Below are 46521 nucleotides of genomic sequence, written 5' to 3'. Positions count from 1 at the left end.
CTACGAGGCCACGCCGGACGTCGTGTATGTCGGCTATCTGCCGGGCTACCTGGGCTGGTATCCCTATCACGGCACCGTCGTCTACGGGACCGGGTACCGGTACCACGGCTGGCGGGGCCGGCATCACTACTATCCGCGCCGTTTCACCTGGGGCTTCCACGCCCGGTACAACCCCTGGCTGGGCCGGTGGAGTTTCGGCTTCAGCTACAGCACGGGCTTCCTCCGTGTCGGCAACCGCTGGCGCTCGGATTCCTCCGTCGCCCGCGGCCGCACCCGGTCGAAGTGGTTCGGCCCGGGCGGATTCCGGCGCCCGCTGGTGGCTCAGGACATGGCGCTGCTGCGCACCCGCCCGCGACGCGTGCGGAACGCCGCGTTGGAAGGGCTGCCCTCCAACCTCTACAACCGGCCGGAGAACGTCACGCGCGTCGATCGCGTCCGCAGCCGCTCGATCGCCCGGCCGATCACCCGTCCATCCCCTGTCCCCAACGACGTGTTCGGCGGCAAGGACGGACGCGTCTATCGCCGCGAGGGAGATGGAACGTGGCGGGTGAGAACCGGCAGCGAATGGAAGCCGACGAACATCCCGGTCCTTCCGCCATCGACGACGACCACGCGGGAACGCGAAGAGACGCCCCTTCCCCCGGCCAAGCCCACGCCGCCCCAGGAGAACCGGCGGCGAGGCGAGCCGGCGGTCGAACGCCCGGCTCCGCCCCGCAACAATACGCCCGATCAGCCCACGCCCCCTCGCGACCGGCCGTTGCCGCCGCGCGAGCGGCCCGCGCCTCCGCGCGAGCGGCCGATTCCACCGCGCGAGCGGCCGACGCCTCCGCGTGAACGGCCGGAGCCCCCTCGGGAACGGCCGTCGCCACGTCAGGAGAGAGCAACGCCTTCACGGGAGCGTCCCGCGCCCGGCGACCTGGAGCGCGAGTACCGCGCGCGCGAGCGATCGAATCGCGAAGACAAGCCCGAGCCCCCGCCGGCCGTGCGCCCGAAGCCGGCGCCGGAGGAACCCCGGGACAAGAAGTCGGAGGAGCCTCGTCAGGAGAAGCAGCGTTCGCGAGAGGACGTGAAGCGCGAGCGCGGCCGTTGACGCCGCGCTACAGGGCGCGCCGGCGAAACGCCCGCACGCCCAGCGCGAGTGCGATGACGACGTAGCCGATCGCCCACCACACCATCGCCGCGCTCGGAACCGACACCGGCGAGAAGGGCGACCCGCCCAGCTCGCGCAGAATGGTGGGCTGCATCTGGGTGGCGGCGAGCTGCCAGAGCGATTCGCTCGGCATGATGAGGCTGGCCACGGTTCCCACCTGTGCGGCGGCGGTGTTGTCGGCGTAGGTGCCGATCTGCTCCACCCAGTTTCCGATGAAGGCGAGCCCGAAGAGGCCGAACGCGAGGATGCCGTTGGTCACGGTGCTCAAACGCGAGCCGCCCGCGATGGAGAGGGTGAGGAGCACCGTTCCTTCGAGGAGCATCAGCGGCAGTCCCCTCAGGACGCCGGGCGGTGTGAAGTGGGCGAGCGCCCGCGTGAGGGCGAGAACGCCGCCGGCGAGCAGGAGAAGGTAGGCGCCCATGACGAGCCAATGCCCGAGCCACTTCCCGAGGACGATGTCGCGCCGGCGGATGGGCCGCACCGCGACCGTCTGGATGACCCCGGAAGCGATCTCGCCGGAAAGGGTATCGACCGGGAGGAGGACGGCGGTCATGACCGTGAGGAGGCTGGACGCGTAGAGGCCGGCCAGGGTCATGACGTTGAGAAAGACGCGCCGCTCGAGGATCGACGTCTCGTGCGCCGACACGTCGCGGACGATGAAGTGGAGTCCCACGCCGTAAAGCGTGAGGAACGCCAAGCCGGCGATCAGGGCCGCGAGCAGGATCTTCCGGCGCGCGGCCTCGTGGATCGTCAGGTGCGCGACCGTCAGCACGCCGCCCGGTCTCATCCGGGCCTCTGATCTTCGCCCATCACCTCGAGGAACCACGACTCGAGCGACTTGTGGGCGACGCGCATCTCGTAGACGGGAACGCCGCGCTCCACGAGCGCTCGAGCCAGCTCGGGCAGGCGCTCTTCGCCGGGCACCTCGACGCGGAGCCTGGCCTGGGGGCCTTCCGCACCGGGTGAGGCGCCGTCCAGCACGCGGCCGAAGCGGGCCGCCGTCTCGCGAGCTTCCGAGGCCATCCCGCCCGTGCGAAGCTCGACCAGGATGCGCGCCTGCGCCTCGCCCACGACCATGTCGTGGACCGTGCGCCCTTCCTTCACGAAGGACACCCTGCTGCAGGTGGCCTCGACCTCGCCGAGCAGGTGCGAGTTCAGGAACACGGTCGTGCCGCTCTGCCCCAGCTCGTGGATGAGGTCCCGCACCAAGAGCCTTCCCAGAGGATCGAGCCCCGACGTGGGCTCGTCCAGGAATACCAGCTCCGGCTGGCCCAGGAGCGCCTGCGCCAGGCCCACCCGCTGCATCATCCCCTTCGAGTAGGTCCGGATGGGACGCCGGGCCGCGTCCTGGAGATCCACCCGGGCGAGCAGCGTCTCGGCGCGCGCGCGGCCGTCCGACGCGCTGAGCCCGAGGAGCCGCGCGTGCAGGTGCAGGAGCTCGCGCCCCGTGAGCCACTCCTGGAATCGGAAGTGCTCGGGGAGAAATCCCAGCCGTGCGCGCGTGCGGCGGTCGCCCAGCGGAGCGCCCAGGACGCTGGCCGACCCGGAGGTGGGCGCCACCAGCCCGAGCAGCATCTTGATCGACGTGGTCTTCCCCGCCCCATTCGGGCCCAGAAAACCGAAGACCTCTCCCCGGCGCACGACCAGGGAGAGGTCCTCGACCGCGGTCTTCGCGCCGAACTGCTTCCGCAGCCCGCGCGTCTCGATGACGTGCTCGGTCACGACGCCTACGAGACCGACTCCGCCATCTGCATCAGATCCCGTCCGGTGAGGTTGCCCTGGAGGCAGAACACGCGCTCCCCCTCCGTCCACATCAGCACCGCTCCCTCGCGGCGGCGCTGGTCGGGCCCGCGGTCGACCGTCGTGATCAGGAGCCCCGGCTGTCCGTGCACGGTCACCTGCCGGAACGTGCTGGCGTTCATCGGCACCGGCACGAGCAGCGTGCTCCGCCAGTCGGTGGAGCGCGCGATCCGGTGCGCCTCGCCGGCGTCCAAGCCCAGGACGCGCAGCCCGATCTCGGCCAGCCGCTCCACGTCCCAGCCCGCCGGAACCGAGACCTCCGGGCTCCGCGCCTGGACCAGCATCGCCCTCCGGCTACGCGGCGAGCGGAACTTCTGGAACACCATGGGAGGCTTCTTCACCTCGATCCAATGCCCGTCCAGCCCGGAGGGAACCTGGACGTCGTTCAGGTCCAGCCGCTGGAGGACCGCTCGCAACTTCGCCTCGCTGAAGGACAGCCTCATCGCCCCCGCTCCCACGACGAAGACGCTGTCGGCGGCGAGTCCCTCGGGCAGATAGGACGGCGCGCTCACCGCAAACCCGGCCTCGGGCGCGGCCGCCTCCCGCGAGGGAACGTAGCGCATCGGTCCCGGATCGAGCACCGTCTCCTCGCGATCGAGCACGAGGAGTCCGTGATCCTTCCCCTGCTCCAGTGAGCGCAGCGTCTCGAACCGCGACTCGCTGAACGGGACCGCGGCGAACCGCCGCACCCGGAACAGCTCGAGGAAGGACTGGGCGGAGACGCGCACCGAGGGGATGGCGAAGAGCGCGGCCACGACCGCCACGCCTGCGACGACGGCGGCCAGGCGCACCACGCCCCGCGCGGCGAGCGGGCGCCGCTCCTCCAGCCGCCGCAGCCGCTCGCGCAGATCCCGAGCAAAGCGCGGATCGGGATCGCGGCGATATTCGTGAAGCATCCGATCGTCCATCGTCAGGCTCCTTCGTCCCAGTCGGCGCGCAGTGCCTGCACCGCACGGTGCAGGATGGTTCCGACGTTCGATTCGCTGAGGCCCGTCATGCGGGCGATTTCCCGATTCGTGCACTCGGATCCGTACTTGAGCGCGAGCAGCTCCCGCTCGCGCTCCGGGCGCCGCTCCAGAAGGCGCCCCAGCCGGTCCTCGTCGGAGCGGCGCTCGGCGATCTCCTCGGGCGTGGGGCCGGCGGGGATCTCCGCGGCCTCGTCGAGCGGAACCAACGCTCGCGCGCTCCGGAAGTGATCGACGGCGACGTTCCGGGCCACGGCGAACAGCCAGGTTCCGAATGCGGCCCGGTCGCGGCGGTAGCGCTCCCTCGCGCTCCAGGCCTTCTCGAACGTGGCGGCGGTCAGGTCCTCCGCCAGCGGGCCGGGCCCGACGCGGTAGCGGAAGAAGTTGTAGATCCTCGGCAGCTGCTCCGAGAACGAAGCGTCCCAGTCGGTTGCGCGCGCCTTCTGCACCCAGAGCCAGAGGCGCGCCGCAGTCGCGTTACCGTTCGCCATGGCATGACATGATACGGATGAGCGGGGGAAGTATCACGCGGTCAGGTCAGTCGGGAATGCGGCCGGTGTAGAGGTTCGTCACCAGCCAGGGTTTTCGCTTCAGGAGCTCGACGATCGGGGGCGGCGGTACATCCTTGGAAGCGGCCCGGGCGCGAAGCGGCGACTCCGGCCATTCGAAGGGCAGCTCCACGTACGCGTCCGGCCCGGTGGCGCGCTCCAGGAACTCCAATGTAGCCCGCAGCACGGCGCGCTGGCCGTCCGCGTCGCCCACGGCCCCGAGCGTCCTTCCCGGCGGATAGCTGATGCCCGCGATCCGCGGCACGCCGACCGCGCGGGTCAGCTCCGGGATCCACGAGAGAATCACCGTCGCGATGCCGCTGGCTTCCAGGACCCGCTGGACCAGTCCGACGGACCGGCAGCAGAAGGGTCAGGCGGGCACCAGCGCCGCCGCATCCACGCCCTCGGCGCGCATGCGCCCGGCGATGGCCGGCGCCGTGGTCACGAGCAGTTCCGTCGGGTCCAGGATGTAGCCCATCATCGAATAGTGCGTCGGCGCCGCCCGTCCGACGAAACCCTTCGAAGCGAGCTCCGCCAGCCGGCGCATCGGCAGCACCACGTCCAGGTCGGCCTCGCCGAAGCGGGGATCGATGTGGAGGTGATACACCTTGATGTCGCGCTCCGTGGTCCCCAGCGGGATCGTGCGGAAGCTCGGGTCGCCCCACCACGGGTCGCGCCGCTCCCCTTCCTGATCGAACGGCCGGTCATCGTTGCGCGCCACGGCGGCGGACGTGACCAGAGCCACGGTGCACTCGCCGAGCGGCTTCGAAAGCGGCGTGAAGGGAATGGAGCCGGGCTTCTCCCGCGAGGCCCAGGCCTTCATGACCTGCTTCGAGGCGAAATCGAGGAAGCGGTAGGAGTCGATGGGCATCGCACCGCACTCTACACCCCCCGGGAAGCACGCACTAGACGCTGACAACGCAAGCCCAACGCGTTAGACTCCGCCGCCAATGCCTCTACAACCCGGAACCAAGCTCGGCACTTACGAGATCCTCGCGCCCCTCGGGGCCGGGGGCATGGGCGAGGTCTACCGCGCTCGCGACACGCGGCTGGGTCGCGAAGTGGCGATCAAGGTCCTCCCCAAGGATCTGGCCGCCACGGCGGAGATCCGCGCCCGCTTCGAGCGCGAGGCGCGGCTCATCTCCTCGTTCAACCATCCCAACATCTGCACGGTCCACGACGTCGGGCACGAGGGCGACGACTTCTTCCTGGTCATGGAGCTGATCGACGGGCAATCGCTCGCCGACCGCCTCCAGCAGGGCCCGCTCCCCACCGCCGAGGTGCTCCGCTACGGCATCCAGATCGCGGACGCGCTCGACAAGGCGCACCGCGCGGGGATCATCCACCGCGACCTGAAGCCCGGCAACGTCATGATCACCAAGAACGGGGCGAAGCTCCTGGACTTCGGGCTCGCGCGGAGCGGCGGGCCGGTGGCCGGCGCGGCCGGCTCCGGGACGCACTCCCCCACGATGAGCCGCCCCCTCACCGCCGAAGGCACCATCGTCGGGACGTTCCAATACATGGCGCCGGAGCAGCTCGAGGGAAGCGATGCCGACGCGCGCACGGACATCTGGGCGCTGGGATGCGTGCTCTACGAGATGGCGACGGGCCGGCGCGCCTTCGAGGGGAAGAGCCAGGCGTCGCTGATCTCGGCCATCATGTCGAAGGAGCCGCCGCCCATCGCGCAGATCGCGCCAATGAATCCGCCCGCGCTCGACCGCCTGGTGAAGGCGTGCCTCGAGAAGAACCCCGACGACCGGATCCAGACCGCGCACGACGCGAAGCTGCAGCTCCAGTGGATCCTGGAGGGCGGATCGCAGGCGGGCGTCGCCGCGCCCGTGGCGGCCCGCCGGAAGTCGCGCGAGCGCCTCGCGTGGCTCGCGCTCGGCGCCATGACCGTCGTCGCCGTCATCCTCGGCGCGGCCGCCTTGAAGCCCAAGCCGGTGTCGCGCCCCGTGATTTTCGAGCTGACCCCGCCGGCGCAGGTGCGCGCGATCGATCTTCCCCGCATCTCCCCCGACGGCCGCCGGCTCGCGTTCAACGCGATCGATTCCCTGGGCACGCAGAGCATCTGGGTGCGTCAGATGAACTCCCTCGACGCGCAACGGCTGCCCGGCACGGAGGGGGCGTCGCGCCCCTTCTGGTCCCCGGATAGCCGCTTCCTCGCCTTCTTCACCGGCGGCAAGCTGTACAAGATCGACGTGGCCGGAGGTCCTCCGATCGCGATCTGCAACGCCCCGCGCGGCGCCGACGGGTCGTGGGGCACCCGGAACGTGATCCTCTTCGACGGCACGTCGGCCGACTCGGTCCAGAAGGTCTCGGCGGCGGGCGGTACCCCGACGGGAGCGACCCGGATCGATCGCCCGAACGGAGAGACCTACACGGCGTGGCCCCAGTTCCTCCCCGACGGACGCCACTTCATCTACGTGGGCTACGGCTCGGCCGCCGACGTGCGGAAGCTCCACATCGGGTCGATCGACTCCAGGGACGTCACCACGATCGGGGACGCGGCTTCGAGGGTGGAGTACGCGGCCGGTTACATCCTCCAGGTCCGGGATAACGTCCTCCTGGCGCAGAAATTCAACCCCGGCGCGCGGAAGCTGGCGGGCGACCCCTTCCCCGTGGCCCAGAACGTCGAGGCGGGAGTGTCGGGCTCGGCCCGGTTCTCGGCGTCGTCGGAGGGGACGCTGGTCTACCGGAGCGGCGGCAGCGAGAGCACCAACCGGCTGGTCTGGGTCGACCGGAGTGGCAAGGAGGTGGGCGTCGTCGGCAGTCCGGGGCGCTATTCCAACCCGTCGGTCTCCCCGGACGGAACGGAGCTCGCGGTCGCGATGCGGCCCTCTGGCGGCGGCAGCGCCTCGATCTGGACGATCGACCTCTCGCGGAACCTGGGCTCGCGGTTCACCTTCACGACCACCGATGCCGATAATCCCGTCTGGTCCCCGGACGGATCGCGGATCGCCTTCAGCGTGGACCGGAGCGCGTTCGCCGACCTGTACCTGAAACCGTTCGGAGGAACCGGCGCCGACTCCCTGCTCGTCCGGCATGACGAAGCCGACGTCCCCTGCAGCTGGTCCTCCAGCGGGGATTGGCTCTTTCACTTCACGCGGTCGTCCGAGCGCCCCAACTGGGATGCCGAAGCACTCTCGATGCGCGACCGCCGTTCGGTTCCCGTCGCGGCCAGCCCGTTCCACGAATTCCAGCCGGCCCTTTCCCCGGATGGGACCCTCGTAGCCTACGGGTCCACCGAATCGGGCGGCGCCGAAGTCTATGTGCAGGCCTTTCCGGGGCCCGGCGGCAAGTGGAGGGTCTCGAACGCTGCCGGCGCCGAGCCGCGCTGGCGGGGCGACGGAAGGGAGCTGTTCTACCTGGGCGATGACCGGCGCCTGATGTCCATCACGGTGACTCCGGGGACTCCGCCCAAGTTCTCGCTGCCGCAGCCGCTCTTCACCGCGCCGGTGAGCCCCGATCAGCAAACGCGCAATCGCTACGACGTCTCGAGGGACGGCCAGCGTTTTCTCATCGTCCAGACCGCGAACCAGGCCGCCGTCGGTCCCACCACCGTTGTTCTCGACTGGCTGGGGATGCTCGAGAAGCAATAACCAGCGTCACGTGGATTACCCCTCGATCTTGTAGATCTCCCGCTTCCCGTGATCCACCAGCTCGTGATAGTTCCCCATGACCTTCTCGAATTCCTTCATGTCCGCCTCGTTGAATCCCTCGCCGGACATCATCTTCTCGAACGCGGTCAGGCTCGGCACTTCCATCTCGGCCACCAGCGTCCAGTAGCGCTCGGCGCTGAAGTCGGTCATGACGCGGATCTTGCCCATCCCCATCTTCTCGTTGAGCTTCGACATGGCCAGGAATCGCTCGACCAGGGAACGCACCTTCCCCGGCTTGCAGTACATGACTTCGCGGATGAGAAGCATGACTCTCTCCTTGTGAGGAAGGAACGCACCCCGGTACCCTTCCCGGATGGATGTGACGAAACGACCCGACAACTATGCCCTAGGGCGCACCGAGCGCGAAACCCGCCGTTTGATCCTGCAGCATCAGATCTACGGTCCCGTGACGCGGCGCTTCTTCGAGGCGGCGGGGATCGGCGCCGGCATGAAGGTGCTGGACGTCGGCAGCGGCGCCGGGGACGTGGCGCTGCTTCTGGCGGATCTCGTGGGTCCGCGCGGGCGCGTGGTCGGGGTCGACATGAACCCCGAGATCTTGGAGACGGCCCGCGCGCGCGCGGACGCGGCGGGCTGGCGCAACGTCTCCTTCGTCGCCGGAGACGCGCTGCAGCTGGACCTCGACCGCGATTTCGACGTGGTGGCCGGACGCTGGGTGCTCATGCACGTGCCCGATCCGGTGGCCCTGCTCCGGCACCTGGTGACCCGGCTTCGGTCCGGCGGGATCGCCGCCTTTCACGAGAACGACTTCACCTATCCGCCGACCGTGCTCCCTCCCACCGAGCTTTCGGCCCAGATCCAGCGCTGGAGCATCCATCCGTGCGAAGCTCCCGGAGCCGAGATGCGCATGGGGACCAAGCTGCTTCGGACCTACGTGGCGGCCGGTCTTCCGGAGCCTCAGTTCCTGGTCGAGGCGCCCGCGGGCGGCGGCGCCGACTGGCCCGGCTACGAGTACGTGGCCGATACGCTGCGCAGCCTGATGCCCATGCTGCAGCAGCGGGCCGGCGTCGACCCGGACGAGGTGCAGGTGGACACGCTGGCCAGCCGGCTCCGGGAGGACGTCGCCCGCGTCCAGGGAATCCACATCCTGCCGATCATGTTCGGGGCCTGGTCCCGGAGGGGTTGAGACGAGTCATCCAACACGGCGCGCGGCTTCGATCGTGAAGCGGTGGAGCCCGACCAGGCCGTCGGGATCCAGCAGCGGGCCGAGGTAGCCCCCTCCCAGCACGAACGCGATCGGAGTGCCGCCCTCACGGCACCACTCGAACACGAGGCGTTCCCGCGCTTCGAGAATCGGGCGCGTGATGCCCGCCAGCCCCCCGATCGAGCATCCCTCGAACGGGTCCATGCCGGCGTTATAGAGGCAGAGGTCGAATCGCCGCCCGCTCCGGCGAAGCGCGTCCAGCTCGCGCCGGATCACTTCGAGGTAGTCCCCGGGCTGGCGCACCAGGACCGCCCGCATCCGCTCGCCGGGTTCGTAGCCGTCGAAACCGCTGACCGTGACGTCCAGCTGCCAGATCCGCGGATCGCCGGCGATCAAGGAAGCGGTGCCGCCTCCCCAGTGCGCATCCAGGTCCAGGATCAGCACCGTCCCCGCGCCCGAATCGAGCGCGGCGTTCGCCGCGAGCGCCAGTCCGTTGAACGTGCAGAAGCCGACCCCGAACTCCCGCCGCGCGTGGTGCAGCCCGCTCGAGAGCGATCCGGCTATTCCCCGTTCCAGAGCCTCTCTCGCGGCGGCGACCGCGCCGCCATTCGAAGCGAGCACCATCGGCCAGAGTGCGGCGTCCCAGCGAAAGCCCTGGGACTCGGCGAGCCAGCGGGGGAATCCGCACCGGATAGCGTCGGCATACCCGGCGTCATGGATCTTCAGGAGGTCGCTGTCGCCGAGCGGCGCCGGCGGGACGAGCTCTACCCCCTCGATCGGACTCCGCGCGAGGGACTCGGCGATCCAGCCCGACTTGCGCGTGGTCTCGAAGCTGACCTGGGAGCCGGCGTAGGCGGGGCTGTAGAAGACCTTCATGCTAGGGTTCCTCTCCGCTCGAATGTAGCCCGCTCCGGCTCAATCTACAAAGAACGCCTGGCTCGATCTTGCGGAACGAAGGGACGAGGGCGGAAGTGCTTTCGATGCAAGGGATCGGCCTCGTCCCGGGGACTGGGAGCCAAGGGAACGATCGTTGCTCCGATTCCGGAATTCGGTTTCGAACGGAGATGTCCACCCCGGAGCGAGGAGAACACCATGGAACGCACCATGAATCCGAAGGAGCGCGCGACGCGGTCGCGCTTTGACGAATACGAGGACTACGAAGAGCTCGGTAGCGAGAATGGCGGGGAGGGCGAAGGGCTGGCGAACGCCCTCGGCTGGTTCAGCATCGGCCTCGGCGCGGTCGAGACGGCGGCGCCGGGAGCGGTCGCGCGCTTCCTGGGAATCCCCCGTCGCGATCGCGCGATCCGGTCGATGGGCATGCGGGAGATCACCGCGGGGATCGGCATCCTCACGAAGGGGCGGCCGGCGAAGTGGATGTGGGCTCGGGTCGCGGGAGACGTGATCGACCTGGCGATGCTCGGCGTGGCGGCCCCGTCGTCGCAGCGGCGGGATCGGGTCGCGATCTCCGCGGCGCTGGTCGGCGGGATCCTCGCGCTGGACGTGTACTGCGCCCGGCGGCTCGCGTCGTAGCCCGTCCAGGACCTTCGGGGCGAGGGCCCGGCGCTATTCCCGCTCGGCTTCGGCGAGGATCTCTTCCAGCGCCAGGCTCTCGCCCGCTTTCATCCCGGCCTCGACCTCTTCCTCGCTCGCGCCTCGGTGCGTGATGTCGCGGAACGATTCGATGATGATCTCCATCTCCACCTGATTCGGGTCATGCTTCCGCGTGAACCCGATCCAGGCGAGACCCCGGGCGCGGTCTCCGCGCTGAATCTTCAGGATTCCATGGAAGAGAGGCAGGGCCGTCAGGGGCACTCCGAGCTTTCGGCTGGTCGCGGCCAGGGAGGCGATCCACTTGCGCGCCTCCGCTTCCTGGCCCCGTTTGATGCTGACCGTGGCGAGAGCGCCCTCGTTGGTGGGCCGGAGGCCGGGAGTTCCGATCTGGTCGGCGATGGCGATCGATTCCTTGGCGAACTTCTCCGCGCGGTCCAGCTTCCCTGTCACGGCGTTCATGGCCGCCAGATTGCAGAGAGCCGTGGCGGCGTTCGCCCGGTAGCCGACCTCGCGGTTGATCTCGAGCGCCGCGAGAAAGGCCCGTTCCGCCTCCTCATCGCGCCGAAGGAGATTGAGCGCGATGCCGAGTGAGTTGAGGCCGATGGCCTCGTTGAGCCGGTCCCCCGCTTCGCGAGCCAGCTGGACGCTCTCCTCATGGTACGCCCGCGCCCGGTCCGGGTCGGTCATGCAGACCGCGTTCCCCATCATGCGGAGATTCATGATCAGGGATTCGCGGTCCTTGGCCCGCCGCGCCGCCTCGAGCGCCGCGCCGGCCCGTTCCGCCGACAGCGCCGAATTCCCCTGCCACATGGCCAGGCGGGCCAGCTCACCGAGCGTTCGCGCCTCGAGAGCGGGGTGATCGAGCGAACGCACCTCGGTGAGAACCGCCTCGAGAATCCGATCCGCGGCCCGAAAATTGCCGCGGAAACTTTCGATCTGGGCGCGGAGGAGCCCGACACGCACCCGCTCCTCGGCGTGCAACGTCCCCTCCAGCAGCTCCCAGGCGCGCCCGGCCAGCGCCTCGGCCTCCTCGAACGCGGAAAGATCCAGAGCGCGCTCCCCCGCGTTCCGGAGCTGTGCGGAGGCTAGCGCGGGCTCCTCCGCCCGAGCGTAGTGCTCCGCCACGAGGAGCGTGTGCTCCCCCGCGCGCTCGCCGCCGATCTCCAGGAGCCAGTCGCCGACCAGCTTGTGGAGCATGCGGCGCTGCCGTGGGATCACGGTCTCATAGGTGACGTCGCGAAAGATCGCGTGCCGAAACACGTATTCGACCGTGCCGGCGAACCCCGACTCCTCGCGACGGAGGATCATTTCACGGGCGCGCAGCTCCTCGAGCATGGAGTGCACCTCGGCCGGGGTCAGCCCCGCGCTCTCCTGGCTCAGATGGATCACCGCGGCGTCCCAGAAGATGCGCCCGATCACCGAGGAGCGCTGCAGGAGCTGATGCAGGCCCGGCGGCAGCGTGTCCAGGCGGGCCTGCAGAACCCCGGTGAGCGTGGCCGGGATGCGCACGCTCGAAAGGCGTGTCGTGTCGACCGACCAGGTCGGGTCTCCCTTCACGATGACGCGGTCGTCGATCAGGGCCTTGATCAGCTCCTCGATGTAGAAGGGATTGCCGTCCGCCCGGTCCACGACGAGATCGCGAAGGGCCGCCGGCACCTCGGGCACGTTCTTCAGCAGCTCGCGGACCAGCCGGCGGCTGGAGAGCTGGGACAGGGGTTCGAGCTGGATCCGCTCGTGGAAGCGCTGCCCCTCGCCCCATTGGGGCCGCCGCTCGTACAGGCTCGGCCGCGCCATGCAGAGGACGAACAGCGGCAGATCGGTGTTCTCGCGGACCAGGTTGTTGATCAGGTCCAGGGATCGGTCGTCGGCCCAGTGGATGTCCTCCACGTGGATCATGACCGGGTTCGCCTTGGACGCGGTCGTGAAGAGCTCCCCGAGGTACCCCTGGGCCTCGCGCCGGAACAGGTCTCCCTCCTTCAGCGCCGCTTCCATCCCCGGTTGCGTGGAAAAGTCGAATCCGACGAGCTGCCCGATGAAGTTGGCCTTGCGCTCCGAGCCGGTCCCGAGGAATTCCGCGATCCCCTTCACGAACTTCTCGTGCACGACCGCGAGCGTATCCGAGTCGAGGATCTGGAACCGGAATGAAAAGAGATCGCGCGTGAGCGAGTAGGGCTGGAGCATCGAGGGTTGCGTGGCGCGCGCCTGGAAGAACCAGACCGTGGTCTCCTGCAGGTCGATCCAGTTGCTGAATTCGTAGAGCAGCCTCGATTTCCCGACGCCGGCCTCCCCCACCACCGTCACGACCTGCGTATCGCCGTCCTCGAGCGTGAGCGTGAGGGCCTCCTGCAGGAGGCGCAGCTCGATCTCGCGTCCGATCATCCTGGTCTCGACGCCCTCGATCCCGCGGGCGCGCAGGCGGAACGCGCGTGGCTTCGCCTGCGTGACCACGTAGACGTCGATCGGATCCTTGCGGCCCCGGATCCGGAGCGGCTCCCGCTGCTGGAAGTTGAACACGCCGCGGACCAGCGTGAACGTCTCGTGCGCCACCAGGATCTCTCCCGGAGGGGCCGCGTCCTTGAGGCGTCCGGCCAGGGTGATCGGCGCCCCGCTCGCGGTGTAGGAGCCGCTCGCGGTGTCCCGCTCGAGGAGCACCGCGCCGGTCGTGATGCCGGCCCGGAAGGGGAGGGGATTTTCCTCGGTGGGCTCCCACTTCGCGCCGAGCGCCTGGCGCGTCTGGGCCAGGAGCTTCGCGCGCATGGCGAGCGCGGCGCGGATCGCGTTCTCCGAGTCGTCCTCGCGCGCGCGATCGCGCCCCCAGAGGATCAGGCCGACCTCCTCGGCGCGGCTGTGCACCGTCCCGCCGAACTCCTTGGCGATCGCGGTCAGGACGGCCCAGAGCGGATCCATCGCGGCACGAACGCGCTCGGCGTCGGCGCCCTTCTCGTAGAGGATCTCCGCCAGCTCCTTCACGTCGATCGAGACCGCCGTCATCTGGCGCTGCTGCTCCGAGGGAGTCGACCCGCTCGGCGTCTCCGGCTCGGCCGCGGCTTTGCGGCGCGCGTTCAGCTGATCGACGGAGATCGTCTGGGTCATCGACCGGATCTCCGAGGGGGCGTCGCTGGGCTTGATCTTCAGTGCGCGCATCAGGGCGTCCACGAGCTCGGAGGCGGTCGCGTACCGGTCGCCCGGCGCCTTGGCCATCGCGCGGGCAAGCACGGCGTCGACCGCCTTGGGCAGGTCGCGAGCACGCTCGCTCGCCCGGGGAATGGGGCTGTTGAGATGGGCGAGGATCACTTCGAAGCCGTTCTCGTGCTCGTAGGGCGCGGAGCCCGTGAGCGTCTCGAAGGCGATGACCCCGAGCGAATAGATGTCGGCGGCCCGGTCCACCTTGCCGTCGCCCCGCGCCTGCTCGGGGGACATGTACCCGGGCGTGCCGATCATGAGCCCGGTGCCCGTCAGGTCCTTGTCGCCCCCGGCGGCGCGCGCGATCCCGAAATCGGTCAGGAAGGCGTTCCCCTCGCGGTCGATCATCACGTTCGAGGGCTTGAGGTCGCGATGCACCACGCCCTGCCGGTGCGCGTAGTCGAGCGCGCCGGCCAGCTGGCGGAGCAGGAAGAGGAACTCCCCGCGCGGGACCGGCCCCTTCTGGTGGACCTGCTTCAGCGTGCCCCCTTCGAGATAGCGCATCACGATGTAGGGGGGATCGTGCTCGCCGTCGAAATCGTAGACGGGCAGCAGGTGCGGATGCTCCAGCCGGGCGATGAGCCGGGCCTCGCGCTGGAAGCGCTCCCGGAGGTCCTTGTCGTGAAGGATGCTCGACCGGATCACCTTGATGGCCACGTGCCGGTCCATGCTGGGCTGGTAGGCCCGGTAGACGGTGGCCATGCCGCCGGAGCCGATCTCCTCGGTGATTTCGTACGCGCGCAGCTTCTTACCGATCATCGGGGACGCCGTCCTCTTGGGTTTGATTGCCGGTGGCCTTCGTCTGAGAGGGTACAGCAATGGTGCGAGCCAGGCATGACCGGTTCCCATCGCTGTTCCATGGATTCCGTCGGAGATGGATCATCCGCACCAGGAGCCTTCTCGCTTGATTTATGGCCCTGAATCAGATATAGTAAGGGATCTAGCCATCCGTAATTCTCGAGCCAGCCGTCCTGCCGAATGGACCCGCTCCGTCGGCAGTAAGGGGGGACAAATGGCCAAGAGGAAGCGGACCCGCCGAGATTCAAACACGCCCCAAGGCTCCTGGCTCGACCATCTGGCTTTTGACCCTGCCGAGCATCCCGATGCACGGGCCATCAGCGGCTTCCTCAAGACCACGAATGCGTCCAAGACGAATGCGCCCAAGACGGTCGTTCTCTATCTCAACCTGGACTTGAACACGTTCCTGGAGGTCCAGACCAAGGATATTCTGGACCAGAAGACGATGGGCGAGGAACCCGCACGCACCGTTTTGTGGCTCAAGGGAACTGCCGTGATCCGAGAAGTGATGGTTGCGCGGATCGATGATCAGGCGCGCTTCCTGAGTGGAAGACTTGCGGATCAGTACCTTCAGCAGGCAGCGTCGCGATCGTGGCCCATCGATTGGCCTCAGGGTACGACGACGAACCAAGAGTCCCGGGTCTTCGGCTGCTTCACCAATTCCATACGCTGCGGCTAAGGGGAGGGGCTCACCCCGGTTTTAGACGCCGCCTGCAAATCCCGGTCCCGGACCGATGCTGGACGAAACCGAAATCATCCGCGTGCTGCTTCGATCTGGTCTCCTGGACGAACGGACACTACTCGATGAGCAATTGTGCATCGAAGGCGCCCAGGGAAGGAACCGCAGCCACAGAATTCACTCGCCTGAGGGGCCCTGCTATTTCGTGAAGCAGGGAAATGGCCCTGAGGCGGTCTCCTCGGTGCATCGAGAAGCCTCGATCTACCAGTACCTGCTTTCTCAATCTCCCCGCAACGCACTTCACGACGCCCTGCCCGAGTTTTTCGGCTATCACGAACGCGATGGACTACTCGTACTAGGCCTGTCGCGGGGCGCACAAACGCTTCGGGATTTTTACGCGAATCATGGACGCATTCCGGGCGGGGCGGCCGTGGCCATGGGTCGGGCCCTGGCTGCCCTTCACCGACTGCCTCCACGAAGGGAGCCCGGCGGCGGCATGCGTTTCGGCCCGGCATGGCCCCTCTCGATTCACCGGCCGTGGATCGGCGTGTTGCGTGAGGCCAGTTCCGCCAATCTGGACCTCATCGCCGCGATCCAGGAGTTTCCCGCTTTCGGCGCTCATCTCGACGACCTCCGAACCAAGTGGCGGCCCCGCACCTTAATCCATTTTGATCTCAAGGCGGATAACTGCGTCATGACTCCTCGAACACCGGCCGATTGGGCACTCAAGATCGTGGACTGGGAGACGTGCGAAACCGGCGACCCCAGCTGGGATGTTGGCTCCGTCTTCTGTGACTACTTGAGTCTCTGGGTGCATGCGATACCCGTCCTCGCCGATGCCACCCCACAACAATTCCTCGAACTCACCCGGTTTCCCCTCGACAGGATGCGTTCGCCGGCTCGCGCGTTCTGGAACTCGTATGTACAGGAGCTGAGGCTGACCGACGGCGAAGCCAGAGAGGCCCTTCTCCTGGCCCTGCAGTACTCGGCGGCGCGCCTTCTTCAAGCGGCATTTGAACGAACGCAGACGATAGAGCACCTTACCGGCACGGTCGTCTGCATGTTGCAGCTCAGCTGGAATATTCTGGAGCGGCCCGGGGAGGCGGCGCATCAGCTTCTCGGTATCGCCGCCTGACGCATTGACGGCAACCGGGCGATTCCGCGAACAACTGGAAGCCATCCTGGATGCGGTGACCTGGAAGGGGGAGACCTTCCGGTGGCGAGGAGCGCCCCCGCCGTCGCTCCCTCGGCGCATCCGAAATGCGCTCACTTCGGAAGCAAGACAAGCATTCCGACTTAGCATCCTTACCGATACCCTTTACCGCCGTTTCTACTGCAGCGGCGGTCTGACCTCGGACTTTGGTTCGGTGGCTCCTGCGCCGGTCGGCCTGGCGACCGAGTTCTTGACCGAACTCTCGCGAGCCAATACCGGCGCCGGCTCATGGGGAGCCGGATGGCATCCCGTCCGTGAGGACGGCGACATGCTGGTGATCGCCCGGGGCAAATTGACTTTGAGGGCTCACCTCTCGGAGGTCAGGCCCGATCCGCCCGACGATGTCGGAGGGTTGTCCGTACAGGTACGACTTCCGAAAGAGTTGGAGAAGGCCTCTCCCGGGTATTTCTCGGCACTCGGCGACGCAGGTTGGACCGACGAATCCCTTCCTCTCGTACGCGTGTACTGGAATATCACCGCGACGGGAGCGTTCTCGTTGATGAGGTTACTCACGCGCCAATTCAACGAGGCGGGGACTCCTTTCCGATTCAAGACACTGGATCACCCGTCAGCATACACGCGCTCCGATGCTGCCGTACTGTATCTTGGCAAGCGGGGCTTCCAAGAGTCCTCGGCCGTTCTGCGGAACATCCATTCCCAGCTCTACGCGTACTTGAGACCGGGAGTCCCTGCCTTCACGATGCCGTTGGCGCCCGGACTCGGGTTCGCTGAATCCCCGGAAGGCGGAAGCAGCTTCGGACTAAGCCGATGCCTTCTGGTCGCCGAGGGGCTGCAACGCGGGCGAGAAATTCGGGCCAGAGGCGCCGGTGCTCGTCTACGCCTCGTTGAGGAGCGGTTCCTCGAAGCGGGAGTCGATCCAAGTCGACCCTATTTGAACCCCGGGTCGACCGACACTTACCTACCACTGGCGTCAGCAGGTCGAGGGGCGCCACCCAGGCATCATGCGGGTGCCCGCCATACCGCCGCAGAGCTGCTCTCGGCCGCCAACCAGATCGGCCGGCGGCTTGCGGACGGTGCGATCGAAACCGCCCAAGGGATCACCTGGGTGGGACCCCGGCCCAAAGCAGATCAAAGCGCTCGCGAGCCGGGGTTTCGATTCGGCAGCCTCGGTCCGAGCCTGTATTCGGGAACCAGCGGGATCGCGCTGTTCTTGGCGGAGCTGAGCCGTTGCTCGGGTTCCCGGTCGACCCGGGATCTGGCCCTCCGCGCATTCGACCATGCTCTTGCCGCTGCCGAGTCCCAACTGGGATCGCCGCCATGCCCCGCCGGAGCCTTCGATGGGTGGTGCGGCGTCGCCTTGGCGGGAGCGTGGGGGGGACGGATTCTAGGTGAGACGCGGCTGGTCTCCAGCTCGAGCCATCTCGTCGGCCGGGGGCTTGCCGCGAGCCCTGTTGCCTCCAGCTTCGACCTGATCTCTGGAATGGCCGGCCAACTGCTTTCGTTGCTGATTTTATCGAACCTTCTCCAAAGCAGGAGCCTTGTGCAGCGTGCGATCGACATGGGCGACGCCCTCCTCGGGACCGCCGTGATGGAGCAGGAAGCAATCTCATGGAGGGAGCAGGAAGCGATCTCATGGAGGAGCGAAGGGTCTACGTACAGCAGGAACCTGACCGGTTTCTCCCATGGGACTGCCGGGGCCGCAACCTCCCTCCTGGAGCTCTTTCGGGTAACCGGTGCGGACCGCTTCCGGAAAGCGGCGGAGCTCGCGTTTGCGTACGAGCAGAGGTATTTCAGCAGTCAGCAAGGAAACTGGCCCGACTTTCGTGATTCGGCCGGATGGGGCCGTAGCCGCGCGAAAGGGAAGGCCTTTCCTTCCCACTGGTGCCATGGAGCGCCAGGGATTGCCCTATCCCGCATGCGTGCCCGCGAGATCCTCGGCGATGACCGCTACCTGGCTCAAGCCGGCCTTGCGCTCGAGACGACCCTACGCGAGGCGAGGCGGAGGGTGTCTCAAGGGACGGGAGATATCTTCCTTTGCCACGGACTCGCGGGCGACGCTGAAGTGCTCCTGTGCGCCTCGCGCAACGCCTCCGAGGGCCTATTTCACGACAAAAAGATGACTCGGCTTCTCTGTGGTGAAATCATTCGCCGGCTCGGGCTGCTCGATGAGGCGCCCTCAGGTACGATGGAGACCCACCCTTTGGGACTGATGAGCGGGATCGCGGGTGCCGGGTACCTGTTCCTGCGCCTCCGTGACGACAGCGTCCCCTCGATCCTGATGCTACGCCCGGATGACTTCTCGAATGCTCACTTGATTCGACGTGTGAATCCCTCGGCAAGCCAGACATCCTCCTGCTGAGAGATCACCGAAAAGACGACGCACCGGCCGTCCCGGGACGAAGTGATGTCGCTGTCCACTCCGGCGAGGGGAAGATCGACTCCAGTTTCCCTCTGCCGCCCGTCGGTCGACACTCGAGTCAATCGAAGCTTCGGGCCGCGAGCATCCGCGGCGTAAATCCATCGCCCGTCAGGAGTCCATGCCAGCGGCAGGACGGGGCCGTCCGCCAACACGCGCGTACGCCGTCGATCTACCAAGTTCATGATCCATAGACCCCGGGGACGGGCTGTCCACCATGCGATCCGTTCGCCGTCCCAGGAAAACTGCGGGTAGATGACGACCCCCATGGAATCTCGTGAGCCAATGGGCGCAACCTTCCCCGTTCGGCTCAGGAGGACGTATTCCCGCCGGCCGCTCCGCTCGCAGAGGATCGAGGCTGCGGGGGCCCAAGCGATCGGCGCGAGCGGGCTTCCGGAGAGCTCCAGGCCAGCGCAGGACCTAGCCGGGCCTCCTTGAGCCGGCACGCGCCATAGACGACTCGCACCGCCTTGATTCGACAGGAAGGCGATCGTGTCGCCGCCGGGAGACCACACCGGCAACCGACACTGCGACTCCATGAAGGTGAGTTGCTCGGTGTCCCCGCCCCGCAGGGAAACGCGGTGGATTTCCCCCTTCCGCCCGGCGTTTCTTGCGAACGCAAGCCACAGACCGTCGGGGGACAGCGCCGGATTCGCATCCTGGAAGGTGCCCGTGGTCAGCTGCTTCGGAGCGAGTGCTGCCGCGCGACTTCCCGCGAGGTCGATCCACCACAAATTGGAGCGCGCCGCCTCTCGAGTGTACAAGAGGCGGCGCCCATCACTCGACTGGGTGAAATACTCACCCGCCGGAAGGCCGGCGATGAGAACGTCCGTGCGGAAGTCCGACCTGCCCGAGCGGTTCGTCCAACGAACGACGCATAAGTCCCGTAGATCGCCCTCTTCGGAACGCCGAAGGAAGAAGAGCGATTTACCATCTCCAGCCCACCGAGGTGACGACGCTTCCGACCGCACGTCGAACCACTTCTGCACACGGCCACTGCCGGCGCCCACCGTCCAGAATGAGTACGCATCCTGTTCGTCGGCGGCGAGCAACGCAATGCGATCGCCCTGAGGCGACCAGTCGATATCGACGATATGGGGGGGCACCGACTCGAGGGCAATGGAGCTGGTGTCGCCGGTGCCAATGTCCGTGATCAGCAATCGGCGCAAGGTAGGTGATGTGGATGCGAACTTCCGCCCGTCCGGCGACCAACTGTGCAGGTAGCCAAGTGCGGGAAGACGTCGTGGGGTGCCGCCCAGCTTGGGCACGAGGAACGCCGCTTCGCCCGAATCGCGGAACGCCTGGCAGAGGATCTCACTCCCGTCCGGCGACCAGAGGGGGCGGATGCATGCGCGCGCCGAAAAAACGACCAGCGCCTCACCCCCGGCGAGGTCCTGGACGAGTAACTGGTCCTTCCCCGTCACGCTGCGGTCGATGTAGGCCGCGTACTCCCCGTCGTGAGAGATCGCGGGGTTGGAGGCAGTCCCGGTAAAGGTCACTTGGCGGTGAGGCGAACTGGGAGCGGGGCCGGGAGTCCGGCGCAAGACCAGGATCCACCATGCCGCCAGGACGCACAGCGGAAGCGCGAGGCCGATGATCCAGGCCGTCCGGTGCGACCGGCGGACCGTGAGGTCGCTAGGGCCAGAGACTCCGAGGGCCGCAAATTCGGTATCGCGCTTGAGCCGACCAAGGTCGGCACGGAGGTCGGCTGCGGTCTGATACCGATTGGCAGCATCCTTCTCCAAACAGCGGGTAATGATGGAATCCAGACGCATCGAGAGATTGGGATTGAACGTCCGCGGGCTCTGCGGGAGGCGGTGGAGGATGTCGTGGATCAGCGCGGTGGTTTGGTCCTGGATGAATGGAGTGCGACCCGTCGCCAGGCGGTAAAGCAGGACGCCGAGCCCGTAGAGGTCAACGCGATGATCGAGAGGTTTGCCGAGGACTTGCTCGGGCGCCATGTAGGCCAGTGTCCCGGCCACGGAACCGACATCCTGAAGCGTGGAGGTCGTTGAATCTTCACGAGCAGGCCGCAGCACCCGAGCGAGTCCGAAATCCAGGACTTTGACACGTCCGTCCGGGGTCAGACCGACATTGGCGGGTTTGAGGTCGCAATGAATCACGCCATGTGAATGAGCTGCCACCAGCGCGTCGGCAATGGCGATCCCGAATGCGACGACGTCCTCTTCGGGCATGCTCCCCGCTCGAATTCTCTCCTCGAGCGACTTCCCGGCAACGTACTCCATGATCAAGAAATCGATACCACCGTCGGTCTCGAATCCGAGGACGGTCTCGATGTTGGGATGGTTCAGGCGGGAGAGGGTGAGAGCCTCGCGGCGGAATCGATGGCGCGCCGACTCGTCCCCGAGGACCAACGGCGGCAGCACTTTGATCGCGACGTCCCGCCGAAGGCGTTCGTCCTGGGCCCGGTAGACCACACCCATGCCGCCGGAGCCGATCCGTTCCAGGATGAGGAAATGGGACAGCCTCTTCCCGATAAGCGTGGGGAGCGGCTCATCCATGGTCTTGTTCCTGTCTTGATTTGTCCCGTACCGCCATCGCGAGGAACAGACAGTATCACACCCGGTTGTGAGCCCGGCCAGCTCCTTTCGGCCCCCGGCTTCCCTGACCGTGACCGACTTTCTCCGATGCATCGGGAAAGGGGGCGCGTATCATGGCTGGCACGCCCGTCGCGCCCACTTAGCCACAGGAGAGGAATCATGGTGTCCGCCCGCATTCGCGCCGCCCTCCCGAACACGGTTCGTCGCTGCGTCCTTTCGCTCCTGAGCCTGTTCCTCGTCGCGGCCATGCCCGCGGTTGGAGCCGCCAAGACCTCGCCGCCCCCGCGCGTGAAGTTGAACATCGTGAAGTACACGCTGCCCAACGGCCTCGACGTGATCCTCTGCGAGAACCATCGCCTTCCCACGGTCGGCGTGAACGTCTGGTACCACGTCGGGCCCGCCAACGAAGAGCCGGGCCGGACCGGATTCGCGCATCTGTTCGAGCACCTGATGTTCAAGGGATCGCGCCACCTTCCCGACGGGAAGCACTGGACCTATCTCCAGACCGCAGGGGCCACGCTGGTCAACGGCACCACCGACTTCGACCGCACGAACTACCTCGAAGACCTTCCCGCCAACCAGCTCGAGACCGCGCTCTGGCTGGAGAGCGACCGGATGGGCTTCCTGCTCGACGGCGTGGACGCGATCAAGCTCGCGAACCAGCAGGACGTGGTCCGGAACGAGCGGCGCCAGAGCACCGAGAACGTCGAGTACGGGATGGTGGAAGAGGAGCTGTTTCACCAACTCTACCCCAAGGAGCATCCCTACTACGCCAACGTGATCGGCTCGCACGAGGACATCCAGGCGGCGAAGCTCGACGACGTGCGCGACTTCTTCAAGCGCTACTACTGCCCGAACAACGCCAGCATCGCCATCGTCGGCGACATCGACGTCGCGAAGACGAAGGCGCTCGTCGCGAAATATTTTGCCACGCTCCCGCGCGGGGCCGACGTGCCGCCGATCCGCGCGACGACGCCCCCGATCACGTCCGAGCGCCGCGCCACGGTGACCGACAACGTCTCCCTGCCCCGCGTCTACATGGGATGGATCACGCCCAAGGCCTTCGCGCCCGACGAGGTGAACGGTGCGATCGCCTCGGACATTCTCTCCGGGAACGTGAGCCAGTACGGAAACGGCAACGGCAAGGCGAGCCGCCTGTACAAGAAGCTCGTCTACGATCTCCAGATCGCGCAGGACGTGAAGACCGTGCACAACCCGCTCCAGCTGGGGTCGATCTTCGAAGTGATCGTCACGGCCAAGCCGGGCCACACCCCGGAGGAGCTGGAGAAGGCGATCGACGACGAGGTGGCGCGGCTCGCGACCGAGGGACCGACCGAGGCCGAGGTCGAGGCGTCGCGCCAGGCGATCTATCGGGACGAAGTGACGAGCCTGGAGCGGGTCGGGTTCTTCAACGGCATCGCCGACCGGCTGAACCGCTACAACTACTACCTCAAGACGCCCGACTATCTGAACAAGGACCTGGGGCGGTACGCGACGGTCACCCCGCAGTCGGTGAAGCGGTTCGTCGCGCAATACCTGACGAAGAGCGCGCGGGCTGTCGTGTACGGCATTCCGGGTGAGAAGAAGCTCGCCGCGGCCGTGCCGACGCCTCCGGCGCCGACCGACCCCGGCGTTCCTCCTCCCGGGGAGGACAAGGAAGCCTGGCGTAGCGAAGCCCCGGCCGCGGCCCAGGCGGCAGTGCTCCACCTGCCCCGGCCGGAGCGCTTCACGCTGGCGAACGGACTCACCGTGTATCACATCGAGGATCACCACCTTCCCCTCGTCACCTCCGGGCTCGTCTTCCGGTCGGGAAGCGCGGCCGATCCCGCCGACCTGCCCGGTCTGGCTTCGTTCACGGCCGAGATGCTGGAGCACGGGACGAAGACCTCGGACGCGATGGCGATCGCCGACCGGGCCCATGCCTTGGGGGCGGAATGGGGCGGCAGCTTCGACATGGACGGCAGCGCGCGGCGGGTGCAGAGCCTGGCCGCGAACGCTCCCGCAGCCATGTCGCTCCTGGCCGAGGTGACCCTGCACCCCACCTTCCCCGATGCGGAAGTCGAGCGCGAGCGGCAGGCCCGTCTCGCGGAGCTCCTGCAGGAAAAGGATTCGCCGCCGCAGACGGCGACCCGGGTGTTCCTCCCCGCGCTGTACGGGCCGAACCACCCCTACGGCCACACCACGCTGGGGACGGAAGCCTCGCTGCGGAAGATCACGCGCGAGGACATCGCTCGCTTCCACGAAGCGCAGCACACGCCGGGCAATGCGGCCCTCGTGGTCGTCGGGGACATTCCGGCGGCGACGGTCCGCACGCTGGCCCAGAATCTCTTCGGCGGCTGGACCGGCGCGGCCCCCGCGCCCCGCTCACTGCCGACGGGTACCTCGACCGGGACCCGGGTGGTGATCGTGGACAAGCCGGGCGTGCCCCAGACCAACATCCTCGTCGGACAGATCGCGGTGCCGCGCAGCGATCCCGATTACGACGCGCTCAGCATGATGAACACGATCCTGGGCGGCGGCTACACCAGCCGCATCAACCAGAACCTGCGCGAGAAGCACGGCTACACCTACGGCACCTACTCGAACGTATCGGAGAACGCGGGACCGGGGCGGCTCGTCGTGGGCGGCGGCATCCGCACGGACGCGACGGGTCCTGCGCTGACCGAGATCTTCAAGGAGATCCGGGCCATGAAGGACGGCTCGGTCACCGAAGCGGAGCTCTCCCGCACGCGCGGCGCGCGCATCCAGGCCCTTCCGGGCCGTTTCGAGACCTCCGCGTACGTCGCGGCGCAGGTGGGCAACCTGTTCGTGTTCGGATTGCCGGACGACTACTTCCAGGCGCTGCCGGATCGCCTGGGCAAGATCACCGCGGAGGACCTGGCGTCGATGGCGCGGAAATACCTCACGCCCGACCAGATGCTGATCGTGGCGGTCGGCGACCGGTCCAAGATCGCCTCGCAGATCCAGCCGCTGGGCCTGGGGCCGGTCGCGCTGAGCGACGCCGACGGGAAGACGCTGGAAGCGGAATCGGCCGTGACGAAGTAGGAGGCGTGGCGCCGGCGGGACTCGTTCTCCTCACGGGAGCCTCGGGCTACGTGGGGAGCCGGCTGCGCGCGACCCTCGAGGCGCGGGGCGTTCGGCTCCGCTGCATGGCGCGCGAGCCCCGGCTGCTCGCGCCGCGCGTCGCGCCGGCCACCGAGGTCGCGCGGGGGGACGTGCTCGACCCCGCGAGCCTCGAGCCGGCCCTGAAGGACGTCGAGACCGCCTATTACCTGATCCACTCCATGGCCTCGGGGCGTGCGTTCGAGGAGAACGATCGCGCCGCGGCGCGAAACTTCGGAGCCGCCGCTCTCGCGGCCGGGGTCCGGCGCATCATCTACCTGGGCGGCCTGGGCCATGGTCCCGGCCTCTCGCCCCACCTCGCCAGCCGCCAGGAGACGGGCCGGCTGCTGCGCGAGTCGGGCGTTCCGGTGATCGAGCTCCGCGCTTCGGTCATCATCGGCTCGGGGAGCGCCTCCTTCGAGCTGGTCCGCGGACTCGTCGACCGCCTGCCGGTGATGACCACGCCGCGCTGGGTGAGCACCGAGGCCCAGCCGATCGCGATCGAGGACGTGATCGAGTACCTGGTGCAGGCGATCGACCTTCCCGAAGACGAGAGCCGCATCTATGAGATCGGAGGCGCGGACCGCTCCTCCTACCGCGACCTGATGCGGGAATACGCCGTACGCCGCGGCCTCCGGCGATGGTTCCTTCCCCTTCCCTTCCTGACCCCGAGGCTTTCCTCGCTCTGGCTGCGGTTCGTGACGCCGCTCTACGCGAACGTCGGGCGCGAGCTGATCGAGGGCGTTCGCAATCCGAGCGTCGTCGAGGACCCCTCGGCACTTCGTGATTTTCCGCTCAAGCCGCGCGGCATGCGGGAGGCGATCACCCGCGCGCTCGCGAACGAAGACGCGGCGATGGCCGCAACCCGCTGGAACGACGTCCAGGCTTCTCTGGCGAGTCCGTGGGGAGGAGCCCGGTTCGGGTCGCGGCTCGTGGACTCGCGCTCGCTGCGCGTGGACGCAGCACCGGCCGCCGCGTTCGCGGCGATCCGGCGCATCGGGGGGCGGAACGGCTGGTACCACGCCGGCTGGCTCTGGCGCGTGCGCGGCTGGCTGGACCTGCTCGCGGGCGGGCCCGGGATGCGCCGCGCCCGGCGCGACCCCGAGCAGCTCCTTCCCGGCGACGCCCTCGATTGGTGGCGCGTCGAGACGATCGAGCCCGACCGCCTGCTTCGGCTGGCGGCGGAAATGCGCCTCCCGGGACGCGCGTGGCTCCAGTACGAGGTCGAGCCATGCGCCGAGGGCGGCGCCGTCATCCGGCAGACCGCCCTCTTCGACCCGCTGGGACTGCTCGGCCTCGCGTACTGGTACGCGCTCTGGCCGGTGCATCAGTACGTCTTCTCCGGTCTTCTGACCCAGATCGCCCGGCGCGCGATGGCGGCCGGTAGGGAGCGGTGACCCTGACACGCGGGCAGGTTGTCCGCGCGGGGTCGTGCTGGTAGCATCGACGGTCTGATGGCGAAGCGGACGCGGCGGCAAGTCGAGGGCGGTGACGCGGCGCGCCGGCCGGGAGATCCTCCGAGGCCCCCCACGCCGCCGGCGATCCCGCCCCGGCGGTCGTGGCTGTTCTTCCTCCTGATCCTCCTCGCCAATTTTCTCCTGATCCGCTTCTTCGCCCCAAACCCCCACACGGTCAAGATCCCCTACTCGGTCTTCCGGCTGGAAGCCGCCAAGGGCAACGTCCTGAAGATCAACTCGCGCGCCGACGGCGTGACGGGACAGTTCCGCAGGCCGATCTCCTACCCCGCGGTGTCCGACTCGGCGACCGGCGCCGTTCCGAAGCCGGTCCGCGACTTCTCGACGACGCTGCCGATCTTCACCGACTCCAGCCTCGACACCCTGCTCGTCGCCCGGGGCGTCGAGGTGACCGCCGAGTCCAGCCAGCAGTCCAATCTGTGGCTGAATCTCCTGTTCAGCTTCGCCCCCGCGCTCCTCTTCATCGGGCTCTACGTGTGGATCTTCCGGCGCGCGGCAAAACAGGGCGGCGGCTTCGGGGGCGGGCTCATGGGCCTGGGCCGAAGCACCGCGAAACGGTTCGACACGGAAGCGGAGGGCAAGGTCACGTTCGAGGACGTCGCGGGCATCGACGAGGCCGAGAACGAGCTGGTCGAGATCGTCGATTTCCTGAAGGACCCGAAGAAATACACCCGCCTGGGCGGGGCGGCGCCCAAAGGGGTGCTGCTCGTGGGCGCGCCCGGGACCGGCAAGACGCTCCTCGCGCGCGCCGTGGCGGGCGAGGCGGGAGTGCCCTTCTTCTCGATGAGCGGGTCGGAATTCGTGGAAATGATCGTCGGCGTCGGCGCCGCACGCGTGCGCGACCTCTTCAAGATGGCGCGGGAGCACGCCCCGGCGATCATCTTCATCGACGAGCTGGATTCGATTGGGCGCGCGCGCGGACAGATCTCCATCGGAGGCTCGAGCGAGCAGGAGCAGACCCTGAACCAGATCCTGACCGAGATGGACGGATTCTCCAGCCGCGAGGGCATCATCGTTCTCGCGGCCACGAACCAGCCCGAGATCCTCGACCGGGCGCTTCTGCGCCCCGGGCGGTTCGACCGCCGCGTGATCGTGAACCTGCCGGACCGCAAGGGGCGCGAGGCGATCCTCGGCGTCCACACGCGCCGGGTTCCGCTGGCCCCCGACGTGAACCTGGGCGAGGTCGCGGGGGCGACGCCGGGACTGGCCGGGGCCGATCTGCGCAATCTGGTGAACGAGGCTGCCCTGCTCGCGGCGCGTCGCGGGCAGAACGATGTCCATCAGAAGGACTTTCTCGATGCGCTCGAGAAGATCGTCCTGGGACCGGAGCGGCCCCTGATCCTCTCCCGCGCCGACCGCGAGCGCATCGCCTTCCACGAGGGCGGCCACGCCATCCTCGGGCTGGTCGTCGCCGGGGCCGATCCGGTCCACCGCGTCTCGATCGTCCCGCGCGGCCAGGCGCTCGGCGTCACCTACCAGCGCCCGGAGAGCGACCGCTACAATTATCCCGAGGCGTACCTTCGCGCGCGCATCGTGGGCATGCTCGGCGGCCGCGCCGCCGAGGAGATCGTCTTCGGCACCAAGACCACCGGGGCGCAGAACGACATCGAGCAGGCGACCGAGCTGGCCCGGAGCATGGTCACGCGCTGGGGGATGAGCGAACGGCTGGGGATGGTGCAGCTGGCGCCGCGCGAGAATCCCTACCTCGGCCTGATGGACGGCTACGGAGCGGCCAAGCCCTACAGCGAGGAGACGGCGAGCGCGGTGGACGCCGAGGTGCTGCGGATCATCAACGAGAGTCACGAGGAGGCGAAGCGTCTCCTCACGGAACACCGCGCCGCCCTCGATGCGCTGGCGCATGCACTGCTCGCGCGCGAGACGCTGGACGAGCAGGAGATCCTCGAGGTCACGGGGCTTCCCCCCGCGGCACCCCTGTCGGACGCTCCTCGCCCTCCAATGCCCTCGTGAGGCGCGACCGCGGGGCCGAACTCAGCCCGACTCGAATCCCTCCAGAACGTCCCAGGAGCGGCGCATGCGCATCGACGTGAACGGCACGACCCTGTGGTTCGATGTGGACGGACCCGTCCTGATTCCCGAAGACGGCGCGTGGCGTCGCCGGCCCACGGTCGTGCTCCTGCACGGGGGTCCCGGCAGCTTCGACCACTACTACTTGAAGCCCGACTTCCACCGGCTGGCCGACGTGGCCCAGGTGGTCTATCTGGACCTGCGCGGCCACGGCCGCTCGGCATGGGGCGATCCCGCCGATTTCAGCTACGAGGCGTGCGCCGAGGACGTGTGCGCCTTGTGCGACGCGCTCGGCATCGAGCGCCCGATCCTGTACGGGCATTCGATGGGCGGCTTCATCGCGCTGGTCCACGCGATCCGCCATCCCGGTCACGCCGCCGCGATCATCGTGGACAGCGCCGGCGGGCGAATGGACATTCCGAGCATGGTGGAGCGCTTCCGTTCGATCGGGGGTGATGAGGTCGCGGACGTCGTTCGGCGGGCGTACGGTGGCGAGGAGGTGACGCGCGAGGAGTGGCTGCCCTGCTGGGCCCTGTTCGGCCCTTCGCTTCCCGATCGCCGGTATGGCGTGATCAACGCCCCGCTCAACCGGCGCTACATGCCCCTGCTCGGAACCTTCGACGTCATGAACCAGGTCGACCGCATTCAGTGCCCGGCCTTGATCGTCTCAGGGTCGCTCGATCCGGTCATGGCTCCCGAAGTGGGGCGGGAGCTGGCCCAGGCGCTTCCCGCGGGATTGGGGCGACATGAGGTGATCGAGGGAGCGGGCCACTTCCCATGGAAGGATCGCCCGGAAGCGTACTGGCGGGTCGTCACCGAGTTCGTGGCTGGCGTGGCCGCGCGATCAGCGCGAGCGGGACCTTCCGCACGCCCGGCCAGCGGAGCGGCTTCCGGCCGGTTTCCCTGAGAAGGAGCTGCGCCGAGATCCCCCCGTCGAGCATCACGGCATCGCTCGCCCCCAGGGCGCCCAGGATCGCCGCCATCTCGGGCGTCGTGGGGCCGAGCGGAAACCCGCCCGCCTCATCGCCCATGGCGTCGAAGCGTGTCATCACGATCAGGAGGGATCCCTCCCGGGTCTGGCCGAGGGCGAGCCGGGCGTCGTGATGGTGGAGATTCACGAGCGGATTCGGGGACCTGAGCGTCGCGGGCACGACCCCGTTGCCCTCGAGGAGGGTCGGGTAGGACTGGAAGCCGGCGACCACCCCGGTCGCGTCGAGGAGCGAGTCGCCGTGCGCCCAGCGCACGCGCCCCGAGGCATCGACCGCAACCGCGCTGGAGAGCGGGCCGAAACCGGGGCGAAGGCGCTGACGTCCGTCCGTGGCGACCCAGCCCCAAGGCATCGTACGGATGAATTGCCCCGCGTTCACGGCGAGGATGGCATCCTCGGGAGCGCGGTCGATGGTCCACGCGGGCCGGCCCTCGTCGCGGCTGAGATCCAACACGAGCGACAGCGCCACGTCCCGGGGATCGAGTCGCGCCACGATCAGGCGGGCGCGCCAGACGGGGGCGGCACAAGCCAGCCGGACGCTCGACCAGTCCGCCCCCCGCGCGAGCCGCTTCCAGACGAGCGAGCGGCTCAACATCGAATCCGGGCCCGCCCAGCGCGCCGGCGGATGGTCGGAGCGCCAGAAGGTGTGCCAGGTACCGTGGTGATCGAATGCGAGGGTCGCGAGCCCCTCGGCGGCCAGGGGCGAAGCCAGACCGATCGCGACCAGGACCGTGGCGGCGGAGATCGCGCGCCGCGCGCGCACGGTCAGATCCCCATCGCCTCTTCGAGCTCGGCGAGCCGCTTCTCGATGGCTCGGATCTCCTGGTCGGTGTACATCTTGGGCTCCTTCTTCGCTTTCTTCCCCTGCACGTATTGCTGAATCCGCTCGAGGGCCGTGCCCCACTGCTGCGGGTTCAAGCCTCCGTTCCCCACCTTCGAGACTTCCTCATCGATCCCGCGGATCTGCTCATCGATCGCGTCAATGTCCTTGGAGAGCTGCTCATCCTTGATCTCGGCGGCTGACTTCGGCGGCATCGGGCCGCACTTGGCCCGAACCGCGGCCGAGTCCTCCTTGGACGGGAGGATCTCGCCCGTGAGGATGGCCTGCAGCTTCTGGATCGCGGAGCTGTCGCCCTTGGCGGCGGCCTCGTTGTACTGCATGGCCGCCTTGGTGAATTTGTCGCGGAGGGCGGGGTCGGAGAGGGCGCGGTTCTTGTAGTCCTCGGCCTTCTTGTCCGCCGCGGCCCGATAGCCACCCTGATAGCACTCCTCCACGTCGCCCCGCTTTCCGCGAAGCTCGCGCATCCGGTCCCCTTCTTTGTCGTTCAGCTTGTTGCGCTCATCCATCAGCTGCGTGCGCTTGGCATTGAGAGGGGCCCGTCCTGCGGCGAACTTCTTCGATTTCTGGTAGGCGTCGATGATGCCGGCGATTCGGGCGTCGGTGAGCTCGAGGGTGACGTCGTCGAACGTCGGCGGCCCCGCGGACGCGTCGTCCGCGCCCGGAGCGGCTTTGCCCTCGGCCTTGTTCTGGATCTTGTCCTTCATCTTCTTGACCGGATTGCCGATTCCGATCCGGGCGCTGGCGGGAGCGGCGGTGAAAGCCAGGGCGAGCGCCATGATGGCGGACCCATACTTCATCCAAGCGAACGTCCGATGGCGGCTCAAGTCGCGAGTCCTCCTATCCGGAACAGGGTCGGGTTCGGCATCCCCGCCTTCGAGGGGCCGTGAACTTCAGAGAGTGGCATTCCACGACGATAACGCGTGATTCGGCGCGCGGAGGGCTCACGAGCGGCGGCAGCGCACCGGCGCCCGGCTCAACATAGGGTCGTGACCAACTTCTCGATGTCCGAGAGGTCCAAGGGCTTCGTGAGATGGTGGTTGAACCCAGCGGCCAGGGCGCGGCGCTTGTCCTCTTCCTGACCCCAGCCGGTGACCGCGACCAGCACCACGTCCGGCCCCAGGCGCTCACGAATCCTGGCCGCAAGCTGATATCCATTCAGCCGGGGCATCCCGATGTCCAGGATCGCAAGCCGAGGCTGGAACACCTGGATGGCCTCCAGCGCCGACTCCCCGTCATGGGCTACGCGCACCTCGTGGCCGGAACGACGAAGGCTCCAGGCAAGCACCGCGGCCGAGTCCACGTTGTCGTCCGCGATCAGGATGCGGGTTCCCGTCGGCGCCGAGGGCGGACCCGTCGCGAGCCCTTGCCCACGAGATTCCGGCTCGGGCGCCAGCACGATGGGCAGGCGCACGATGAACTCGCTACCGTGGCCGATCCCGTCGCTGTGCGCCTCGATGTGTCCTCCATGAAGCTCGACCAGGGTCCGCGACAGGGAGAGGCCCACCCCCAGCCCTCCCTGGCTGTGCTCCAGCGATTCGTCCACCTGGGCGAACATCTCGAAGACGCGCCCCAGCTGCTCCGGCGCGATCCCGACGCCCGTATCCCGCACGCCGACGAGCACGTCGCTCCCCTCCCGCTCGACCCACAGCCTGATGCGTCCGCCGTTCTCGGTGTACTTCACGGCGTTGTGAAGGAGGTTCGTGAAGACCTGGGCCAGCCGGCCCAGGTCGCCGTCCAGGTAGATCGCATCCGAAGGCATGGTGACGGCGAGCTCGTGGTTCCGCGCCTGGACGGCTGGGCGCACCGACTCCACGGCACTCGCGATGGCCAGGCCGAGGTGGATCCGCTCTTTCCGCAGCACGATCTTGCCGGAGGCGATCCGGCTCACGTCCAGGAGGTCGTCCAGCAGGCGGGAAAGCTGGCTCGTCTGCCGTTCGATGATGTCTCGCAGCTCATGCAGCTCGGGATCGGGCGGACCGATCTGACGCAGGAGTCCGACCGCCATCCGGATCGGCGCGAGCGGATTCCGCAGCTCGTGAGAGAGAATCGCGAGGAACTCGTCCTTGCGCCGGTCGGCGTCACGTCGCGCCTTCTCCGCCAGGATGCTTTCGGTGACGTCGACGCTCGACCCGATGTAACCCGCAAAGGCCCCGCTCGAGTCGTACAAGGGAACCCCGCGGTCGAACACCCAGCGGTACTCGCCATCGTGGCGCCGCAGCCGGTAGGTCCTGGAGAACGGCTCGCGCGCGGCGAAGGCCATGCCGTAGGTCTGGCGGCAGGACGGCACGTCCTCCGGATGGATTCCATCGAGCCAGCCGGCGCCGATCTCCCGCTCGATCGGGCGGCCCACGAAATCGAGCCAGCCCTTGTTGAACCACGTGGCGCCCATGTCCGTCCCCGTGGTCCAGATGAGCACCGGGGCGGCGTCCGCCATGAGGCGGAAACGGCGTTCGCTCTCGCGCAAGGCCGCCTCCACCTGCTTCCGTTCCGTCACGTCGCGGAACACGAGGACGACCCCGAACACGCGGCCGTTCATGATGATGGGCGCCGCGCTGTCGTCGATCGGCCATTCCGAGCCGTCCCTGGCGAGGAGCACCGTATGGTTGGCGAGCCCAACCACCGCGCCAAGGCGAAGCGCCTTCTCGACCGGGTTCTCGACGATCGCCCGGGTCTGCTCGTTCACGATATGGAAGACCTCCGGAAGCGGGCGCCCTCTCGCGTCGGCGCTCGTCCAGCCGGTGAGCCGTTCCGCCTCCCCGTTCAGGAAGGTGACGCGCCCCTCGGGGTCGGTCGCGATCACGGCGTCCCCGATGCTCGCCAGCGTGGTCGCGAGGAGCTCCTTCTCGCGTGCCAGGGACTCGCGCGCCGCGGCGATCTCCGTGATGTCGTGGACGATCTTCGCGGCCCCGATCAGCTCGCCCTCGGAATCCCGAAGCGGTGAGATGCTGAGCGATACCCGGAGGCGCCGGCCGTCTTTGGTGATCCGGTCGGTCTCCAGGCGGTCGACAGGACGGCCGCTCCGGAGCAGCGACAGAATCTCCGGCTCCTGGTGGTGGAGCTCCGGCGGGATGAGCGTCGTGATCGGCTTTCCCACGATCTCATCGGCTCGATATCCGAAAAGCCGCTCGGCACTCCGGTTCCAGGTTCGAACGATCCCGTCGAGGCTCTTCGTGAAGATCGCATCGTCCGAGAACTCGACGATGGCGGCCAGACGGGCGTGCGCCTCGTAGGCGGCGCGCTGTGCGGTCGCGTCGCGGAAGACGAGGACCACTCCGAGAATCGGACCGTCGCCGCGCCGGACGGGCGCGGCGCTGTCGTCGATCGGAATCTCGCGTCCGTCACGGGCAAGCAGGACGGTGTGATTCGCGAGCGCGACGACGCGGCCGTCGCGCAGCACGCTCGCGACCGGACTCTCGACAGGATTCCGGGTCTTCTCGTGAATGATGCGGAATACGGTCGTGAGCGACGTCCCCACCGCCTCCGCACTCCTCCAACCGGTCAGGCGTTCCCCCTCGGCATTGATGGAAGTGATCAAGCCCTCGGCGTCGGTGACGATGACGCCATCGCCGATGCTGCGCAGGGTCGTCGCCAGCTGCTCGTAGGCCTTGGCCATGCCCGATTCGGCGCGCTGTCGCTCCTGCAGCTCGAGGACGAGGCGCGCACGAGAGCGGTGAACGGCCTCGATCGCGAACACGATGAGCGCGGAGCCTGAAAGGAAGCCGAGAAGGGCGGCGATGTCGAAGCTCCCGGGCATGGCGAGGCTGTGGACCGGAGTCAGGTAGAGCCACTTGGCGAGGAGTGCGGCGGCCAGAATCGCCATGATTCCGGGAGCAAGACCGCCGAACCATGCCGCGGCGGCGACCGCCGGGAAGAAGAAGAGGAACGGAAGGCCGGTGGGACCGAGCACGCCGTCGAGCGAACTTCGCATCACGGCTCCGAGGAGCACGCACGCAAGGGCCACGGCAAAACGCGCCGGTACGGCGCGGGTGGCCGGCGATGACTCACCATGGGAAGCGCCCTTGGGAGGGAGCTCGCGGATCAAGGTCGCCCTCCGAGTGGAAGTACGCAGCTTTAAGGATACCTAACGCGCGAGGTCAGGTTTCAAGGGTAAGTTGAAACAGCGCGTATCTCGTTGCGGTGATTGGGGTAGCGGCGCGGCCTGACGGTCAATGCATGTAGTGCGAGTCCATCTCCCCGGCCGCGATCGGAATCTTGAGGTGGTTCTCGGCCGGCGGGATGGGGCAGTTGTAGTGCTCCGAATAGGCGCACGCGGGGTTGTAGCACTTGTTGAAATCGAGCGCGTAGCGCCCGTCGGGCCGCAGCTCGGGATCCAAGTAGCGGCCCACGCCGTAGCTCTCCTTCCCGGTCGTCGCGTCGGTGAAGAAGAGGCTCACGTCCTTTTCCCCGACGCCGGGCTCGAGCAGGCGGTTGGCCTCCAGCCGAACGGGGGTCCCCTTCACCTTGAAGTCGAACCAGCCCACGCGCACGGCGCGCCGGCGATTGCCACGCGTCGAGAGGATGATCGTCGTGTCCGGATGGGGATTGGGCGTGAGGCCGGCGACGATGTGGTAGGCGAGATCGGGCGGGAAGTACTTGATCCCCTTGTACAGCTGGAAGCGAGGGCTCTGCGGGTCGAAGACGATGATCGCCGGGAAACGCTGGTGCGACAAGCGCATCGTGAACCGCCCGACTTTGATGCTCGACGGAGGCACCGTGGCCGAGGTCGTCGTCGTGGAGTCCTTGAGGATCTCGAACGTTGCGCCGCGGTCTACCCCCTCGACACGGAACGAGTCGCCCTCGACCGTCACCCGCAGGTGATGCGGCTTCACCGCCGGGTCCTCGACCCGTACGTCGCTCCCGGCAGCGCTTCCGATCGTCATCGTGGCGCGATCCCCGAAGTCCTGGCGCTGGGTCGTGGCCAGGTAGGACGTCGGCGAGGACTTGAGCCAGGTCTCCGTATCGGAGCGATCCTTGGCATAGGACTTCATCAGGGTGTCGGCCTCGGCCGCGGTCATTGCGGGCCCCGAGTCTCCGCCCCGCCCGCACGAGGTCAGGCCCGCGAGGAGACCTGCGAACAGCCCGAGGACCAGGATCGGCGCGGTGGGCGGCTTGGCTCTCACGTTGGCGTCGTTCATCGGAGCCAGAGGTCGAATCCGAACAGCAGGCTCCGGATGGTGGCCTCGCCGATCACCACGTCGCCATTGTCCTTCCCTTCCTGAAGCTTGTCGAAGCGCGCCTCCAGGCGGAGGCGTCCGGCCTGGTTGCCGATCGGGAAACCGACGCCCGCACCGCCGCCGAAGGTCATCGACGTGGCGCTCGTGCTCCCAAGGAAATTGGCGTGCTCGCTGAAGACGCCCAGACCGGCCGTGACGTAGGGCCGGAATGAAGAGCCGTTGAAGTTGTACTGATAGTTCCCGCCGAGGCGCACCGCGGTGAAATTCTCTCCGTTCGAGGCCTCGTGATCGAGGCTCACGTCCAGGTACGCCTCGTGCGGCGAGGAATCCCCCGCATACGCGACCCGCAGCCCCGGGCGCAACGACGTGAACACGCTGGCCTGGCTGGGGAACCCGATCAGGGTGACGTTATCCGCTCCGGACTCGGCGGGATCGTGAACGGTCAGGCCCAGGTTGGCGCCGAGACCCCACGCCGCGAGCGCGTGCACGGGAGCGAGGCTCATCAGAATGAGAGCGGCCGGAATCAGCACACGTCGCATGGGTTCCTCCTGGCTCCAAGGGAAACACGAGACCGACGAACCGAACCAGCGCGTCCGAGACATGCCGAGGGTCGTTGCACTATCGTTTCCCTTCCTTCCATCCCACCGCGACCAGGCGCGGCGAGCGCCGGCCGTACGGTTCACCCTCGAAATTCCCGTACAGCTTCGCGTCGGAGTAGCCCGCCTGCTCGAAACGCTCGCGCAGCTCCTGACCGGAGTAGAGCGTATGGCTGAACTCGTACGTCTTGGCCCGGCCGCCGCGGATGAGGGTCCACTCGTTCCAGATCCTCGTCCAGTCGTCAAAGATCTCGCGGCGCTGGACCAGCAGGCTGTCTCCAACCTTGTCGGCGCTCACGGGGGCGAAGATCCCGGCGATCTGCTCCTTCCCCATGACTTCCACCACGAGGGCACCGCCGGGCCTCAGGCTCTCGAGAACCTGGCGAAGCACCCGCACGTCCTCGCTCTTGTCCCGGAAGTATCCGAACGACGTGAACAGGCTGAGCGCGAGGTCGAACGCGCCGGGGCGCACGAAGTCGCGCATGTCCTCGCGCACCCATTCCACCTGGACCTTCGCATTCTTCGCCCTGGCGCGGGCCCGGTCCAATAGGTAGCGCGTCCGGTCCACGCCGGTCACGCGGTACTTGCGCTTCGCGAACGCGATCGAGAACCGGCCCGGACCGCAGGCGAGGTCGAGGACCGACTTGCCTCGCGGGCGGGCCAGCCGGATCAGCTTGGGCACGTCCCTGACGGCGGCTTCGATGCGATTCTCGGGAAACATGAAGGGATACAGATCGCGCCAGAACCCGTCGTCGTCGAACCACTCCCGCTTGCGGCGGGGACTCATCCGACGCTCACGCCGCCCAGCTCTTCCTTCCGCAGCCCGTAGAGCGGTCCGAACTTCCGCCATAGGTAGTTCATGTACGGCTCGACCGTGAGGTCCTGTCCCGTCACCCGCCGCACCAGCTCGGCGGGCGTGAACTTGGCGCCGTGGCGGTAGATGTTCTCGCGCAGCCACCCGTGCAGCGTCCCGAACTCGCCCTTTTGGATCTCGTCCGGAATCGACGGATGCGCCGACACGGCCGCATCGAAGAACTGGGCCGAGAGGATGTTTCCCAGCGTGTAGCCCTGGAAGGCGCCCCCGATGCGGCCGCCGAACCAGTGCACGTCCTGCAGCACGCCGTTCCGGTCGTCGGGAACCTGCAACCCGATGTCCCGCTCGAACCGCTCGCGCCACGCGCGCGGGAGGTCCGCGACGGCCAGCTTCCCTTCCAGGAGATCCAGCTCCAGCTCGAATCGCAGCATCACGTGCAGGTTGTACGTGACCTCGTCGGAATCGGTGCGAATCAACGAGCGCTCCACGCGGTTCACGGCCTTGTAGAACACGTCCAGCGACACCCCGCGAAGCTGCTCCGGGAAAGCCGCCTGCATGCGGGGGAAGAAGAACTCCCAGAAGCCGCGGCTTCGCCCGACGAGGTTCTCCCACAGCCGCGACTGGCTCTCGTGCACACCGGAGGAGGTGCCGGACGCGAGCGGCGTCCCCTCGTAGCTCCGGTCGATCCCCTGCTCGTAGAGGGCATGTCCGGATTCGTGCAGCGTGGAGAAGAGCATGTCCGTCAGATCGTCCTCGTTCACGCGGGTCGTGATCCGCACGTCCCCGAGCGAGAACTTGGTCATGAAGGGATGGCGCGTGTAGTCCTGACGCCCGCGCTGGAAGTCGTATCCGAAGCGCCGGATCACCTCGAGACCGAACGCCGACTGATCCTCGAGCCGGGCATGGCGATGCAGGCAGGAATTGTCGGCGGGCGGACGCGACGTGATCGCCTGGACCAGCGGCACCAGGCGCCGGCGCAGCTCGGTGAACAGCGCACGGATCGTCTCGGCTTTCATGCCGTAGTCGGCGAACGCGATCAGGGGGTCGGCGATGTGGTCGTAGCCGGGATAGCAGTCGGCCATGCGCCGCGAGAGCTCGAGCGTCCGTTCCAGATGGCGGCGGACGCTCGCGAAATCGTTCGCCGGACGCGCCGCGATCCACGCCTGGTAGCTTCGCGCCGCCTGCTCGTGCAGCTCCGCCACGAGGCTCGACGGCCGCCGCACTTGCAGCTCCCAGTCCCGGCGGGTGGCGCGGGCCAGCGAGGCCTCGTCCGAATCGTACGGGAGCGAAGCCGTCTCCCGCTCCGCCGCCTCGAGCAGCCTTCCCGTCTCCGGGTCGGTGAACCGCTCGTGCGCCAGCTTGGAGAGGAGCGCGATCTGCCGGCCGCGCGCTTCCGCGCCGCCGGGGGGCATGTAGGTCGTCTGGTCCCAGTGCAGCAGGCTGGCCGCGTGCTCGAGGTCGCTCGCTTCGAGCAGGCGCGCCTTCAAGGCTTCGAGCGCGTTCACGGGGTCCTCCGATGGGGGAAGCGCGGGTGGCGCCCCGAGTCTAGGGGCAACCCGGGGCTCCGACAAGGGATGGTACCTAGGTAGTAGGAAACGGGACCCGGCCCGGGTGTACCGTCAGGTCGTAACGCCGGAAGCAGGTCCCCGAAAGGAGGGACCCTTGGCAGCCCCATTCGACAGCGCCCCGCGCGGCGATCAGCCGCGAGAGGGCGTTTTTTTCGTTTCGGGCCGGTGCGCCCAGGAGGCAGGAGATGAGACGCTTGTCGGATGAAGCACCGGAATCTCCGGTCATCGAGATTCACGAGAAGCAGTGGACGATTCGCAATTGGGTGCTGGCGGGGCTCGTCGTCGCGGTGGTCGTCCTCTCCGGGCTCATCGTGGCCGGAATCCGCGTGAACGAGGTCCGCGAGCAGCGGAACCGCGCCCTGGCGGCCGGCACGACGGGCAAGTTCGTATCGGACATCCAGGACCTGATGCAGCGCGTGAACGAGAAGACGACCGACAGCCGGATCGCCGGGATCGCGGCGGCGGTCGCCGAAAGCAGCCTGGCTCAGGCCGGGGTCAAGATCGCGCGGATGTCGGCGAGCCTGGCACAGCTCTCGAAGGAGCAGGAGGGACTGACGGCGACGCTCGCGGTGCTCCAGCAGCACAGCGCGCTCCTGACCGAGGAGAACGAGGCCCTTCGCGCCGACCTCGCGGCGAGCAACAACCGGATCGTCGCGTTCCAGGCGCAGCGCGTGGCCGATTCCCTCGCCCTCGCGGAGCAGAACGCGTCGCTGAACCGGCGAATCACCAGCGTGGCGGATCAGACGGCGGACGTGGACCGGCGGGTGGGCAAGTCCTCCTCGACGATGCGCGGCCTCGGCGGGGTGACCGCGGCCAACTTCGCCGTCGGGCTGATCCACCTGCTCGGCACGAAAGAGACCAGCGAGGTCAGGCCGTCGACGACGACCGTCGGACAGTAGAAAAGGGTCCAGGCGCGCTTCCGCGAGGAGCCGCGGGGAGCGGCCTGCAGGGATCGAATGACAGGGCCTTGCCCGTGGTGTAGGCTCCCGCGCCATGCCCGATCCGCGCGCGGAACAGCTGGCCAACCTGCTGGTGAACTACTCCATCGCGGCCAAGCCCGGCCAGAGGGTAGCGATCCAGGGGAGCACCTTGGCGGAGCCCTTGATCCGCGCGGTGTATGCCGAGGTGCTGAAGGCGGGCGCGCATCCCTTCGTGCTCGCCCAGATCCCCGGCCTGGACGAGGAGTTCTACCGCCACGCCTCGGACGATCAGCTCCAGCACGTGCCGCCCCCCTTCCGCCAGGTCATGGAGACCTACGAGGGTTTCATCGGGATCTGGGGCAGCGCGAACACCAAGTCGCTCACCAACGTCCCCCCGCAGAAGATGGCCCTGAACCAGAAGGCCGCCGGAGAGGTGACCCGAATCTTCATGCAGCGCCACGCGGCGAAGGAGCTGCGGTGGGTGGGGACCCAGTTCCCCACGCACGCCTCCGCACAGGATGCCGAGATGGGCCTCACCGAGTTCGAGGAGCTGGTCTACGGCGCCTGCCTTCCCGATCGGAACGACCCGATCGGCTATTGGAAGCGCTTCTCCCTCTGGCAGCAGCGCATCGTCGACTGGATGCGGGGGAAGAAGGAGATCCGCGTGCTCGGCCCGGACACCGACCTTCGCCTGAGCATCGAGGGGCGCCCGTTCATCAATTGCGACGGACGCGCCAACATGCCCGACGGCGAGGTGTTCACGAGCCCCGTCGAGGGCTCGGTGGAGGGGCGCGTCCGCTACACCTACCCCGCCGTGTACCGGGGACGCGAGGTCACGAACGTCCGCCTGCGGCTCGAGAAGGGGCGGGTCGTTGAGGCCAGAGCGGACAAGGGCGAGGACTTCCTGAACCAGACGCTCGACATCGACCCCGGCGCGCGCGTGCCCGGCGAGTTCGCCATCGGCACGAACAAGGGGGTGACCCGTTTCATGCGGAACACCCTCTTCGACGAGAAGATCGCGGGCACGTTCCATATGGCGCTGGGGGCGAGCATTCCCGAGTCGGGAGGCACCAACCTCTCGGCGGTGCACTGGGACATGGTGTGCGATCTGCGCCAGGGGGGCGAGATCCGCGTGGATGGCGAGCTGCTCCACAAGGACGGGAAGTTCGTCATCGATTTCTAGGGCTTTTCGGCGCCGCGGGAACGGCGCCGTTACCACGCGATCCGCTTCCGGTCGTGAAAGAAGCCTCCGGTGGGCCCGTTCGCCGGCAAGGTCGCGAGCCACACGATCGTCTCCGCCCCCTTCTCCACGCCCCGCGTCGCATGCGGCCCGCCCATGTCCGTCCGCACCCACCCCGGATCCACGCAGTTCACGCGCGCGTCCGGAAGCGCCGCGGCGAGCAGCACGGTGACCGCGTTCAGCGCCGCTTTCGAAATGGAGTACCCGGGCGCGTAGGTGGTCATGGAGGAGATCTGCCCCGCGCCGGAGGAGACGTTCACGACGCGCGGCGCGGGAGCGCGGCGCAGGAGCGGCGCCACCGCCTGAGTCACGAGCAGCGCCCCGAGCACGTTCGTGCGCATCGTGGCCTCGAAGGTCTCAGGGTCGAGCGTGAGGATGCTCCCGCCCTCATCGAGGAGGACCGCCGCGTTGTTCACCACGATGTCCAGGCGCCCCATCTCGCTCTCGATCCAGCGGCCCAGCGCGGCGACCGACGCCGGGTCCGCGACGTCCAGGGCTCGAGCCACGGCGCGCGGCCCGATCCGGGCGGCGGCTTCGCTGGCCGCCCGCAAACTTCGCCCGGTGACGATCACCGTGTCGTCCCGCGCGGCGAGCTGGCGCGCCGTCTCGTGACCGATTCCTCGCGTCGACCCGGTGACCAACGCCACTTGATCCATCGACTCGGCTCCTTTATGATTCGCCATGTGGCGAATTGACGAAACGGAGGACGCTCGCATGCGGGACCTGGAACTCGCGCTCAAGGCAGCCGGCGACCCCACGCGCACCCGGATTCTCAAGCTCCTCGAAGCCGGCGGGCTGTGCGTCTGCCAGGTGCAGGCGGTCCTGGGGCTTGCCCCCTCCACGGTATCCAAGCACCTCGCGATCCTCAAGCACGCGGGCCTGGTGCGCGACCGGCGCGAGGGCAAGTGGATCGAATACGCGCTGACGCCGCGAGGCACCAACGCCTATGCGCATCCCATCCTCACCATGCTCCGCGGGGCTCTGCAGCGGGACCCGGCCGTGCTGCGGGATCGGAAACGGCTCCGCGCCGTCCTCGCCATTCCGATGTCCGAGCTGTGCGCGGCCGGCCCGGGACGCTCCCGGCGCGCGGCGGGAGCGAAGGCGCTCGCCCTGCGCTCCGCGACCCGATGAACCGATTCGAGCGCTTTCTCACGCTCTGGGTCGCGCTCTGCATGGCGGCCGGCATCCTCCTGGGCAAGGCCGCGCCGGGCTTCGTGGGCGCGCTGCGCGGCCTGGAATTCGGCCGGGACAGCCGGATCAACCTTCCGATCGCCATCCTGATCTGGCTCATGATCTACCCGATGATGCTCCGGGTGGACTTCGCGAGCATCGCCGGCGTGCGCCGCCGGCCCCGGGGCATCCTGGTCACCCTGTTCGTCAACTGGCTGGTCAAGCCGTTCTCGATGGCCCTGCTGGCCTGGGTCTTCTTCAAGCATCTCTTCCTGCCGATTCTCGGTCCCGCGCTGGCCGACCAGTATGTCGCCGGAACCATCATCCTGGCCGCGGCCCCATGCACGGCCATGGTGTTCGTCTGGTCCTATCTCACCGACGGCGACCCGGCCTACACCCTGGTGCAGGTTTCGCTGAACGACCTGATCATGCTCGTGGCGTTCGCGCCGATCGTCAGCCTGCTGGTCGCGGGGGCGAGCGCGCTCACGGTGCCGTTCGCGGTGCTCCTCACCAGCGTGATCGCGTTCATCGTGATCCCGCTGACCCTCGGCGGACTGAGCCGGGTCCTTCTCCTGCGCGCCAAGGGGGCAGCCTGGTTCGAGCGCGCGTTCCTTCCGGTCTTCCGCCCGATCACGACCCTGGCGCTCCTCGCCACGCTGGTCCTGATCTTCGCGTTCCAGGCCGACAACATCACGAGCCGCTGGTTCCACGTGCTCCTGATCGCGGTGCCGATCCTGATCCAGGTCTATCTCAACGCCGGCCTGGCCTACGGCCTGATGCGTTGGCTCCGCGTTCCCCACAACGTCGCCGCTCCGGGCGCGCTGATCGGGGCGAGCAATTTCTTCGAGCTGGCCGTCGCCGTGGCCATCACCCTGTTCGGCCCGGGGTCCGGCGCCGCGCTGGCCACGGTGGTCGGGGTCCTGGTGGAGGTCCCGGTCATGCTCTCGGTGTGCGCGGCGTGCAACCGCACGCGGCACTGGTTCCCCGAGGACCGCCCCGCCGAGCCCATGGCGGCTCCGGCGCTGAGACCCGCGACCCCGGGAGCGGCTTCGTGAAATACGCCCTGATCTCGGACATCCACGGGAATCTCCCCGCGCTCGAGGCGGTCCTCGCCGACCTGGAGACGCGAAACGAGATCGACGCTACGTATCACCTCGGGGACCTGGTCGGCTACGGACCCTGGCCCGACGAGGTCGTCGCGCGCCTCCGCTATCGGGGAATCGCCGGGGTGGCGGGCAACTACGATTCCACCACCGCGACCAATTACCCCCACTGCGGATGCCGCTACGAGAATCCGCGCCAGGAAGAGCTGGCCCATCGGAGCTATGCCTGGACCCGCACGCACATCCATCACGAGACCCGCCATTACCTCGCCGGGCTGCCGTTTCGCCTGGACCTGAGGGTCATGGGCGGGCACGTGCCCGACGGCCCCCGGATCGTCCTGGTGCACGCCTCTCCCGTCGCGAACACCCTGTACTGGACCGAGGACCGCCCCGACTCCTTCTGCCTGCAGATGGCCCAAATCGCCGGGATGCGGCCGGGCGACGTCATCGCGTTCGGGCATACGCACCGGCCCTGGTACCGGGAGGTCGGCGGCATGCACTTCATCAACACCGGCTCCGTGGGAAAGCCGAAGGACGGCAACTGGCAGGCGGGCTACGTGCTGCTCGAGGTGGACGAAGCGGCACCGCACGCCACGTTCGTGCGGGTCGACTACGATATCGAGCGGGCCATGCGCGCCATCCGCGAGAGCGAGCTGCCCGACATGTTCGCCGAGGACCTGCGCACCGGGGGGAGCGCGGCTCCGTCGAACGAATACGTCACCGTCGAGCCCCGGCCGTGAAGCCCGCCACATTTACCATGACCGCTCGCGACGGCCTGATCTAAGATCAGCGGTACCCCCTCCGCCTCGTGACCCTGGCTCCGGCCCGGGTGCCACGGCCGCCGGAGAGGGTTTTTTCGTGAGCCATCCGCGCTTCGTCCGGTCGGTCCCCTTCCCCCTTCTCGCCGCCGCGTTCCTCGCGTTCTCGCTCCCGACGGCCGGTCGCGCCGCCGATCCGCCCAGCCCCACCTGGCAGGAAGCGGGAGTGGCCTACCAGAAGGGAGATTGGAAGACCGCGGCCGCGGCGTACGGCGCGATCGCCAAGCGCGAGCCGGGCAATGGCCGCGCCTGGTTCCGCCTGGGCACCAGCTATTTCAAGCTCGGCAATCTCAAGGAGGCGATCCCCGCGTATCTCAAGTCCGACGCGATCGGGGAGAATCCGCTGGTCCGGTACAACCTCGCGTGCGTCTACACGCGGATGGGAGACAGCGCGCAGGCGTTCGTGTGGCTCGAGAAGGCGGTCGCGGCGGGCTACCGCTCGACCGAGTCGTTGAAGACCGACTCCGATCTGCAGCCGCTCCGCGGCACGAGCCACTTCGCCTCGGTCCAGCAGCGGGTGGAGTGGAACGAGCGCCCCTGCGCTCACCTGGCCGAGAACCGTCAGTTCGACTTCTGGGTCGGCGAGTGGGACGTGCGCGCCCCCGAGGGGAGCGCGGCCGGGCAGAGCTCCATCACCGTGGAGAACGGCGACTGCTGGATCCACGAGCACTGGTCGGGCCTGGCGGGAGGCCGGGGCGAGAGCTTCAACTACTACAATCCGACCACCAAGACGTGGCACCAGACGTGGGTGGACGACCAGGGAGGGATCGCCGAATTCGACGGGACCTTCCACGACGGCGCCATGCGCCTGGAGGGCTACCGGCAGGGGCTGAAGAACGACCGGATCCCCGCGCGTCTCACGCTGACGCCGCTGGCGGACGGCACGGTGCGCCAGCTCGGGGAGAACTCGAACGACGGCGGGAAAACGTGGACCGTGCTCTACGACCTGCTCTACTCGAAGAAGAAGGACGCCCCCGGCGGCAGCTCGGCCGCGGAGAAGGGGTGATCGCGCCTCAACCCTGCTTCGAGACCCGATCGCGGGCGGGCCATCGCGAGAGTGAGGAGGGCTCGCGGAGCAGCTCCGGCACGGTCACGAAGCGATAGCCCTCGGCCCGCAGCCGCTCGATGATCGACGCCAGCCCCTCGACCACGACGCGCCGGTTCGCGCCCGGGACGAGATTCAGGCCGTCGTGGAGCAGAATGATCGCCCCGGGATGCGCGGCGGAGACGACGCGATCGGAGAGCTGCCGCGCGGTGAGCGGATTCCAGTCCACCGGCGAATCGTCCCAGGTCACGGTGTCGAGGGAATCGCTCTCGACAACGCGCATGAGCCAGGGGGATCGCAGTCCCTGCGGCGGACGGAAGAGGCGCGGATAGATGCCGGTCGCGGCGTGGATCTGCCGCTCCGCGCGGTCCAGCTCCGTCCGGATGCGCTCCGCCGGCTCGAGCGCGAGCGCGAAGGGATGCGTCTCGGAGTGGTTCCCCACCACATGCCCCTCGCGCGCGATCTCCGCCGCCACCGCCGGCTCCCGCCGTACCCGGTCGCCGATCAGGAAGAAGGTCGCGCGAACGCGCTCGCGACGCAGGATCGAGAGAACTTCGGAGGTGTAGGGCTCGTTCGGCCCGTCGTCGAACGTCAAGGCCACGGCGCGGTCCCCCCCGGGGCCGCTCCAGTGCGTTCCGCCGAAGGCGCTCGACCACGGCGAGATGGTGTCGTAGACACCGATGCCGACGAGAACCGCCGCGACCACAGAAACGGCCCACGCCAGCGGGCGGGGCGCGGGCGCCCGGCCGGACGGCGGAATCGCCGCTTCCCGCACGTTCGGGAACGATCTCCAGAGGGGGCGGCCGCGGAGCTCCAGCGAGAGGAAGTTCGTGGCGTAGACGAAGAGGCTCCGGCCGAGCATCCGATTCCACCGGCGACAGGAGGTGTAGACCGGAAGATCCTCGAGCAGAACGACGCGCCCCTGCGCGCGCAGCCGCTCCGACAGCTCCGTGTCGACCTGGAGGTTGAAGTCGAGATTCCAGCCGCCGGCCGCCTCGAACGCCCCCCTCAGGACGGAGAAGTTGGCTCCCCAGAGATGCGGGCCCTCCTTGCGGCATCGGTCCGCGCGGTTCAGCAGCGGAAGGAGGCCGCGCGTGAAGAGGCGCGCTCCGAGATTCGGCTTGCAGAAGACGATCTCCCCACCCACGGCGACGACGTCGGGCCGCTCGGCGTATTCATGGACCAGGCGCGAGATCCAGAAGGAAGGCACGACCGTGTCCGCGTCCGTGCTCGCGAGAATCGAGCCGGTCGCGGCGGCGAACCCGCTGGCCAGCGCCCGGCTGTAGCCCCGCTCGGTCTCGGTGACGACGCGCACGCCGCGCGCTCGCGCGACCTGCGCGGTCCCGTCGGTGCTGCCGTTGTCGACGACGATGATCTCGATCTCGCCCGCGTAGTCCTGGCGGCTCAGCGAATCGAGGCACGACGGGAGAAGGACCTCTTCGTTGTACGCGGGAATGACCACGCTGACCTTCATGCGATCGCTCACGGGTCCAACCGGGTCACGTCGTCGCGCATCTCCTTCTGCCAGACGCGCACCGCGGAGGCGTAGGCGTGCTCCGCCCATCCTCGGGCGGGGTTGTGCTCGATGTCGCGATGGGTGGCCAGCACTCCCTGGAAGCGAATCTGCGTTCGCCGGCCGGCGAGCGGCGTCACGTCCACGAACACCCGCCCAAACGCCTTCCCCGAGAAGAGTCGGAAGAGGAGATGATGGATCGGCTTCCATTGGGTCATGAGGCGGTTGCCCGAAGGCCTGAGGTCCCAGTGATCGCTCTGAAGCGCGGCCGCCGAAGCGCTGCGCGAGACGGCGGCGGTTGCGACCACGGTATCCAGATAGGCCTGGCCGAAGAGGAGGTGCCATTCCGGATCATCGGAGCGATGGCGGGCGTCGCAGGCAAGGGAGGGCGGTGGCACCGACGCGTGGGCGGCAGCGCTCCCGGGAATCCCGGAGACGAGAACGAGCAGCGCTGCCGCGATCGCGGTCCGGGACGGCGCC

37 protein-coding genes are annotated in these 46521 nt (G+C 68.0%); 17 read left to right on the top strand and 20 right to left on the bottom strand.

The annotated features are described in order from the left end of the window. Nucleotides 1-1090: hypothetical protein (locus VE326_11850; protein HYJ33903.1), on the top strand; the 1090-nt coding region annotated here is incomplete at its 5' end. Nucleotides 1091-1097: 7 nt separating this feature from the next. Here the strand turns inward: VE326_11850 and VE326_11845 are convergent. From VE326_11845 to VE326_11820, 6 genes are all read right to left on the bottom strand, one after another. Further along, nucleotides 1098-1937, bottom strand: coding sequence for an ABC transporter permease subunit (locus tag VE326_11845; protein ID HYJ33902.1), 840 nt, complete (start codon nt 1935-1937; stop codon nt 1098-1100). Then, nucleotides 1934-2872 carry an ABC transporter ATP-binding protein gene (locus VE326_11840; GenBank protein HYJ33901.1) on the bottom strand — a complete coding sequence of 313 codons (939 nt, stop codon included), beginning with the start codon at nt 2870-2872 and terminating at the stop codon, nt 1934-1936. Before VE326_11840 ends, VE326_11845 begins: the two co-directional genes overlap by 4 nt. A gap of 5 nt (nt 2873-2877) precedes the next feature. Then, complete coding sequence (locus VE326_11835; protein ID HYJ33900.1) at nt 2878-3858, bottom strand: hypothetical protein; 981 nt, start codon at nt 3856-3858, stop codon at nt 2878-2880. Between the two features lie 2 nt (nt 3859-3860). Beyond that, nucleotides 3861-4406 carry a sigma-70 family RNA polymerase sigma factor gene (locus VE326_11830; GenBank protein HYJ33899.1) on the bottom strand — a complete coding sequence of 182 codons (546 nt, stop codon included), beginning with the start codon at nt 4404-4406 and terminating at the stop codon, nt 3861-3863. A gap of 46 nt (nt 4407-4452) precedes the next feature. Beyond that, complete coding sequence (locus VE326_11825) at nt 4453-4770, bottom strand: hypothetical protein (protein ID HYJ33898.1); 318 nt, start codon at nt 4768-4770, stop codon at nt 4453-4455. Nucleotides 4771-4833: 63 nt separating this feature from the next. After that, entirely contained in the window at nt 4834-5334 is a 501-nt protein-coding gene (locus VE326_11820) for a glycine/sarcosine/betaine reductase selenoprotein B family protein (GenBank protein ID HYJ33897.1), read from the bottom strand. 79 nt (nt 5335-5413) lie between these two features. Here VE326_11820 and VE326_11815 point away from each other — a divergent pair, with 79 nt between their 5' ends. After that, nucleotides 5414-8065, top strand: a complete 2652-nt coding sequence (locus VE326_11815; protein ID HYJ33896.1) for a protein kinase — start codon at nt 5414-5416, stop codon at nt 8063-8065. Nucleotides 8066-8080: 15 nt separating this feature from the next. Here VE326_11815 and VE326_11810 read toward each other — a convergent pair whose 3' ends face one another. Further along, nucleotides 8081-8392: a hypothetical protein gene (locus VE326_11810; GenBank protein ID HYJ33895.1), complete on the bottom strand. Its 312-nt coding sequence runs from the start codon at nt 8390-8392 to the stop codon at nt 8081-8083. 46 nt (nt 8393-8438) lie between these two features. Between VE326_11810 and VE326_11805 the strand changes: the two genes are divergently transcribed. Then, nucleotides 8439-9269, top strand: coding sequence for a class I SAM-dependent methyltransferase (locus VE326_11805; GenBank protein ID HYJ33894.1), 831 nt, complete (start codon nt 8439-8441; stop codon nt 9267-9269). Nucleotides 9270-9275: 6 nt separating this feature from the next. Here VE326_11805 and VE326_11800 read toward each other — a convergent pair whose 3' ends face one another. Continuing rightward, nucleotides 9276-10163, bottom strand: coding sequence for a hypothetical protein (locus VE326_11800; GenBank protein ID HYJ33893.1), 888 nt, complete (start codon nt 10161-10163; stop codon nt 9276-9278). Nucleotides 10164-10379: 216 nt separating this feature from the next. Here VE326_11800 and VE326_11795 point away from each other — a divergent pair, with 216 nt between their 5' ends. Further along, nucleotides 10380-10817: a hypothetical protein gene (locus tag VE326_11795; GenBank protein HYJ33892.1), complete on the top strand. Its 438-nt coding sequence runs from the start codon at nt 10380-10382 to the stop codon at nt 10815-10817. A gap of 33 nt (nt 10818-10850) precedes the next feature. Here VE326_11795 and VE326_11790 read toward each other — a convergent pair whose 3' ends face one another. Then, the gene (locus tag VE326_11790; GenBank protein HYJ33891.1) at nt 10851-14780 is read right to left on the bottom strand and encodes a protein kinase; all 3930 of its coding nucleotides are present in this window, start codon (nt 14778-14780) and stop codon (nt 10851-10853) included. Between the two features lie 253 nt (nt 14781-15033). On the opposite strand from VE326_11790, the gene VE326_11785 reads away from it, so the two are divergent. The 3 genes from VE326_11785 (at nt 15034) to VE326_11775 (ending at nt 19031) form a co-directional block, all read left to right on the top strand. Further along, on the top strand, nt 15034-15498 hold the full coding sequence (locus VE326_11785; protein ID HYJ33890.1) for a hypothetical protein: 465 nt from the start codon (nt 15034-15036) through the stop codon (nt 15496-15498). A gap of 55 nt (nt 15499-15553) precedes the next feature. Continuing rightward, nucleotides 15554-16633: an aminoglycoside phosphotransferase family protein gene (locus tag VE326_11780; protein ID HYJ33889.1), complete on the top strand. Its 1080-nt coding sequence runs from the start codon at nt 15554-15556 to the stop codon at nt 16631-16633. A gap of 346 nt (nt 16634-16979) precedes the next feature. Further along, nucleotides 16980-19031: a lanthionine synthetase LanC family protein gene (locus VE326_11775; GenBank protein HYJ33888.1), complete on the top strand. Its 2052-nt coding sequence runs from the start codon at nt 16980-16982 to the stop codon at nt 19029-19031. On the opposite strand, the gene VE326_11770 is transcribed toward VE326_11775, so the two are convergent. Beyond that, on the bottom strand, nt 18980-21610 hold the full coding sequence (locus VE326_11770) for a protein kinase (GenBank protein ID HYJ33887.1): 2631 nt from the start codon (nt 21608-21610) through the stop codon (nt 18980-18982). The two genes, VE326_11775 and VE326_11770, sit on opposite strands and share 52 nt — an antisense overlap. 198 nt (nt 21611-21808) lie before the next feature. Between VE326_11770 and VE326_11765 the strand changes: the two genes are divergently transcribed. The 4 genes from VE326_11765 to VE326_11750 all read left to right on the top strand — a co-directional run bounded on the left by VE326_11765 (nt 21809) and on the right by VE326_11750 (nt 29158). Next, nucleotides 21809-24694, top strand: a complete 2886-nt coding sequence (locus tag VE326_11765; protein HYJ33886.1) for a pitrilysin family protein — start codon at nt 21809-21811, stop codon at nt 24692-24694. Nucleotides 24695-24699: 5 nt separating this feature from the next. Then, nucleotides 24700-26148 (top strand): SDR family oxidoreductase, encoded by a 1449-nt coding sequence (locus VE326_11760; protein HYJ33885.1) that lies wholly within the window; start codon nt 24700-24702, stop codon nt 26146-26148. Nucleotides 26149-26205: 57 nt separating this feature from the next. Then, nucleotides 26206-28194 (top strand): ATP-dependent zinc metalloprotease FtsH, encoded by a 1989-nt coding sequence (gene ftsH / locus VE326_11755; protein ID HYJ33884.1) that lies wholly within the window; start codon nt 26206-26208, stop codon nt 28192-28194. 64 nt (nt 28195-28258) lie between these two features. Continuing rightward, complete coding sequence (locus VE326_11750) at nt 28259-29158, top strand: alpha/beta hydrolase (GenBank protein ID HYJ33883.1); 900 nt, start codon at nt 28259-28261, stop codon at nt 29156-29158. Here the strand turns inward: VE326_11750 and VE326_11745 are convergent. The 7 genes from VE326_11745 to VE326_11715 all read right to left on the bottom strand — a co-directional run bounded on the left by VE326_11745 (nt 29064) and on the right by VE326_11715 (nt 38169). Further along, entirely contained in the window at nt 29064-30002 is a 939-nt protein-coding gene (locus VE326_11745) for a phosphodiester glycosidase family protein (protein HYJ33882.1), read from the bottom strand. The two genes, VE326_11750 and VE326_11745, sit on opposite strands and share 95 nt — an antisense overlap. A gap of 2 nt (nt 30003-30004) precedes the next feature. Continuing rightward, nucleotides 30005-30904, bottom strand: coding sequence for a hypothetical protein (locus VE326_11740; protein ID HYJ33881.1), 900 nt, complete (start codon nt 30902-30904; stop codon nt 30005-30007). Nucleotides 30905-31053: 149 nt separating this feature from the next. Further along, nucleotides 31054-34041: a PAS domain S-box protein gene (locus VE326_11735; protein HYJ33880.1), complete on the bottom strand. Its 2988-nt coding sequence runs from the start codon at nt 34039-34041 to the stop codon at nt 31054-31056. Nucleotides 34042-34246: 205 nt separating this feature from the next. After that, the gene (locus VE326_11730; GenBank protein HYJ33879.1) at nt 34247-35215 is read right to left on the bottom strand and encodes a DUF1684 domain-containing protein; all 969 of its coding nucleotides are present in this window, start codon (nt 35213-35215) and stop codon (nt 34247-34249) included. Beyond that, the gene (locus VE326_11725; GenBank protein HYJ33878.1) at nt 35212-35793 is read right to left on the bottom strand and encodes a hypothetical protein; all 582 of its coding nucleotides are present in this window, start codon (nt 35791-35793) and stop codon (nt 35212-35214) included. The genes VE326_11730 and VE326_11725 overlap by 4 nt, the downstream gene beginning before the upstream one ends. A 79-nt stretch (nt 35794-35872) precedes the next feature. Then, the gene (locus VE326_11720) at nt 35873-36637 is read right to left on the bottom strand and encodes a class I SAM-dependent methyltransferase (protein ID HYJ33877.1); all 765 of its coding nucleotides are present in this window, start codon (nt 36635-36637) and stop codon (nt 35873-35875) included. Next, nucleotides 36634-38169, bottom strand: a complete 1536-nt coding sequence (locus VE326_11715; GenBank protein ID HYJ33876.1) for a carboxypeptidase M32 — start codon at nt 38167-38169, stop codon at nt 36634-36636. Before VE326_11715 ends, VE326_11720 begins: the two co-directional genes overlap by 4 nt. 248 nt (nt 38170-38417) lie before the next feature. On the opposite strand from VE326_11715, the gene VE326_11710 reads away from it, so the two are divergent. Then, nucleotides 38418-39131 carry a hypothetical protein gene (locus VE326_11710; GenBank protein HYJ33875.1) on the top strand — a complete coding sequence of 238 codons (714 nt, stop codon included), beginning with the start codon at nt 38418-38420 and terminating at the stop codon, nt 39129-39131. A 94-nt stretch (nt 39132-39225) separates the two neighbouring features. Beyond that, nucleotides 39226-40335, top strand: coding sequence for an aminopeptidase (locus tag VE326_11705; protein ID HYJ33874.1), 1110 nt, complete (start codon nt 39226-39228; stop codon nt 40333-40335). 29 nt (nt 40336-40364) lie between these two features. Here VE326_11705 and VE326_11700 read toward each other — a convergent pair whose 3' ends face one another. Continuing rightward, nucleotides 40365-41048 (bottom strand): SDR family oxidoreductase, encoded by a 684-nt coding sequence (locus VE326_11700; GenBank protein ID HYJ33873.1) that lies wholly within the window; start codon nt 41046-41048, stop codon nt 40365-40367. Between the two features lie 58 nt (nt 41049-41106). Between VE326_11700 and VE326_11695 the strand changes: the two genes are divergently transcribed. From VE326_11695 to VE326_11680, 4 genes are all read left to right on the top strand, one after another. After that, nucleotides 41107-41523, top strand: coding sequence for a metalloregulator ArsR/SmtB family transcription factor (locus tag VE326_11695; protein HYJ33872.1), 417 nt, complete (start codon nt 41107-41109; stop codon nt 41521-41523). Next, a complete protein-coding gene (gene arsB, locus VE326_11690; protein ID HYJ33871.1) occupies nt 41520-42617 on the top strand; it encodes an ACR3 family arsenite efflux transporter in 1098 nt (365 codons plus the stop codon). The genes VE326_11695 and arsB overlap by 4 nt, the downstream gene beginning before the upstream one ends. Continuing rightward, a complete protein-coding gene (locus VE326_11685) occupies nt 42614-43405 on the top strand; it encodes a metallophosphoesterase family protein (GenBank protein HYJ33870.1) in 792 nt (263 codons plus the stop codon). Before arsB ends, VE326_11685 begins: the two co-directional genes overlap by 4 nt. A gap of 118 nt (nt 43406-43523) precedes the next feature. Continuing rightward, nucleotides 43524-44489 carry a tetratricopeptide repeat protein gene (locus tag VE326_11680; protein ID HYJ33869.1) on the top strand — a complete coding sequence of 322 codons (966 nt, stop codon included), beginning with the start codon at nt 43524-43526 and terminating at the stop codon, nt 44487-44489. A gap of 7 nt (nt 44490-44496) precedes the next feature. Here VE326_11680 and VE326_11675 read toward each other — a convergent pair whose 3' ends face one another. Together VE326_11675 and VE326_11670 are read right to left on the bottom strand one after the other, a co-directional pair. After that, nucleotides 44497-46014: a polysaccharide deacetylase family protein gene (locus VE326_11675; protein ID HYJ33868.1), complete on the bottom strand. Its 1518-nt coding sequence runs from the start codon at nt 46012-46014 to the stop codon at nt 44497-44499. Then, nucleotides 46011-46521: hypothetical protein (locus VE326_11670; protein HYJ33867.1), on the bottom strand; the 511-nt coding region annotated here is incomplete at its 5' end. The genes VE326_11670 and VE326_11675, both read right to left, overlap by 4 nt.

It is taken from the genome of Candidatus Binatia bacterium (assembly GCA_035631035.1).
GTDB lineage: Bacteria > Eisenbacteria > RBG-16-71-46 > SZUA-252 > SZUA-252 > DASQJL01.
The sequence above is the reverse complement of the archived record's forward strand: the minus strand, read 5'-3'. Positions and strand labels throughout refer to the sequence as shown.

Excerpts from the sequence above, each read along its gene's own strand:
- VE326_11845 (HYJ33902.1), bottom strand. The coding sequence starts at position 1,937 with ATGAGACCGGGCGGCGTGCTGACGGTCGCGCACCTGACGATCCACGAG.
- VE326_11835 (HYJ33900.1), bottom strand. The coding sequence starts at position 3,858 with ATGGACGATCGGATGCTTCACGAATATCGCCGCGATCCCGATCCGCGC.
- VE326_11830 (HYJ33899.1), bottom strand. The coding sequence starts at position 4,406 with ATGGCGAACGGTAACGCGACTGCGGCGCGCCTCTGGCTCTGGGTGCAG.
- VE326_11820 (HYJ33897.1), bottom strand. The coding sequence starts at position 5,334 with ATGCCCATCGACTCCTACCGCTTCCTCGATTTCGCCTCGAAGCAGGTC.
- VE326_11815 (HYJ33896.1), top strand. The coding sequence starts at position 5,414 with ATGCCTCTACAACCCGGAACCAAGCTCGGCACTTACGAGATCCTCGCG.
- VE326_11810 (HYJ33895.1), bottom strand. The coding sequence starts at position 8,392 with ATGCTTCTCATCCGCGAAGTCATGTACTGCAAGCCGGGGAAGGTGCGT.
- VE326_11805 (HYJ33894.1), top strand. The coding sequence starts at position 8,439 with ATGGATGTGACGAAACGACCCGACAACTATGCCCTAGGGCGCACCGAG.
- VE326_11800 (HYJ33893.1), bottom strand. The coding sequence starts at position 10,163 with ATGAAGGTCTTCTACAGCCCCGCCTACGCCGGCTCCCAGGTCAGCTTC.
- VE326_11795 (HYJ33892.1), top strand. The coding sequence starts at position 10,380 with ATGGAACGCACCATGAATCCGAAGGAGCGCGCGACGCGGTCGCGCTTT.
- VE326_11790 (HYJ33891.1), bottom strand. The coding sequence starts at position 14,780 with ATGATCGGTAAGAAGCTGCGCGCGTACGAAATCACCGAGGAGATCGGC.
- VE326_11785 (HYJ33890.1), top strand. The coding sequence starts at position 15,034 with ATGGCCAAGAGGAAGCGGACCCGCCGAGATTCAAACACGCCCCAAGGC.
- VE326_11780 (HYJ33889.1), top strand. The coding sequence starts at position 15,554 with ATGCTGGACGAAACCGAAATCATCCGCGTGCTGCTTCGATCTGGTCTC.
- VE326_11775 (HYJ33888.1), top strand. The coding sequence starts at position 16,980 with ATGCTGGTGATCGCCCGGGGCAAATTGACTTTGAGGGCTCACCTCTCG.
- VE326_11770 (HYJ33887.1), bottom strand. The coding sequence starts at position 21,610 with ATGGATGAGCCGCTCCCCACGCTTATCGGGAAGAGGCTGTCCCATTTC.
- VE326_11765 (HYJ33886.1), top strand. The coding sequence starts at position 21,809 with ATGGTGTCCGCCCGCATTCGCGCCGCCCTCCCGAACACGGTTCGTCGC.
- ftsH (HYJ33884.1), top strand. The coding sequence starts at position 26,206 with ATGGCGAAGCGGACGCGGCGGCAAGTCGAGGGCGGTGACGCGGCGCGC.
- VE326_11750 (HYJ33883.1), top strand. The coding sequence starts at position 28,259 with ATGCGCATCGACGTGAACGGCACGACCCTGTGGTTCGATGTGGACGGA.
- VE326_11730 (HYJ33879.1), bottom strand. The coding sequence starts at position 35,215 with ATGAACGACGCCAACGTGAGAGCCAAGCCGCCCACCGCGCCGATCCTG.
- VE326_11725 (HYJ33878.1), bottom strand. The coding sequence starts at position 35,793 with ATGCGACGTGTGCTGATTCCGGCCGCTCTCATTCTGATGAGCCTCGCT.
- VE326_11720 (HYJ33877.1), bottom strand. The coding sequence starts at position 36,637 with ATGAGTCCCCGCCGCAAGCGGGAGTGGTTCGACGACGACGGGTTCTGG.
- VE326_11710 (HYJ33875.1), top strand. The coding sequence starts at position 38,418 with ATGAGACGCTTGTCGGATGAAGCACCGGAATCTCCGGTCATCGAGATT.
- VE326_11705 (HYJ33874.1), top strand. The coding sequence starts at position 39,226 with ATGCCCGATCCGCGCGCGGAACAGCTGGCCAACCTGCTGGTGAACTAC.
- VE326_11700 (HYJ33873.1), bottom strand. The coding sequence starts at position 41,048 with ATGGATCAAGTGGCGTTGGTCACCGGGTCGACGCGAGGAATCGGTCAC.
- VE326_11695 (HYJ33872.1), top strand. The coding sequence starts at position 41,107 with ATGCGGGACCTGGAACTCGCGCTCAAGGCAGCCGGCGACCCCACGCGC.
- arsB (HYJ33871.1), top strand. The coding sequence starts at position 41,520 with ATGAACCGATTCGAGCGCTTTCTCACGCTCTGGGTCGCGCTCTGCATG.